The sequence below is a fragment of the Francisella sp. LA112445 genome, from assembly GCF_012224145.1.
Lineage (GTDB): Bacteria > Pseudomonadota > Gammaproteobacteria > Francisellales > Francisellaceae > Francisella.
In genome coordinates this window covers 576716-634386 of record NZ_CP041030.1, presented here as the reverse complement: position 1 = coordinate 634386, position 57671 = coordinate 576716, and the positions used below count along the sequence as shown (strand labels likewise).

Here is a 57671-nt window from a genome sequence, read left to right as displayed (position 1 = left end):
TTGAGATAATAGCCCAATCAAATATGACTATAATAGATAAAAAAAAGTTTATTCTAGCTGAAAAAAATGGCTTTCCGAGTCTACATATTGTTTTACATAATGGTCATATTGAGACAATAAAAACTTATATCGAAGCAATAATTAATATAAATAGTTTTAGTATAGATAATAAGTATGAATTAATTTCAGGCTGTTCTGGTACTAATAGTACTCCTGTATTATTTATGGCTTTATCAAATGGTCATGCTAATGGAGTTAAAGCTTATATCGATGGTATTACAAATATAAATATTCCTATCAATTATAAATACCAACTTATTCAAGCTAAATCAGATGAATTCCCTGGATTATATATGGCCTTAGATAATGGTCATGCTGAAGCTGTTAAGGCTTATATCGATGGTATTGCAAATATGAATATTCCTATCGATTATAAATACCAACTTATTCAAGCTAAAACAAATGATGTCCCTGGATTATATATGGCCTTAGATAATGGTCATGCTGAAGCTGTTAAGGCTTATATCGATGGTATTGCAAATATGAATATTCCTATCGATTATAAATACCAACTTATTCAAGCTAAAACAAATGATGTCCCTGGATTATATATGGCCTTAGATAATGGTCATGCTGAAGCTGTTAAAATATATATACAAACAGTTTCAAAGATAAATAGTTTTAGTTATATTGATAAAGCTAAGCTATTTGTTGCTAAGTCAGATTTTGGAACTCCTGGATTACAGGGTCCCTTATTCAATGTATCTCAAGACAAAAAAGAAACTATAGCTAACTATCTAAAAGAAATTAAAGAAGATAGTATTAGTATTGAATGTGCAAAAATCATTATGAATAACTATAACCGTGCTAAACAAATAAAAGATATGCTCTTAGCTTGGGCACAAAAGTATAAATCTACAGAAATTAAAAACAGAACAGATTATCCCTTACTCATGAAGTTGTTATCTTATAATCGATCATCAACTTTTAAAAAAGAAACAACCGCTTCAATGAAACAATTTATGCGTTGTAACGGTTGGAAATAGTAATCTAAACTTTAATTTCATAAATTATCATTAATACAAAAAGAAACCATAAAATCAACAAAACCTTTTACAAACTTTTACAACTAGGAAATATTATATAGAGGTATTTGGATTACTCTACTCTATACAATATATTTAGTTATGAAGGTCTTTAAAAAAATGAATCTACTCAAACTACAAAAAGCTTTGGGATATAAAGTACGTGAGATTGGCATGTGTCATGGTATAGCATATATGGCTATACAAGCTATTATTAGAAATCAGTTAGGCACTTATATTAAGCGTATTGAGATTTTAGATTTATTTATAAAATCTCAAGGTAATGATGAAGAAAAGGCTATAAATGACTTAGTTAAGGAAATAAAAAAAGCAGAATCTAAAAGAGCTGATAAGGATCATATAGGTAAATTAACTGATTATGAGAAGATGTTGTTAGATATAGTCGCATGGTTAGATGGAGTTCAAATCTATCATGGATTAGATTTTAAATCCATTGGTAAAAGTGAGTACTATATTAACTATCAAGACTATCGGAGGTCTACTAACTTTTTTGGAGGTAATGACGAAGGGTATCAAAAAATATTCTTACAATCAAAGGATGTTTGCTTATTAACTAAAGCAAAAATATCTGAGATTTACCATAAAGTTTTATATTCTAATAAATCTATAGCTTTTTCAATCACAAGACCTGGACACATTATAGCCATCGGAAAAAGTAAATCATTTAATTCTATCTATCTAATAAATCACAACCAACATTCAATTATAAGTAATGCAGATCAGGCATTTAATCTAATATACAAAGCTTGCTTTGACGGAGTTGTATCAGAAGATAAAGCTATTAGTATATTAGAATTTACAGATACTCCTCAAATTGATATCTACATTTATTTTAATGATAACCAAAAGCTTACTGACAAGAATATACAAGACTTACTATACATTTCTCTAAGAGAGGGTCATACTGAAGCTGTTAAGAAATATACTGACTGCATTCTAGAAACTAAAAAATATCATTTATTAAGCATTAACGATAAAATTAATGCTCCTGGGTTATATGTAGCTATGCAAAATGATCATGCTGAAACAGTTGAAGCATTTATTAAAATAATAGCGCAATCAAGTATTCCTAATCAAATGAAGACAAAGCTTCTACTTGCCGAGCAAGATGGTTTTTCAGGATTATATATAGCTTTACATAATGGTCATATTGAGACAATTAAAACTTATATTGAAACAATAATTATTATAAAGTGTAATATAGACAAGTATGAGCTAATTTCTGCTTGCTCTGATAATAACTGTACTCCTGGGTTATTCTCTGCTTTAGCAAATGGTTATGTAGAAGGTATTGAGACTTATATTAAAACTATAGATAGTATTAGTGATGTTTCTATAAATAAATTTAAAAAACAAATATTCACAGCTGAAAATATTAATGGTACTCCTGGATTGTTTATGGCTTTAGCAAATGACCATGCTGAAGCAGTTAAGACGTATATCAAGGCAGTTGCTAATATAAAAGATACAACAATAAATAAACAAGATCTTTTAGCCGCAATAGATAATGGTGCTCCTGGATTATACATAGCCCTAGAAAAAGGTCATACTGAAGCTATAAAAATATATATAGAAGAAATATGCAATATTTCTAACATTAATAAGTATCAATTATTACACTCTAAAAACTCTAGAGGTACTCCTGGATTATTCGCTGCTTTAAGAAATGGTCATACAGATACAATTAAAACTTATATAAAAGCTATATCAAACATTCAAGATGACTCCATAAATAGCCATAAACAAGAAGTACTTGCAGCAAAGCATAATAATGTATCTGGACTTTTTATTGCTTTACAAAATAATCACGTTGATACAATTAAAATCTATATTGAAACGATAATAAATATAAATGACTCAACTATTAATAAGCAAGAACTTCTGACTGCTACTTCTCATTTGAATAATCCCGGACTTTTTACAATTATGCAAGAGGATAAGGTAGATGCTGTAGAGGCATATATTGAAGCCATCGAAGAAATAAATAATCCTATGATCGATAAAGGCAAACTACTATCTGCTATATCCATCAACAATATATCTGGACTATATCAAGCATTACTTACTAATAAGGAGGATAGTATGATAAGTACTTATCTTAAAATTAAAGATAATAATGGTTATTGTGCTAATACGATTATGAATAGCAAAGTAGATAAGGTTGAGATAAAAAGACTATTGCTAAAATGGGCTTATAGGTATAAGCAAGGTGTTAATAAAAATATTAAAGACTATCCCCTACTTATTAAATTATTATCTTATAACAGATCATCAATTTTTAAAAAAGCTATAACCGCTTCAATGAAACAACTCTGTAGTCATATAGATTGGTACCAACATGGCCCTTACAAATAAGAAACACATTATAACAAAGGACTTAAAAAATGAATCTCTTAAAATTACAACTAGCACTTGGTTATAAAATAAATAAGCTAGGAATGTGTTATGGTATAGCATTTATGGCTATACAAGCTATCATTAGAAATAAAATTGATAGTTACATCCATCGTATTAATCTAATAAACAGTTATATTGATAAATATGAAAATCAAGATAAGGCTATAGAAGCATTAGCTAATGACATAGATCAAGCATATAAGAGAAGAGCAAATAAACTAACTAGACAAACATTAACCCCTGATGAGAATAGGCTATTAGACATATTAGCATGGTTAGATGGAGTTCAGATATATCATGGTCAAGATCTTAGATTATTAGGTAAAAGTAGATATCAGATTAATTATCAAGACTTTCAAAGATCTAGTGATTTTTTTGTAGGAGGAAATGAAGAATGCCAAAAAATATTCTTACAATCAAAGGATATTTGTTTATTAACTAGCGAAAAAATAGATGAGATTTTATTGAAGATTAAAAATACCCACAAACCCATAGCTTTTTCTATATCAACTTCAGACCATACTATAGCAATTGGGAAATCTAAAAATGTTAAAGAAATATTTTTAATAAGTCATGACGATATCATTATTTTAGATAAGTATAATAAATTTAGAATTCATTCATTTTTTGGGGCTCAAAATAATGACCTAATAACAGTTAGTATATTAGAATTTTCAAACTCTACTCAAACTCATGAGATAAACTATTTTCTTGAAGATATTTCACAGTTATCTAATTCACAAATAAAAAACTTAATATATATAGCTTTACAATATGGGCATCCAACAGCAGTTAAAGCTTATATAGAAACCATATTAAAAATGAACATTAATATTAACAATAAAATAAAGTTACTCGCTGCTAAATGTCCTAATCAATTTCCTGGTTTATATGTGGCTTTACAAAATGGACATATTGAATCGATTAATATTTATATAGAAAGTATTCTAAACTCTAATATCCCTAATAACTTCAAAGTAGAGCTACTCGCTGCTAAAAATATTAACTACACACCAGGACTATTTCTAGCTCTACAAAATGAGCATGATGAAATAATTGCTAATTATCTAAAAATAAATATCCCAAATCTTTCTGATCATATTGTATATGGCTTTTCAAAAAATAAACTCATGAAAGAACTTTTGTTAAAATGGGCATTAAAGTATAAACCTAACCAAATAAAGAAAAAATCAGACTATCCTCTTTTAATCAATATATTATCTTATAACCGTTATATCTTCGAGAAAAATCCTACTGAATCTACTAAGGCTCTTAATGCCTGTAATTATTGGGTATAAGTATAAAATAAATCATTAATTTTATACCTTTAATTAATTCTGATCTAATGTTGATAAGATACTAAAATCATGTTCAATTTTTTTACTACAATCATCTGCTAATAAGACAACTTTTCGAACATCATGAAAATTATATGCCTTGTTTACACTATTTCTTTGGCCTTTATCTAATATTAACTTACAGTAGCTTGACTCTAAATTTGCTAAAACTTCCTTAAAATAATCATCAGAAAATTTATGACTATATAGTAATCTTGCTTTAGTATTAGTATACCTATCTACAAAATCCTGCTGCTGTGAAATAGTTGTTAACCCAATATTATTTAACAAATACATATATTGATCAGTTCCTGTAGTAAGTAGAGCCATATCATGTAGTAGCCCATCACAACCTGACAGTCTTGGGTTTATCTCAATTAACTCTATTGTGCCATCATCTTTTAAGATAATTTCAGTATGATCAACCGAGTTTTTAATCTCAAAACAATCCATAACTTTGCAAATATAATTTGAAATTTTTTGATACTCTAATGTCAACGGACTAACCTGATCTACACCAGTTACAACAACTTCCTGATAGTTGCCAATATGTTTTATATATTTATATATGCCAATAACTCTATGTGTTCCACCTATAGTCACACTATCAATAACATACTCATCCCCTTCGATGAACTCCTGGATTAGATATGAATCAAACTTTCTCTTTGACACACTATGCTGGGAGTTTATTAACTGCTTTGAAATATCAGACACTGAATTTATGATAAGCACCCCTTCTTTACCAGATCCATATCTGTTAGGTTTTGCAATAACTGGGAATTTTAATTTTTTGATATCTATAATTTTTTTAGAGTAGTTTTCTTTAGTCAGTAAAATCTGGCGTTGGTTTGATAACCTAGCTTTCCTTAAAATTTCAATAGCTTGATATTTATCTGTTCTATAGTTTGATACAACACCATTAGACTTACTTGGTAAAAAAAAAGATATTAGTTTATCAGCTAAGATACTAGAGTCATCTGTACCATTTAAGATAGCTTTTATATTTAGCTTTTCTTTATTTACCTTACTGACTAGAAAATTTCTCAGTATGCTAAAAGATGGTCTAAGATAATGTATCTCATGATAACCTAAGCTTTTGATAAGGTTTATTTTCTGATGTTTAGTATTTGTAATTATCACAATTACTCTAGTATTCGATTCATATACTCTTGTAAATATATAATTACAAGAAACAAAAGGGTCTATTAAAATAATGCTATCCATAATTATGAGGCTCTGCTATTTCTTATAAAAGTTGGTAAAGTTAAGAAGATAGTGATTAAAACTGCTAATATATAGTTTTTGAGGGTTTCTTCTTTAATGTATTGATTATGCCCAAATTCAGATAAAATCAATGTCAAAAGAGGTATTGAAGCACATATGATAGAGTGAATCTTTGCTCCTGATTTTTCTATTCCTTTTTGGTTAAAATACAAAGGCACTATAAACGATAAAACTACAACTACCAATAAGAAAGTCATAGTATGGGCATTAAAAAACATACTCATAGATTCTGAATAATTTTTAGGATAAAAAATAATAATAGAAGTACAGATAAGGATAATTCCATAAGACCTAACACATAATACCATTGATGTTGTTGACTCTGTTTTTAGAGAGTATGATTTCGCCTGTATTCTATATATATATGATGAAATTCCGCCAACTAATGCTATAGATACACCATATACTACACTCCTACTAGTAAACTCACCTATGTATAGATATATAGATATAATCAATATGGCAAATAAACTTACTCCTGAAATTAAAGACATCTTATTTCTATTTGTAGAATACTCTCCAACTAAAGCTATAACAGATGGAACTATAAAATAAATAACCATATAAATATACGGATCTATAATTGATAAACCAACAAAAGTTGAGACCCAAAGTATTCCTGCACTTATATTTATAGCTATGCTGGCTTGATATGTTTTAAAAAAATTCGTATAAATAACTCGAAGTTTACCAAAATTTATTAAGTGAAAGAAAAAGGTAGATGTCACAACACAAATTAATAACACTACTAATGGATCTAACTTCGTTACTAGCTGGTTTATATAAATAGCTGATAGTGCTGTTGAAACACAATATATAAAAGATGGATTAAGTATCTTTTTTCTCATTTTAACATTATCTGAATTGAATATGCGCCAGATAATACTTAAGGAAAGTAACTAAGATATCTCCTATTTGTAAATAATTTGTAACTTAACAAAAAAAATAATAGCAAACATTCTATAAGAATCATGGTTATTTCAAATATATCTTTGTTACATATTTTCAACAAATGAGAAACATTATAGATAACTTTATTAGGTATCTTTAAGTAAATTAAAACCTAAGGAGCTATATTACTGTGACAATTGATTTCGAAAAAAATGAGAATACCAATAAAGATTTACTAAAGAAATTATGCTTGGAAGCATCAAAGCATGTTAATTATAAATTTTTAGGAGGGGGAACTAAAGTTACAATTGATTCTGTGAACTACATCGTACCACACCACTTAAGTATAATTATTAAAAGATTATTAGTGAGTGATAGTATTAAACAAAACTCGAGGGATTTTAAAAAACTCTTATGCGGTAACTTATCATATTGTCAACCAGGATATAATATTGGTAGATCTAGTTGGACTGAAAAGTTATATTCACATCCAACTGAAATTATTAATAATCTCAATTCCTTATATATCTCAGACTACTTTACTGGAAAATTTACTTTAACAAGCAAAGATAATGTGTTTTTTAGAGATTTGCGAGGATCTTGGAGTATAAAAGTAATAAAATCCAAACAGATAATTCTTGATTCAAAGAATCAAAATTCTGATAATGATAGTTTCAGAGAAAATATAGAAAAAACGCTTAATGATTTAATACATCAAAATACTCTTTCAATGGCAGATAAAAACACAATATACTCAGTTAATCAGAATATTTTAGTGGATGTCTTAAAGGCTTTCACAGATAAAAAACCTCAAAGCTCGATTAATGATCCACTTAATAAATCAAGAAATATACTAAAAAGATTTTTTTATTTTGAAGATCTTAATAACTTAAGAGACTCGTCTACAGATGCTATACTAAATTTTGATAGAGGTAGCTTACAGATTAATCAAAAGACAACAAAAGAATTTCAAAAATATATTGAAGATATGCTTTTAGAGAATATTAAGGATTTAGAATGTGATAAGTCTAAATATATTAAAGTTTATGAGCAAGTGTTAGGAAATGATTATAAGTCTATTCTTGCTAGTAGATCTAGGTTTAAAATAAATACAGTTATTAATTTCAATTTATTAAGTAATCAATTTGATTGCAGTACAGAATTATTTCAAGAATAATATCAATTCTAATTATTACACTCTAATATAATAAATCTCTAATATTTCTTCCTAGCTGGTATTTTATCAATTACTTTAGAAACTACCGCTTTAATAATATTTTTTAATTCAACACAGGCTATTGTCACAATAAATGATCCAAAAAATATCCCTCCAACTATACAAAATATTGGTACCGTTCCTAGTATCATAATATCTACCTTTTTTATATCTTATTCTGTTTCAGTTTCAGCTTCTGCTTCATCAACCTCTTGTACATCTTGCTTCAGCAGATTTGATTTTGGAATTATCTTTTTATCTAAAAAGATCTCAAAATCTTTCATTAGAATTTCTTTGATTTCTTCTTTATTAATGTCATCATCACTTGCTTCAGCAGATTTGATAAATCCAACAAGCTCATCAAAAATCTTTAAGATTGGCTCTGAAATCTCTTTGGTCATTTTTGGCAAAATTACACCTAGTTGTATTTTAAAAGAAATATCTTCCATTTTTATTCTCCTACGTATTGTTATTTAACTTTAAACATTAAGTCATTTGCTAGATTTACCGTCAGTTTGGTTGGATATATCATTTAAATGACTATGTTTTAATAATACGCATAGAAAATAACTAAAATATTTCAGATTTGTAAAAGTTTGTAATTTTTATACTCTGTTAGTTGATAGTGCAAAAAGTGAAAGATTTAGTAAAAAAATTCTTACTGTTTTATAGATATTACTTTATTTGAGCCGATAAGTCTTTTATCCTTCTAACAAAGAAAGTGAATATTTCTTTGGCTTTTTCCGTTTTGATGTCCCCACTTTTACCAATCCTATCAATCTCTAATTGCATATCTCCTTCAGCAGCATAATCTAATTTACCAGCTCGTTGCTTAATACTGCTTTTTACACGATTAAGATCATCACGACTATCCTTACTTAGAAGTCTAATCAATATATCTGATGCTAGGCTATCATTGGTTGTCGTGACTTTACGATCTGATACCAAGGCTCTAACATTATGACCAAACCGCAAATGGATATCATTTTCACTAGTTGGTCTAAATCGTAATTTTTTTAGAGCGTCAACTAATAAACTAATTTTTGTTTGATTTAATATATCTGCTAAAGTATTAATTTTAAAATTACTCTCCTTAGGCTTCATATCATTCCATTTAGTAACGATATAATCATGATCAATCTTGCCATAATAAAATCTATTATAAAAATTAAACTGCCCATAATTATATATATGGAAATCATTTTCCATGAATAAATAAACACAAATTAAAAGTGACGCTAACCCCTTTGTTTCATCTAAATCGTTTGGTGTCATTTTTACAAACTCTTTAAAACCATCTAAACCAACTGAGCATATACCTATTAAACTACCCGAATCAAATACAAGTCTTGAGTCAGATGCTCTCTCACCAATTAAGAATCTCCAAAGCTTCGAATATACGACCTCTGCTAATGCATTACTTTTTTCTTCATCTGAATTTAAATATTTAAGAAAATAATAATATGTCTTACCTCCTGACTCTTTCTTATATCTATGAACAGCATGTTCTGAAACACCTAGCACCTTATCAAACCTACCCAAATCTGCTATATCTAATGTTAAATCACTATTAGTATCTTCTCTAGCTGCCCCAAAAATACTACTTCTAAAATAACCACTGCGAAAGCTTGATTGATATATCGATGCTTGAGTACCCACAGTGCTTCGGTATGATTTAAGAACTGAATCAATATAGTATCTTAGCGAACTTTTTGTATTATTACCTCCAGCTAATAATTTTGCATCAGCATACATCTCTGCAGTTACAATTTTGAATTCCTCTTCTTGAGGATTTCTAGAATTTACATGAGCTAATTTATTAGCTAGGACTAAATAATTCTTATGCCCTAAATAATTGTCTAAAAGAAACTCTAGTTTTCCATTATGCCATGCTGTATCACACCAACGACCTAAGGTTTCTGCTCGATGAATACCTTCTGTACCATGATGGTGGAATAACTGCCAGTTAAAGATACTTGCTTTACTAGCTCCTTTCATATATAACCCAATAGTGTCAGTAATTATATTAATATCAATTTGAGACACGATAACTTTTCCTTTACTTTAAACCCTAAAGATAAAATACAGGAGATATGTAACCCAAATATTTCATAGCTGTAAAATATTATATTTTTATGAGGAAAAACTAAAAATTTAAATATATGATGATAATACTGGCTTTCTTAAACTAAAATATAATAGAGGTACTATAAATAGTAATAGCACTAAAACTATATATTTGCTAGTAAACCAGATGTTTATCCACTCAGATGAGATCGATCCAAATAAGAATGATACATAACCTAAAGATAGAATTATATTAAACCTATGATATTTATTCTTAGCTATATATTTAGTAAGAATTAGAAAGAATAAAAATGGACAGTACCAATTATAATTAGCTACAAGTAACTCCCTCAAGATAGAACTATTTCCAAAGATTAATACTAATAAAATATTTAAAAATAATAATAGGCTTGAGTAAAAAAATATTTTGATAAATCTTTCTTTACTTATATACGCTGAAACTAGGACTATTAGTATAAATGCTATCGGATATATTATTATTTGGAAAAAGAAAAAATAGTTAATATCTTGTTTATTACTAAACGATATTGCATGTAAAATATACTGCTGTATAAGTCCACTTATGATTCCACACACTAGTAAATAAACAAATAACTTTATTATAGAATGTTCTTTCATGATATTTATTAAATATACAAAAATTTTTGTGGAGAAATTTCTATAACTACCTTTGCTTTCTCGAGGCTCATTTATTGTAATAATATAATATATCAAAAGCAGTATTAGGAATAAGATTGAGCAGGTGTATATAATAATCTCACCTCTTAGCACAGGATCTTTAATCAGTATAAGCTCTGTCAATAACATTACCAACTTTGATAAAGGAAGAAAACCACAAAAGATCCCAAGAATAAAAAACTTATTTTCAACTCTCATAATTGCCTTATATAAGAGTGTTATTATATTTATATATAATATAGCAAGACAAATATTACTAATTATTTCTTTTAATAATGTATCTTTGTAAAAAAATTCTCCGTGAACAATGAAAATAACAAATCCAACAAGGAAACCAAACTTTATTACTTGATTAATTCTTTTTTGAGAAAAAAAACATAATATAGGAGCTAAAAATAGCATCGCAGGTAACAATGCTCCGACTATATAGAAGTATCTAAAATATCGATAAGAGTTTTCAAAAATCAATGGATCATGACTAGATATCTCAGGAATCATACTAAGTATAATTTGAGAAATTAAGGCCATTAGTATTAGCATAGTAGTTTTAAATTGGTAACTTAACATTCACAATTACTCCATGAGGGTCATAATGATTAGCTAAACTTACAACTCCATTATGATTTGTAATGATTTCGTGGACTATGGTTAATCCAAGACCATTACCTTGTTTCATATTATTAACTTGATAAAAAGGTCTAAATATATTTTTTATTTCACTTTCTTTTATACCTACACCATAATCTTTGATATCTATTTCTATAAAACATTCTTTTTTTGTAATATTTACAGATACTTCATCACTGTACTTTTTTGCATTTGAAATCAAATTTTCAAATGCTCTATATAACGCTAGTTTCCTTCCTTTAATATAAATCTTTTCATCTGTGTTAAGTGTTATATTTTTGTATTTACTAATTACACCTCTTAACAAATCAGTAAAGTTGAATTTTTCAACCACTTCATGACTAAACATGTCATCTTTTATCTCTAATAATAATTGTTGACACAACTTCTCAAGTAACTCAAGATCCTCTAAATTGTCATCATCACTAACCATACCTAACTCATATCTTAGTTTTAATCTAGCCACAGGAGACTTAAGATCATGAGCAATCATAGATAACATTTTTGTGCGTAGCTTTAAAGCTTTAAATAACCTCTGTTGAATAAAGTTGATAGAATTGCTAAATCTACCTAACAATTTTATACCATTTGTTTTGACCTCTTTCTCTATTAAAGACATCCCTAGTTCATAGGCATTGTTTTCTAACTTTTTAGTTGGAATAATTATTTTCAACAAAATCCAGCAGAAAATACAAATAGCAATTATTATGATTCCTGTTACTAGATTAGAAATTAACAATATATTTTCACGCGGAAATGATGGCTTAACAATATAATTCAACCATACTCCATTATTGTTAATAGAGACACAACTCCATAGTTTAATTTTTATATGTTGTTTTTGACTAAGCTCATTAAGTAAAGTCTTTTGTTCAAGCTGAATTTTACATAGAGGCTTTCGTGTGAATTTTGCAAATGCATCATTAAATTCAAAATCTAAAAAAATACGTCCTTTTAATCGTTGCTCCCCTTTATAACTTAATAGCATATTTATGGCATTAATGTTCTCAACATAGGCATTTATAATATTTCTATGAACATTATTTGCTGATTGACTTGATATAAAGAATGAAGAGATAGTAATCTGTATGATAAACAATACCATTACCAATAAAAATAATAATCTAAAAATCTTATTTTTTAATACTATTTTTATGGTTGATTTCATATATTACTCTTTAATGTAACCTCCTGAGTCCACATGTACCCTGAGCCATGTATTGTTTTTATCGCATCATTAATTTCGATATCTTTTAAAATCTTTCTTAATCTTGATATTTGGATATCTATTGATCTATCAAAATTTTCTAATGACCTATTTTGTGTCTGTTCCATTAAAAGCTCTCTTGATAGAACAATATTTGGATTTTCTAAAAAGTATTTAAGTACTCTATACACACCTGTTGTTATTGGTATCATTTTTCCATTGTATTTCAATGTCTGTGTACTTGTATCTAGTATACAATTACAAAAAGCATAATTAACCGTTTTTTTGTTTACTGATACTTGCTCTTGCTTATGAGACCTTTTAATTACATTCTTTATTCTTGAGTATAATACCATCGGATTAAAAGGCTTGATTACATAATCATCAGCGCCTACTTCTAAGGCTAATATTGTATTGATATCATCTTGTGATGAAGTCACCATCAATATAGGAATATCAGAAAATTCACGGATCTTTTTGCATGTTTCAATACCACATATTCCATGCATATGAATATCTAATGTTACAACATCATACTTTTCATGATTCGCATATAAAATCTCTATGGCTTCTTCACCTGAGTGCACAATATCTATTTTGTAGTTATATTTTTCAAAGAACAGCTTCAGCATAGAGCATATTTTTTTATCATCATCTACTATCAGAATATTCATATAAAGCTCCTTCTCATTATAGTAAGCACTTTTTTATACCATAGAAGCAAAACTTGAAGCTAACCTTTTGTAAAAACTATCCGTAAAGTGCTCTAATAATAAAGATTATACATCAAATTGTAACTCATGTCATTTTACTAAATTTGTCTGTAGGTTAGTTATATTTCAATCTTAGTTTTACTTTTCTATAATATTTCGTAGTTTAAAATTATTAATATTAATTATTGTATTTTCTAAATACAGATTATTTTTAAGCTATAAGCAAGTTAGATAAACTTGAGAGTTAGGATTATGCATCAGATTAAACTTAAAGCATAAGACTCTCTCATTAATCACAGCTTGCCATTGATTCCCTAATGGTATGATTTCAAAAACCTCTTCAGCATCTGGGAAGTTATTCAATAATATCTCAGATTCAACAGGCTTTAGCTCAACACCTGGTAAAGCTTTTAACAAAATACTCTCTGTCCTAGAAGGTGCAAACCCCTTAACTAAAACTTTCCTATCAGATGATAAGACTGAGGCTCCACTATTATAAACAAGGTATTTAGACTCCGAAGTAAAGAAATCATCATCTAATATTCCAGTCTGGTACACACCTTGTTTATACGAAAGCTCATATATATTAGAACTTTTTAATTCATTTTCTGAGCACTTCGTTATCAGATGTAAAAGCTTATAGCAGTCTTGTAGTGGTTGCTTTGAGGCTTCGTATAAACTTATTTTGTTATACCATACAAGACTCACACATTGATATAACTTATGTATATAATTTCTCAGCTGATATATACAAATAGCGCTACTATCTATATTCTGTGAATTTAACCAAAATTCAATATCAGATAATCTAAGATTCACAGCTTGATATCTATCATATATAGTTTTATTTATGCATACTTTATGTAATTTATCTCTAATATCAGATAATTTCTCAGTTGCTGATTCTAAAAATGATTTAGCAAACATATATGGTAAATATATGCATTTAGGTATATAACTCGTATCTACACTCCATTTTTGCTCATCTTCAGAGTACGCTAGCTCAAATAGTTTGACTGAATAATTAGTATTAGTCACTAAAGTATCACTTAAATAAAACTCAAAATACTCTACTTCAATGTCCTGTCTATTAATATTTTCATGTTGTATATTTGGCTCATTTTTTAAAGTTAAATATAAGCTTAATTTGCCATCTTCTGTAATTTTCTCAGGATCTAACTCGTATGCATGGCATATTGCATTGAAATCTAATAATGCAAAAGTTTGACCTGGCATAAAGATGGCTAACTTTTTGATTTTTAATATATTATATAACAGTGCTTTATCATCTATAATGACATCAAGCACACCATCGCTATAGCCGTGAACTATGCTATTCACATGTCCACTTAATTGATGCATATATTTTTGTTGTAAAATAAAATGCTCAGGTAATAAAACCTGCCCCATACTCCAGTGTACTTGACTCATTATTAATATCCTTAAGCGCCTGCTGCTGAGTTATTTGCCATAATGTTTGAAACAAATTTCGCATTACTATCAATATTTGATGCTGTTATCGAAACATTGAAGTTATTACTAGCACGTATATTATTGAAAGTTATCAATCCAATAGCGTTTGAACTACTATTTCCTCCACCTATTTCTTCAATTGATGGTTCGCTTGTCGATGTAAATGTAACAGCATCTTGGAAAGTTAAAATATCTCCCCAATTACCAGCTGTAGTTCCAGTAGCAGGTTGGAAATAGAATTGCCCTGTAACTAAAGAATCTGTAGCAATTGTTGCTTCAACAGTAACCATTTCACGATTACCCGCAGCTTGACTATACGCATTTGCAATAGCATCAAGACTTGCTTTTGTAACTGCAAAAGTTATAGAGTTACATGAAGTAGTACCTAAAGTAGCACTAGCAACATAAAGGTTCTCTAAAGTAGCCACGATATCTGTATTTGCTTCTGTAGCTCCTCCTGGATACATTGCAGCAAATTTAGTTAATGTAACAGGTTGGCCTGCTATTTTGATAGCAAAGCTACTTCCTAGAAGCATCTTTGGCTCCATTGCAAACTCTGGACTTGTCGATTGAGAGTTTTGTAATGAGTTCACATTTACAGTAAATGCGTTATTTCGATTTGAAACATATCTACTAACTTGTTCCATGATTTTTCTCCTTTTATGATTATTTTATTTCTTAAGCTAGTCTTGTATCTAACTTAAGGGTTACATCCATACCTTCAAATTTAATATGAGGCAGAACTTCTATGTTGCAGTTATACCAACCAGCCATCCCTTGGGATTTACTGACATTGACATTAGCTGCTTTAAATGGATAATAAGATGCCGTTAAAACATTTGGATTTGACACTGTAGTTACATACTTACTAATCCAAGTATTTAATTTTTTACTTATAATAGTCTCATCTGCTTCTGAGCCGATATCATCGCGAGCCATACATTTAACATAGTGAGCTATCTTACAAACCGAGAATGTATATGGTAATTTTGTAATAAGCTGACTATTCTCACTATCATTAGGATCTTCAAATTCTTCGCTACTTTTAAGTGACTGGGCACTAAAGAAACAAGCGTTTGAAGTTTTCTTTTCATAAACTAAACTGATAAACCCAGCTTTAGCTAAACTATATTCCTTATGATCTGGTATCAAAAAGTTAACTGGAAGTACAAAAGCATTACTATCTCGTTCATTAAAGTTGTAAATTGGTAATCCTTCGACCATTCCTCCACTTGTTGGACCACAAATAGACTGGCACCATCCTGTTATTTCATATGATCTAGCTAAGTTTTTAGCAAACAACACAGATGCATTTCCCCATAAACAACTTTGATCTGGTGCAGTTAGACTAACTTCTTCTTTAAAATTATTTAAAGGTCCTTTACCTGCAGGATTATTGACAGGATCATAAGGAGCTCTTAGCATAAAGTTAGGCAGAGTCAGACCTATATATCCTGCTGCTCTAGTTTTTCTAAAAGCATTCCAACGACCAAATCTAGGATGTGCCATCAAACCATCAATATCTTTAATCTCACTCAAATCATGATATGTCTGACAACCAAATAATTTTGGAGAAGCTGCTGCAATAAATGGCGCATGAGAAGCCTCTGCAATTCTACCCATAACAGTAAGCCACTCAATATCCTCTTGAGTTTTATCAAAATCATATAATCCGATTACTGAACCGTATGGTTCGCCACCAAACTGATCATACTCAGCAACATATACTTTCTTAAAGAAATCACTGCCAGAAACATCTACACTATTATTTTCAAAATCTTCAGCTAGTTCATCTTTATCAACATCTATAATCGATAATTGAGTCTTTTTAAAATCCATATTATTAGCAACTTCTTGAACTGATCTCCAGCTAGTTTCTAACTGTCTAAAGTCAGGATGTGCTAAAACTTCTGAGACTTGTTTATTGATCATATTATCTATCATCTCAGAAACTCTATGTATTAGATTCTTATCAATAACAGATTCATCTTTTTTATTACTAAGCAATATTGATAATGCAGTCATTAATCTTGACTCATAATTTGCTTGTAGCTTACTATCGCTCAACTGCTCTTGGGATATTAGTTGAAAATTCTCACTCTCCTGAAACCCTGCTGCTGAAAGAATATCTGCACACTTATATGCTTTATCTATAACTTCTGACATTTTAAACCCCTTTCTCTTGATCATTTAACTTATACGATTCAAGAAGAGGCAACTCCTCTTGAATCTTTTCTAAAGCTTGTGAGCTGTTGATACAGTTATTTAGTAAGTTCCTAAGTTTTCTATTATTATCAATAGTCGAGCTAAACTCTTGTATTAAAGCCTTAGCCTGAAGCAACGACGCTAACTCAGGAATACGCTGAGCAATAGTATTTGGATCAAAGACTTTCATAGAGTCAACATCTAAGTTTACTTGAATATCTTCAGCACCCTCTTTGATATGATTTGGCACACTAATATTCAACTTGATACCCATAGGTTTCATAACTTCAGATAAGTTTGGACTCGCTAACTCATAAACTTTACGATTACTTAAATCTTTTTGTCTCTCTTGTGAGTTGCCTAATGACAAATCTCCTACTAATAATTGTCTAAAAGGCAATTCCTTTTTCTTTTTGACACCATCAACCTCCATATCATATGTAATTGTGATACGAGATTTTGGAATTGTTTGATTAATTTTCATTTAAACTCCCCTTACCTATTTTTGTTAAATGTTTAAGCTTTAAAAACTCACTTGAAGTTTCTAGACACTAAGATAACCATTAGATGTATACAAAATATTTAGCATTTGTAAAACTTTGTAACTTTTATTTAATTAGCCAGATAATCTTGATAATTATTGAATTTATTAGAATTTGTTAATTATTTTTTTAAAAAAACTAAATTAGCTTTTAAAGGTATAGTTTCTGGAAAACTGCAAAGATTGTTGGGGAGTTCTTTCACAAATATCCAAGCACTCCTTAATTATTATAAAATAAGTAGATGTTTCTTTATTTTTATTCTTAAGATTATTAGCATATCTAGATGAATCATAAGTATTAAGTGTAGGATTTGAATCTGTAAATCCTATGTTGTAAGTGCTAGATCTTTTACTCTCAGGTTCAAATAAATATCTTTCATTATCTAATATTGATTTTATAAGCTCTATATCATTATTTATTTGACTAATATAATTTCTTGTATTTATAGCTCTTTCATTGTGATGATGATTTGAGAAAATATTTATAATTCTATTGTTTATATATTTATCTAACTTTGTTAGTATTTGTTTCTTAATTATAGAGATATCCTCATTTTCTGCCATTTTTAAAAACCTATCTATGATTTAATGTATTTTTAATTGTAGTAATAAGATGTGTCTAAAATGTTTAATAACTGTAAAATAATGTAATTTATAAATGTAGATGGTTCTAAAGTAGTATTTTTCTTATAGCAAAGATTATGAATAATTTAAATAAATATCCATTGATGAGAATTTACAGTGAAATCTGAGTCCAAATTTAATGAATATGAAATATAGTATAAAGGTCCTAACTTATCTTCTATAATTTTTTTACAATCTTCAAAGCTTTTTTGACTTGGTTTAAAATGTCCACTTTCATTATTAATTTCAACTTCATAAGAGTTTTCACCTGTTATTATTTCCCCTGCCATTAAAGCTTTAAGATTTTTCTCTATTCCATAATTTGTAAAATAATTAGGGTTAAATTTACCAACATGAGCAAGAGTGGGATGTTTTCTAGAGCCTTTAGAATAACTTCTATCATCTTTAGTAATTCTTATTTCAAGATCAGAAGTGGCGTTGATATAGTAAATCACATAGATATAAGTTGTATGTGACTCAAGTATAATACTCTCATCTAATATAAAGCTATCCGTACCATTTTGTTTTATCGCTGATGCTACATTAGCTTCAATATTACGATCGTAAAGATTATTATTCTCTAATGAGGAAGTATTTATTGCAGTCTTAATCAGAGTATCCTGATCTTGCCCATTAATTATTTTTTTTACAGTTAGAAATTGTTTTATAGTAGCTTGATGTTTGATAGTTTGCACTACTAATTTTTTGTGAAAATTTAGAGCTACTATACTCATTAGTTCGCTTTTCTAAATCATACCCTGATAAATATTTTCCAGTTTCTAATAGGCTTATTTCATTATTTATTATCCATTTTATAGTTGTCGTATTTTCAGCTGCTTCAATATACTTTCTTGTATTTATAGCTCTTTCATTATGATGATGATTTGAAAAAATATTTAAAAATCTATTATCTATATAATTATCTAAATTTCGTATTATCTGTTTTTTTTTGATTAAAATCCATTTAGAATCTCCTTTTTAATAAAACTACAACCCTACTAATCCAATAATACTTAGCCTACACATGAGATTTTACCTCTAAAACAAATAACTCTTGACACTCTTGAATTATCTTATAATAGGGTGATAGTTTAGTAGCTCTATTTTGAGACTGATTAAGACTATCGGTAACTTTGCAATATTCTAAATCAAGAGTTTTTTTCTCATTTTCAATGATAAATTTAATTGTTGCTGAACAACTTGCATTTTCTATACAAACTTTTGTGTTAACTGCTCTTATATTATCTCCTTGATTAGTAAAAACATTTAGAAATCTATTATCTATATAATTATCTAACCTTTGTATTACTTGTGCCTTTAGTTCACTTAACTCCATTTAATCCCCTTTTTTACTTATTTATAAAATATTCTTATATTATACTTTTGTGATATATATGAAATGTTTAAGAACTGTAAAAAAATGTAACTAGTAGTTAAGTCTACGAACTTCAATATAATTAAATCTAATATTATATTTTGTCCCTAAAGTTTCTTTAATAAACTCTTTGCACATATCAAATCGTTCTTCTGTCGACACATAATCACTACTTTCATTATTTACTACTAGTTGGTTTCCAGATTTTGAAGATATTTGACCTGCCAATATGACATTAACATCGAACTGATGATTTCCCAGGCAATGAGACCTATCAAGTTTTCCTTTGTGAGCAAGAGATATATGACTACGGACATTATATTTATAATGTTTATTAGGCAAAACCCTCATTTGTAAGTGCTTATCTTTACCTTCTCCAAATTGATAAATAACATAAATATAAGTCTCTTCTTCATTCAAGCAAATATTTCTACTAAGTATAAAGCTATCATTTCGATAACTTCTTTTTAGATCAAATCCTTTTGTAAATTCACCATCAATGTATTCCGAGCGATTAGCTTGAACAACTAATTCTTGAGGGGCTGAATTAATTAGCAATTTATATCCTGGTTGTTGTCGCATTTGTGATTTTAAAAATAGATCAATCTTTACTTTGGAATTACAAATTATTTTATAGTAGCTTGAAGAGTTAGGATTTCGGTTTTTAATTTCTTGCGAATATCTCGAGTTTTGATATATTGAATCTCCAGAATTTAGATCAGATATAGACCTTACTTCTGAATCAAATAAATCCTTCTCGTTACAGAGAATATCATATAAAGGATCAACATCATTAACTCTTACAATAAAGTTTTTAACAGTTATTGCTCTATCATTATGATGATGATTTGAAAAAATATTTAAAAATCGGTTATTAATATATTTATCTAAATCCCTTATTATTTGATTTTTTAGTGCGTAAAATTGCATATTTATTATTTTGTCATCTTAGTGATTATTATAACAATAGATTAGGTTCTGTGCACAAAAATAAATTCTCATCGAAGCCAAATAAAAGTACAAGCTAATTTAATCATACCCAGATATGCTGAAATGGTTTTATCAAACCTAGAAAATACTCTTCTAAAATGCTTAATTTTAGAAAAGAAATTCTCTATCAAATGTCTTTCTTTGTATATTTGAATATCAAAATCTATAGGGTTTATAGTATTTGATTTGCAGGGAATAACAGCTTCAGAGGATATATTTTGAATATGTTCTCTAATTTCATTAGAGTGATATGCTCTATCAGCGATAACTTTTGTATTATATACCTTCTGTAGTAGGTCTATTGCCACTTTACTATCATGAGTTTTACCTTCTGACAGTAATACTTCCAGCGGGTTGCCTAAAGCATCGGTCATAGCATGAATCTTGGTGGTTACTCCACCAACTGATCTACCAATTGCTTGGTTATCATTCTTGTCATATCCTGTAGCACAGGCATGTGCTCTTGCTATCGTTGAGTCAAGCATAACTTCTTGTAAATCAGGATTTTGCACTGACTTAAATAATTTAGAGAATATGTCTTTATCACTCCAATCCTTAAAACGCTTATGTATTGATCTATATTTACCATAATAAAATGGTAACATTCTCCATTGGCAGCCTGTACGTAATACATAAAATACTGCTTCAATAAACAATCTTAATTTGTCTTCATCATTGGTATGTATACCTTTTTGTGATTTTAAGAATAATAAAATACTTGACCAGAATACTTCTTTTATATGATAATGCATTTGCTAAACCCTTGGTATTTATTGTCTTTCAACTTCTAAATAACAACGGTTTAGCTATTTTCAATCTAATTTAGCTTTTTTTGTGCACAGAACCTATTCGTTTATATGAGATGTTTAAGAATTGTAAATATTTGTAACAAATATATTTAATGAGCTTTTTTGAAAACTAATATTTTCTTATTATTGGTAACTGTAGAATATTCAAATGTCTTATCATGAACAAATCCTGATTTGATAAACATTTCAATGATTTTTTCATTTTTATTTATATTTGCATACCCTCCATAGCTAGTCTCATATATAGAATCTTTTATATGAACAGCATTAGCTGGATATTTATGATCTGCTAAAACATCGACATATATATGACTATCACTATTCATTAAATTCTTAAGTTTAGTGAGTAGATCATATATTTCAACATCTGAAAATTCATATATAAAACACCATAACATCAAGATAGAGTCAAACTTATCGTTAATATAAATATCTAATATAGATCCTTTTATTAATCTGACATTATCTTTAGAAAATTGCTTAATTAACTCATCATAGTGCCTAGCGTTTAATTCAACTCCAGCTATAGATAAGCTTTTGTCTAAATCAAGCAGATATCTAATAGATCTACCATAGCCACTACCAATATCTAAGACTTTTTTTGATTCGGATATTTGTTTTTCAATACATTTAATATCTGGACAAATATCTAAACCTACATCAGCAGCCAATTTCCTTAACTTTTCTTTTGTTAGTTCAACATATAGAGAATTTTGATTTAATTTATTGATTTTTAAAGTATTGTAATTATACATATATTTTCTTAAACTAAATAACATAAAAGATTTTTACTAATTTACTTCTAGCGTACTATTACCATGACGATTCCTAAACTTTTTATTTAATTAACTTATTTTAATCACTAAATGTTTCTTAGATGTTTCTTAGATGTTTCTTAAATATAATATAGCTTAATATACAATTTTCTTTTACTAAATTACTATGCTTTAAATTATGATTAAAAGAATTAATTTATAAGATGGTATATAATTACATAATTTTTAGTGTTATATATTAAGATATATGCAAATTGAGAAAATCTCTTGGAGTAAAGGCATAGAAATATTAGAGAAAATAAAATTTAACTCTAATCTTTTAAACTCTCTAAAGAATATTGATAAAAATTATCAATTTCAATTTTACTTAGCAAACTATAAATATGGTGAACTTATTTTAGATAAAGGTAAGCATATTTTTGATAATACTATTAATCCAGATTATAATGAAAACTTAACTTATAATAATGGCTCTAATCCAGCAGGAATAATTATAAAAGGAGCTATTGAATTATTCTATGAGCATAAAGATAGGGTAATACCCTACACTATTGCTAAAAAAGGAGATTTATTCGGTTCTTGGTTATTTTTAGATAATATTGATAATAGCTTTCAACCAATATTTAACTGGAGCCTCTCTGCTGGTGCAAGAAGCGTATATATGCTACCAAAAATAACAAGGAATAGAAACCATGAAAGACTATGTAAGCAATTAAATATAAATGTCAATAAACCTAAGGATCTAAAAGATCATTGGAATGTCTTTAGAGAGATAGCTCAAGCTAAAAATAGCACGTGGGAATATCAAGTATTATATTTCCCGAAAGAAATAATATACTTTATTAACTCTAATGAATGGAAAAACTTCAAAAATCAATTAGTTTCTATAATGTGGAGCAAGTCTAGCTATATGAGAAACCTAATTTTTTGGAATAGTATTTATAGCATTATTACATCCTTAATTAAAGAGATTACACTTCAAGATATAAGTACTATCAAACATTTAATAGGGATTAGCATTGGTGAAAATTTAGGTTTTTGTCCTGCTACTGATAACACTTTTATTCCTCTTGATGATATAACAGAAGCATATTCAAATAACTACAATCTAAAAGAGTTAGGTTATGAAGTTGATATTCTAATACCTACAAAAGAAAATTTAATAAATACAACTTCAAAAAATCAGATTTACTACTCTCTTCAGTATCAAACTAATATTGAGTATCTAGAACATAATACTGGATATCAAAGTCATACTAAATATATGGAGCATTTATCAAAAATGATAGATAAAGTCTCTGCTACTTTACCTAAAATATCAAACTCTAAATATTCACCTATAGAAAAAGTACTAAGCAAAATAGTGTTTTCATTTTCTAACCTAGATTCTAATAATAAAATATTTGAAGATAAAAGGTTTAATATGACAGAAAATAATTTTCCTATAGGTAATAGCTTTTTGAGAAATTCAATTGTTATACATACTACAAACTCTCATTAAACAATAATATATCAAGGATAACTAGAAAACTAATACAATAGCGTTAAATTGGATTATTGTAAACTATATACTTCTTGATTTATTTTACTACCTAATATAGATACTCCTAAAGTAGATTTCCCTAAAACTGTTTTTTTAGTCTCAAGCCATTCGCCATACTTAGTTACATCAAGCTCTGAGTTAATATAGTCTAAATACTCACATAATAGCTTATATTTAAATACATATTCACTATTGTTTAAATTAGGTTCTTTAATTTCCAGGCTCATAAGCTCTCACCCCTTTTTTGTAAATTATACTATATTATTTATATGATAAATTACATAATACAAGATTATATTTTTGATATCAATGAATATTTCTTTAAATTCATAAACTCTGTAAAACTGTTGTTGTATTAGAAATTTACTTGTTTATTTTGTATTTTTTATAAATGATTTAAAGTATGAAAAACTACAGATACTTTTAATGTTAAATATAATTTTAGTATGTGATAATCTTAAAGAAAATTTTTTAATAAGAGTTCATGATTTGCAAATAAACTAATGTTTAAAAACATTAAAAAATACACTGAGCTTTATAAGGTATAAATATAATTTTATAATTTTGCTTTTTATAATGGTCTAATTTATGCTCAATAAACTCTTTACATGCCATCAAATATTTTAATTCTGGCTTGAAGTGTCCACTATCATTATTAATTTTAATGTTTCTTCCTTCAATTAGAATTTCACCAGCCATTATGATATTTATTTTTTTATTTCTTATATTTTTTGTAATATTAAGATGATTATTTTTTTGAAATTCTCCGTAATGAATAAGCGTAGAATGTACTCTCAAAGGATCAAGTATATCAAACTCTTTCTTAGTACTACGTAAAACCACTCTCATTTCCCAATTATTAAAATCTTGATCACAATAAATGGCAAATATATATGGACGTCCTCTAATAAAATAAATAGCATTATTAGAAATATCATCATCAATAATATTAGGAGACTCATCTTTAGATAATGTAAAACTTTTACATAAATGTTCTCTTAGATGCATAGTCTGTTTAGCTTCAAGTTTAAGTGTTTTAGAGTCTTGATAATCCTCATCAAGTTCAAGGGTTTCTCCATTAATATCCTGTAAAATACTTATTTGGTTAACTTGATCTTGTTGTAAATACTCTTTACAGTTATGAATGACTTTATAGTAACCAGATGTCTTATAATTTGGCTTTTTATTATTATAGATAGCTGAATAACTTTTACTACTATTATCGTTACTGGAACCAGTTGTTAGAAAAAGGTTTTCGGCATTGATAATATCTTTAATATCTTTGACTGTTAATGCCTCTTTAATTTTATTCTTAGTCTCTATTGCTCTATTATTATGATGGTGATTTGTGAAAATATTTAGAAACTTATTATTTATGTAACTATCTAAATTATTGATTATTTTTTGCTGTATTATTTTAAAACTAATATTGTTTGAATATATCTCTTTCATTTTTCATACTTATAAGTTTTTTTTAGGTTTTAATATAGATCATGAATATTTATGGAATATTTCTAAAATGTAATATTTTATAATATTAATAGCTCTAGTAAAAAGAGCTTAGTATATTAGGCTCCTGATAATATAGAATCTAGTAAGTTATTATCGAAACTTAATAACTAAATTCATAACTCTACTTTCACAACTAACTACAAACATTTACAACTAAGAAATATTATAAAAATATTAATAAATTAATATTAGATCATTATAAAAATTAAAGGATTAATAATGCCTAAAAACATCTTTCAAATAAAAGGCCCTATGAACTTACTTGAGTTACAAAAAGCTTTAGGTTATGAAATAAATAAAGGTGGTATGTGTTATGGTATAGCTTATATGGCTATTCAGGCTATTATAAGAAATGATTTTGATACTTATATTGATCGTATTAATTTATTAGATGAATATATGAGTAAACATAATAGTGAGGGTGAAGCTATACAAAATTTAGCTTCTGATATAAAAGATGCTGAAGTAAAAAGAAAAAATAATCACAATTTGAATTCTATAGATATAAAATTAGGGGCTGTCCTAGATAACTAAGTTATGTTAGGATGGTTTTGATGAGGAAAAGTAGATTAAGTACATACAAGCAAGACAAATTAATAGAGTTATTTATAGCAGGAAGTACAGCACGAACTGCATCAGAATTAGTATCAGTAAATAAAACCACAGCCAGCTATTATTTTCATAGATTAAGATTATTAATTTATGAAAATAGTGAGCATTTAGAAATGTTTACAGGAGAGATTGAAGTAGATGAAAGCTATTTTGGAGGAACTCGTAAAGGGAAACGAGGTAGAGGAGCTGGTGGTAAAGTTCCTGTATTTGGCTTACTTAAACGTAATGGTAAGGTATATACAGTAATCATTCCAAATGCTAAGAGTGATACTCTATTACCAATAATTAGAGAAAAAGTTAAACCTGATTGTATCGTTTACACTGATACTTTTAGGAGTTATAATGCCTTAGATGTTTCAGAGTTTAAACATTATAGAATTAACCATAGTAAGCTGTTTGCAAAGAAGCATAATCATATAAACGGTATAGAAAGCTTCTGGAATCAAGCTAAGAGACATTTGAGAAAATTTAATGGTATTCCTAGAGACCATTTTTACTTGTTTTTGAAGGAATGTGAGTGGAGATTTAATCACAGTGATTCTAAGGAACAGCTAAAGCTAATTAAACACTGGGTTAGAGAGAGTTTAAAGTAAACTTATCTAGGACAGCCCCTAAAATTATTAAGTATAGTAGCATGGTTAGATGGTATTCAGATTTATCATGGATTAGACATAGTTTCATTAAGTACTCCTTGTTCATATATAGAAAAATTTAAACGTAAATTAAATATAACTAATTCTCCAAATACTTTTGGTTATCAAAGTTACAATACTGGAACCAATTTATTTTCTGGAGATATCTATGAACCTGATAAAACATATCTACAATCGAGTAAATTATGTTTTTTAAATGAAAGTTCAATATATCCTCTTTTTGAAGAAATTAATAGATCAAATGAGCTTATGGCTTTTTCAATAGGGACAGGTAAACATATTATAGCTATTGGTAAAGGTATAAATACTCAAATATATCTAATAAATCATAATAGACACATAATTTTACACAATAGAGAAGCTTCTTACAAATATATTAAATTAGCTTTTGATGAATCTATTCATGAAATAGATAAAAGTATTATAAGTATATCCAAATTTTCTAACGAAAAATGTAATAGTATTGATACAATTTACGATAAAAACTTACCTATCGAAAAAGTACTATTTTTAGCAATGTTGTATGGTAATACAAATGCTACAAAATACTATATAAAAGAGATACTAGATGGTAGGAAAATGAATAAAATAGAACTTCTCGAAGCCAAAGGTAGAAATAAATATTCTCCTGGGCTTATATTTGCTATGATGAATAGCCACTTAGATACTATCGAAGCCTATATTATAGCTATAGCTAATAGTAATATTATTAATTCTTATAAAATATCTCTACTAGCAGCTATAGATATTAATAACGAGCCTGGACTATGGCTTGCTTTATATTACAATAATACTGATGCTATTGGTATTTATCTCAAAACTATTAAACAAAGTTATGCTCCAGGTATAACAAAAGCTATTATGAGTAGCTGTATAGATCAAAAAAAATTAAAAGACTCACTTTTAAAATGGGCTCTTGAATATAAGCCTGAAAAAACTAAAAAGAGATCTGATTACCCCCTTCTTATAGAAATATTATCATATAATCGTTCAACTATCTTTAAGCGCTCTCAAACTACATCAATAAAGAAATTTCTTGATAACAAGATATATAAAATGTGGCAGTAAAAAATAATTATGTAAATCTATTCTTTAAAATTGCATAAATATAATTACTATTTTTTAAAAAAATCTATGTTCTATAACTAATTGAAAAATTTTCATTTACTTCACACTAAATTTCTTAATAATAATCTACAAATAATTAACCTATATTTATCTCTGTACCATTTATATTAGTTTCTGTACTTTTTATATTAACTATTGAACTATTAATATCTATGCTAGTACTATTTAAGGTTATACTTGAACCACCATTATTTAACGTTATATTATTAGCTGAGCCATCGATGGTTATTTTTAACTCATTTAAACTTATAACTATAGTTTGATTACTTGAGTCTAAAACAATAGATGCTGGATCTGTACTCAGCGCTAGGGTCTCCTCTGTGGTATTACAATCCACAGATACTATCTTATCACCACTACTTGCCTTTAAAACAATCCCATCCGTGTTTTGAGTTATAGTATGTTGTTTAGCCATATTATTTATCTCCCTATGCTGTATTAACTGTAAACTGACCCGGCTCTACAACTTCTATAACACCCCCATAAATACAATTTAGCTTACATTGGTTTGTTAAAGCAGGTGTTTTTCTAATCTTAACTTTTGAAGAACCAGGAGTCCAGGGTGCTGGTGTAACAGGCACACATGGTGCTGGCGTAAATACTCCTAATGCTGCTGCTGTTGCTGCTATTACAGCAGGGTTTGAGGGACATGAACACATCCCAAATGGTGGTATGTTCGCAACTGGAATATTATCCGTAATAACAGCTGCTGGCATCTTATTGGAGTTAACCATCTTATCAGGTAAAACTACTAGACTACTAGGAGCTGCTCCAAAACTACATTTAATCTGAGCGCCTAAACAAACTTGAGTTGACATAATGTTCCCCCCTTTATTATTAATAATAATTGATTATCAAATAACTACATATCAAGCAAATAATAGGAGTTAGCTTAGCTAGATTTAATATGCTTGAAGTTGTTTTTCTTAGTTGACTTTTTATTCTTAAAGATTTTGGTACTGAGATTTTCATAGGAGTGTAATCTAGTATTAGAATCTTTAATTGACGTAGATAAAGACTTCTCTCAAAAAAGCTATCTGAGTCATACATACCTTTATATCCATGATTGAGCAAGTAATAATATACCCAATAAATATTAGTATATGCCTGTGATTTTTGTGATATTAAATATTCTAAATATTGATAATATAGCTTACCAGCCTCTAAAGTTTTAAATAGCCGTGTTTGTAGCATTTCATAATCATATCCAGATGATATAGCTATTATATTTAGCCTTTCATCACAATATGCTGCTAAGGCAAATGTGATTAAATGCGACTGACTATATTTACCCTCTTCACGATTTTTATCAACTAATATAAGTTGTAGATCTAGAATATCTTTATAAAGTTGATCTACAAGTTGGTAAAAGTCTTTTTCATCTTGACTTGAGTAGCTATCAATATCATTAATTATCTTATAAAACACTGTTCTCCACATTTATAGAACCTCCATTACATTATTTTTTGAAATATTTATAGTTTTGTCTTTTTGATTATCGGGATTAATATAAAACTTCCAATTACCCGAATTAGACTCTTTTTGGAAAAGAAAATAAACAGACACCCCTCCTTTGTCTGACTTTCCTATAGGAATAGTCTGCTTACCTTTATCAGGGTATATTAAAAAGCTAGCATCATTACTACCTTTCTTTAAATAACTTTCATATACACTATTAACACTACTATCTAAGTAATCATACATAGATTCTTGCTTAACAATTACATAAAAAGGTTGACTATTATTACTTAGCTTATTGGGATTAACTGTTAAGTCAAAAGTTGAACGAGCACAGCTCGACAACATCAAAAAAAATAATGCTATAAAAAATAGCTTAATCATTTTTAAATAACTTTTTTTTAAATTAAAATTTCTCATTTTCTAAAACCTTATATGCAAAACTTCCTGATAAACTTCTCTTATATAGAGGCTCTCCTAACGTAAGGGTCTCTAGACCGTTATCAATTACTAATAAAATATTTTGAAAGAGAATATTTAAATCCACCGTCAAACTATTAAGTTTCTTTGATACTTCCTCACAGATCTCTATCATCTTTTTTCTAGATTCTTGTATTAACATTCGGAAAAGGATTTTTCCAGTTATAATAGTTAATCTATCTTGATGTACCTTCGATAATGGCTGATTTATTTTTGTACACCCTAAGAGGCTTCCTCTAGTTTGGTTAATATACTCTAAGTCAACAATGACTCTATATTTACCTAATGACTGACGAACAGATTGCTCAACTACTGAAACTATATTGTTACTATAGTCATCTTTGGAAAAAAATATCTCCCCATTTCTATAAATATGATTCTGATAAGTTAGTAACTCTGGGTACAGAACATAATTATATAGTGTTAGCCATTTGTCTAATATTTGACTCTTAATGCTCTCAACTGAGGCAATATCAAGACATGATTTGAGTATCGCTAAGTTTTTAGTATCCTTTATTAATAACCAAATATTAATCCAAATATTTACTTCATTTTTCTCAACTATAACTTTTTTGATAATATATACAGCATTATCCTGTTTCCAATTGACATGCCAGCGCCTATTATAGTCAGGATAATTCTCATTTATATATCTGATACAATTCTTATAGTTGCGTGGAAAAGTTATCATTGAAAACTCCCTTTTATCTTAAAATTATGTTTAGTATTTTTCTGTAAGAAAGTTTCTAACTGTTTGAGATAAAACCTAACCCAATCGTGATAATTCTCTGGCACACTTTTAAAATAAAGAGATATTTGCTCTTGTTGATCAATAAAAACATCATTTAACCAAGCTTGAATTCTTACTAATGCTGATATATCAGTAAATTTTAGCAAACCTTTCCAATCTTCTAATTTCCAACTATGAATATATGGAGTTCGTAGTATTTTTAACAAAGGTTCAATCAAGTCAGTATCATAAGCATCTTTAGGACTTGTGATTAGACTTTTAATATCTAACTTATATGAAGATATACTTTGGTTTAACCATTTTATATTTGCCTTATGATAATTATCCATTAATGCTTGATCAATGTGATAACTAAGATATATATCTGCAAAAATAGTTTTATTAAATACTTGTGAAATTCTATTAAACTCTAGACCTACTTGTCCATCTTTATAAATTACTTTGTAATCTATTGGAGCTAAAGGTTGCTTGTCTGCATATACCGTTAGAACCTCATGTATAAAGAAATCCGAATTGATTTTCTCTTTACTCTTTAACCAATATATCTCATAGTCTCCATCCATTACAAAGCTAGCACTAACTGTTTGATATTGATTAACAACTGGTACTATATTTGTATGGAACAAATCCTTTAATTGATCTTTATACATATCCTCGATAACAAAGCCTTTTATCGCCAGCCGTATAGAGTTAATTTTCTGAGAGAAATACTGAAATAGACTAACGTTAATTCTAAACTGTAATCTTGGATCAGATAAATTTTGGCGAAACTTATGATTAGAATGTTGAACATAATCATAACCATAAGTAACATCTATTTTTCTCTGACAAGTTGAGCCATCATCTAAATCAATAGTCAAATAAAACTCACTAGCATTATTTAACTTTCTAAATATATTAATAAGTTGTTCAACAGGAATATAATCTGAATGCAACCAAAAACTAAAATTATTGTCTTGTAAGCGAAAAGATTTAGTTTTAGAACTAAAAGAAAGCTCTATACCATTATCTATATATTCAATGTTAGTAACATCAAAAGGTAATATTCTTGTTGAAATTGGTGAGTATAGAATCTCCTGTTGTTCTAATAGTTTTATACTAAGTTGTTGCTCTAAATCAATATAGTTACTATCATCTTCAAAATAACAATCAGATATTTTGACATAACATCCTTTAAATGTTGGTGTTAACATATGAGGGAAATGTGCTTTTACCTTTGAAGAATAAAGACACTTAGTATAGTTTCGAAAATCATTTTCTACTTGAGACTGTAACTGATTAAGAGCACTCATCATCTCTTTTACAGTAATATTTCTACCCAAAGATAATTCATCCATAAATCACCTACTTCAATTTTTATTTAACCAAACTCTAGGATAGTCAATATAAAACGAAACTTTTGTTTCATTATTATTAAAACTCCAAGTAAAACTATTATTCTTTTGATCTGCAGACTCTAGCAATCTCCAAAATGACCATAACCCCTGTTTAGCCTGTTGCGCAGTTAGATCTTTCTTTTTATTATTAGTGCTTACTAATGCAATTGATGAGATATTATCTAACCACCAATTAATCTTAAAGGTCTGCTTAACTCCCCCTACACCAATATCTGAAATACTATTTTTATCAGATGATAAGATACCATCGTAATAAGATACCTTTTTATCTTTAAAGAAGTACCATGAGCTTTCAGTATGGCTATAACTAGGTAAAACCTTAGAAGTTCTTAAGGTAACTTCTATAGTTTTTGGATTACCATTACTATCCCAAAGGAGGTTTCTCAACTCTTGCATTTTTTTAAGTTTTTGCTGTTGCTGATCAGTAAGCCACTTATTACTATTATACTTTTCTACTAATGAAGAAATTTTTGAATATGACTTCCAAAAAGAACCCTCTTTACCAACTATGGTTGTTAGTTGTTTTGGAGTAATTTGATTAGCAGAATTTGCTCTAAATGGAAAAGAGTCAAATACCTTACTATATTTAGGTTCTAAGTTTTCATTCCAATATTTTTGAATATACTGCTGGAGTAATTTAGTTGTTACATTATCACTACTTACTGCAGCTTGTGAAATCAGCTTATTAAGCTTTGAAGTTAATTTGATAGATTTCAAAAACTGATTCATAGTTTTTTCAAATGGATGTTTATTATTTTTATAAATATCGATCAACATTTCAGGATTCGATTTTATTTCCTCCAGAAGCTTGATATTCTTATTCATAAGCCTATTATAGGATTTAATACTTTTGTAAAAGTTATCAACCCCTTCAAATCCACTATGAGATAAAAATTTACTTTTTGTATCCAAAACATTTTTTTGAATAAGCAATAGTTGAGATATTAAATCTGATGTTCCATTAATTTCTTTTAATTGAAATATTAAAGTATTAATATCATTAGAGTTTACAATAAGAACATTATCTAAACGTTGATAATAATAACTTTTATAACCTTGCTCGTATTGAGTTAATGAATGCTTAAATTGATCATAAAGAGGATTAAGATTTACCCCTAACTTATTATACTTATTTGCTATACTTTCAAACTCATTGTCTAATGGTCTTATATTATTTTTATAGTAATCATAGCTGTAGTATTTTTGCGGTAATTTATCTAAACTTAATTTAAACTTATTACTAACATTCTGTAACATAAAGCTAGCTAGCTTTTTATCCCATGGAGATTTAACTATATTTTGAATATTTGCTTCTAGGCTAGATAATTTTTGAATTCTATCATTAATACCTTTTGTATTTGTAATCGCTAAAATAGTGTCTCTTAACTCTAAATATACAATAAAGTGATCTAAAATCACTCTTTGCGGTTCCGATAACTCAATGCCTATTCTAGTTTCATTTATCTGAGACTCCAAATCATGATCCCTAGATACTTGGTCTAATAATACTAGCTCTAAAGCCTGATTTGTGACCTTGTTATTTAATGAGACAGTAAGAGGATACTTTTCATTAAATATATTACTTGTAAATTTTGTAACATATCTGAAAGTTTTAGCATAATCTGCTCTATTAAAAGATAACTTATATACTTTTTTATTATTTGAATCTTTATGTTTTAGTTGCAACCATACAGCTAAAACATTCTGAGGGATGCCAGATACTTTTGACCATAACCATAAATTACTAGAGACTAAATCTCGTGTAGTTGGATTAGCTACCTCATTTTGAATAACATTTAGAGCCAAACCTTGTACTGAAGTACTAGTTTTTGATAATGTTTCAGACATTATGTTACTAGATATATATTTTTCCCAAAATACATCAAGTTCTTTTTTCACAGCATTATGATATGCTAAATCAACTATATAACTTTTATAAAAAGCTTCTTCTAAACTTGATTTATAATTTTTTAAATTAATCTCGTCTATAGGTTTTTTATATTTAGGACTCAGTTTTATTTGCTCAACAACATTTTTGATATTACTCTGAACTTGATACCATCCATAAATATAGCCTCCAACTACAAATAACATAAGCATAAAGAAAACAACTTTTTTGACTTTCTTTATAAATTTTTCGCTAGATAAAATTTTAAAAACTTGAGCTTTATAAAGCGGACTATTTCTCCTTAAAAGATTAATACCAAATCCTTTGTAATTTGCCACCTTACAACTTACTTCTGATTGTAGCAAGCTTATAAAGTGTTCTTGGTTAGTACAGTTATATAAAAAGCAATATAAATCTCTAATTTGAGAAGTAGTAAATGACTGATCATTCAAATTAAGTTGCTTATCTGTATACTTCGTTGTAACAGAATCTAACCAAGATACAGATGGCTTTTGACTCAACCAAAAATTATTGATACTTGTAATTCGTATATACTCATTCCAGGCCTTATGAATACTACTATCTTCTTGCTCTGTCATATTTACTATGTAATTAAAACTACTTGATAAGTACTTTGCAATAGAGTTAAAAGTGCTACTTATAGGCTCTACTAAGCTATCTAGGTTATTTTTTTGTGACCGTAAATTTATATTAATCATAATCAAATTTATACGTCCTCGAAAAACTTTACTAAGCAAACCTTGAATATTTGCTTCATCTATTTCTGCTTTATATAGAACTAGAGGGTTAAGGTAAAAATTTAATTGATTCGTATTAAACTCAAAGCATACTCCAAATTCACTATCTATTTTTTTAGAATTGTCTATCAAAATATTTCTTCTAGCAAAATATAACTTAATTTTTTGCCATAAGCTTAATGATCTATAGAACTCTATGTACTCTTGGTTAAGAATATTAATTTTAAATATCTTGGCAAAAAAGCCATTTATCTTACCAAGTTTTTTCTTATAAAAAAGAGACCTTTGAATAAGTTTCTTATACATTTTAACCATTAAAATGAGTATCATGAGAAATACTACTACTATGATTAGTATCGAAATATTAGTTTGTTTTAAAAATGCTAAGTTCATCTTATTCCTCACTATAAATCAAAGACATCTGAGTTTTATCAGATATAAGTTGAGTTTTGTTATTTGAAGTCTCTGAGAATATCTCTAAAGAACCTTCTGTTAGTTTTTGATTCTCAGCTTGATGTATTACCCCTGCTGAATCATTTGCCCCAAATGTCATTTTGTTAATCTGAGAATTTTTATCAAAAGTTTGGTCTAACATGCTATGCCACATGATTTTTTTAATATGTCCATTTTCTTGGCTTAGACTAATTGATACAGGAGTACCTCTACGTAAAGGTCTAACGGCATGATCATCTAATATAAAATAAGGTAAAGTAATATAAGCACTACTTGAAGATCCATTTAAATTCGATGGTAGCCTAACCACATAAGAAAGCTCCTGACAACTATGATCATGCATTAAGAATGCTGTTTTTTCAGTAGTAAAATCCTTATTTATATCCTGTTGAGAATCCGTCTCATTTGCGGATACAACAGAATATATAGTATCTGTTCCAGTTACTAAACTATCAATCCAACCATAAATATTTAGATTATGAGCAGATTGCTCATAATTTGGAAAAGATAATACTAACTCACTAGACGAACATACATCTGTAAATATATTAATACCATGGTATAACTGATAATCTATACTAGAAATATCTTCTGAAGCCGCACAAACTACATACTCTGATGCCTGCCCAGCATATAGAGGTATTCTATTATAATTTTTAAAAGATATCTTTGAACTATAAATCATCATCTCTCCCGTATATTGAGGTAGACTTTGTTGGTATTGCTCTGGTAAAACAAATTTACTCTGAGGTTGAGCAGTAAACTGTTGAGGAAAACATAACCATTCAAAAGATATCGTTTTTAGTTTTTTTTCTGCATAATTAATTTCATTTGTAAAATAATTCTGGGCACTATCAAGCTGAGATGAAGGTACAGGATATTTAAATATATAATCTTTAGATACTGATATACTCTGATTATCTGTATTTAGATTAGTAGTTGAAGAAGTATCCTGATCAATCCAGTGATGATTTATTAAATTAACATTACTAAAGCTATAGCTTCCTATTTGTTTTATAATACTTTTAATTATCTCTGTAGAGAATGTTACACTTGTTTTTTCACTACTACTTGGAGCTGCTAAATCAACTATGCTGTAGCTTGGTTCTGTACTTGAATAGTTATATACAAACTGTAATTGATAATGCTTTAGAGTATAAAAAAAGAAATCATAGAAGCTACGTTTTGGATAATCACAATTTACACATATCCAGTTATATGAGTTATCCAAAACAGAAACTGATTTTGCAATAGAAATATTATCAATATTTAATATGCTATTAAAACTTTTAAATATATCATCAAATACCGTAACATAACTAGATTGAGGATATACTTTAACTGGGTAATGCTGCTTCGCGATAAAAGCAAAAGCATCTACAAAGCATAATCTACAAGATAAATAGTGTATAGGTGCTACAGAATCATCAATATTACTTATCTGATCAGTTAACTCTATAGCATTATTTTTAGTAAGGTCAACATATCCCTTAACTGCCCAACAGTTTTGCTGATTTGTTTGCTCATTTAAGCTTTCTTGATATTTTATCTCTATTAAAAACTTGTTCTGATAATTAGACAAATCACTCCATAGACTTTCTTCTTCAAAACTATATGGAATATTAAATAAAAGCTCACCATTAAAACCATATAACTCAAGGTCTAGTTTTAAGTCTTGGATCTGATTCGTATGTAAGTATTTTATATTTTCAGTATTTAATGATAAATCATCATTCAACGGAGTCAAACTAACCTGTAAACGGCCATTAACAAAATACTTGCCTATTTGTTTAGTTGCAAACCACTTATCATATAACTGAGCAAATCTAAGCTCCTCAATACTCTTTGGAGAGCAGTAATTAAATAAAGACTTTAACTCTTCTAGCTGATCTGGCTTCAAATCATCAAAATCAATGTCCGTAGCTGATATGTTTTTAAATTGACTATACATATTCTTCACCAACTTCGCACTTACCTTTTAGTAAGCATCTTGCTCTGTTAAACCTATATTATTAACTTCTTTAATTAACGTTTCTCGAACATCTGATAGTGAATCATCTTTACAGAAACTCTCTGGATCGCTATTAAACATCTGAGACAACATTGACCATAAAGGGTGCTCAGAAAGACTTAACTGATGCATTAAATGCTCATACACATTTGCAGTATCTTTCAAATATGGGTAAAAAGTCCCAGGAAAATATTTAACAGGATCAAACTCTTTTAAGGCTGAACTAATCACTTGATATACAACTGCTGCTTTAAGCCATGATTGCTCGCTAACTAACTTTCTATATATCTCTATATTTTGTAATAATCTACTCCATTCATAACTTGAATCTGAATTATATATTTCTAAATAATCTTTTTGATTATTTGAGGGTTCAATATTTTCTTCATCAAGATCTTCATCTTCATTACTTTCTTCTATTTCTTGGGGAATTTGGAATGTCATGCAAACATCCCTAAGCTGATAAATTTGACTTATGTTAATAGATGGCAAATTTTCTTTAACGAAGGAAATATAATTATCAAAAGCATCACCTAAAACCTTTCTATCTCCGTCAAAATAAATATCATGATTTTGCCTTATAAACTTAGCATAAGTAAACATACTTGTATGCAGCCATTCAACTATAATGTTATAAGCTTTAATGCGAATTTTACCTTGATCAGACTTTTCTAAAAAAAACTGGTGTAACTTGATTAAATCTAAAATAATTTCTGCACTAACATCAAAGCTTGTAGATTCATACCAATTTCCGAACTTAGCATAAATAATATAGCGCGGATCTATACATCCATTATTAATTTGCTCTAAAGCAAGATCTCTAACATTTAGATATTCTTCTCGCTCTAATGCCTGATATATAGGCTCAAAATCATCTACTTGTGCTCTATAATAACAATCTTGTGTTTCAATTTTGTCTATAATCTCAAACATCTCTTATCTCCCTTTTTTAAACTTAGTTTTAAATTAGTTATTAGGAATAATAATATGTCGAGTTATCTTAAATATTTACAACATGTAACATTTTGTAACTTCATAGAAATAAAGAGCAATTTATATTTTTAAACATAAAATGCTATTAAAATGGATATAGTCTTCTTATATATTACTCGTATAAGGATTTATATATATATCAAGATAATAAACTAAACTATTTTTCTTGTGCTTATTCGGTAGTTTCTTATATATGTTTTGATATACTGATTCAAAGTCTTTAATTACTTCACTAATTATCTTACAGTAGTTTTGTGACTCATTTAAGTTTTCAGCGAGAAATATACTATAATAATGATTCTTGATAAATACAATAATCATATCAATATAACTTTTTAATAAAATAGATGTAATTGATTCTGCTTCACCATATTTATCCATATAGTAGAATTTCGATTTTGTAGTAATTTTTACTAATGATGATCTTATATTTGAAACTAGCTCATCAATAAGACCTGGAGGATGTAATAAACTTAAAAGATCAATGTGGCTATTATCTAATACCTCAAAGACTTTGTTTCTATCAACATTATTATTCTCTTTGGATCTTAGATTATATGCTAAAATAGCTTTACTGATTAAGTTAAGTTTAATCAATAGATCCCTAGATTTATAAAAAGTGCTTATTACTAAGCTACTTTGATCTACTCCAATATTAATAAAATTTGTCGTTTCTTTATGATTTTTTATATTATAAGATTTTAGGTTAAATAAATTATCCTTCGAAGATATAATTCGTCGCGATCTATTTATATATGAATGATGTGCAAATTGACTATTAAATTTATCATTATCTATCAAACGAATATTTACTTGAGTTAGTGCCTCACCAATACTCCAATAAAGATTCTTAGCAATATTTATAGTTGATGTACATAACTTAAAATAAGATTTAATTACCTTTTTCATATCAAAATTTCTTTTATCTTGAGCAGTATTTAAAGCATCATAGTTTATTGAAGCATAGTAAAACACCGCTAAAACAATAAAAAAATAACTGCTAGTAAAACCTATCTCTTCGGGGGTTTCTTTAGCTATTCTTTGTAATTTTTTACCAAAAATATTAAAAAAATCTCTATAATTTGAGTTTCTATTTATAACAGTCTTTATACGATTTGCATACTCTACCTCACTTGCAGGTATATTTATCAAATTAGTTTTCTTGACGTCAGAATTATCTGAATTTTCATTTAACTGTAATTTATATACTTCAATAAAATTATCAAGTCCTCTTATAAAAGCATCCTTTAAAACCTCTATAGAAATAAATTTAATCATAATATCTCCTTAACCTAGCTACTATTCAAAATTTATAATTAGGTTTTAAATAAATTATCATTACAATATAGTAAAGATATGTATCTAAAGTGTTAATTTTCTGTAACAATTTGTAACTTTAACAATAGGGAGTAAGTTTTAATAAAAAATATTTCAAAAAAGAAATTTATGAAGTTTTTAGGAGTATTTTTAAACTATCTAGAGAAGTATTCAATGGTGCCGGAGGCCGGACTCGAACCGGCACTCTGTTGCCAGAACCGGATTTTGAATCCGGCGCGTCTACCAATTTCACCACTCCGGCGTATTATTAGATATCTTCAGGCCAGTTATCTATAGCTGTACCAAGAGATAAGCCTAACTCTGATAATTTTTGCTTGATCTCTGTTAGAGATTTCTTACCAAAGTTTGGAGCTTTTAGAAGTTCATTTTCAGTTTTTTGTACAAGCTCACCAATAAATCTAATATTTACTGCTTTTAAACAGTTAGATGATCTAGCTGTCAAGTTTAGCTCTTCAACATGCTTCAAAAGTATAGGATCAATATCTTTAGTTGGATCTTCTACAAAGATACCTTGATTGATCTCTTCAACATCAACGATATTTCTTAATTGATTTTGAATCTTTGTTGCAGCTAATCTTAGAGCCTCTTCACAAGTGATATTACCATTTGTCTTAATATTAAAATTAAGCTTATCAAGATCCGTACGTCTACCTACACGAGCATCTTTAACTTCAAAATCACAGAAAGTAACAGGAGAAAAAGTAGCATCTAAAAGAAACTCACCATCTTTGAAATTCTCAGCTGTTTGTCTGTAACCAACACCTTTTTCAACTTTAGCTTCTATTTTAAGCTTTCTGCCACCATTGTAGCTGCAGATAAATACTTCTTCTGTTATTTTCAAACCTTCTGATAGTTTAGCTTCTTCAGAGAAAACTTCTTCTTCTGAACCAGAAAGATCAAAAGTTATAGTACCTGTTTCAACATTATCAGCTAATGTTACAGGAAGAGCCTTAACATTTAAGATAATATCAGCAACAGTCTCGTCACATGGAATTACATCTTCTAAAGATGTAATTTTACCATCATTAATTTTTATACTAGTAACGCATGCACCACCAACAGAATAAAGCATAGTTTGCTTTAAAGCATAACCAAGTGTATAACCAACACCTCTTTCTAGTGCTTCAAAAGAAAACTTAGTCGCATTTTTAGCATAGTCATCAATTTTAATATTAGTAGGATGTAGTAAATTTTCTAGTGCCATAGCAGTTTTAAAACCTAGTTATATTTTATTCGATATAATTTAATTCCAAAGATTATAACATACAAATGCAAAATTTTAATAGCTTTATTATAACTTCTTGATTTTGTTTATACTTTCAAGCTTCGCTTTAATCTTACTTTCAAAGCCACTACCTGATGGGGAGTAAAAAGTTTGCTTAATATCTTTAGGTAAATACTGCTGATTAACATATGAGTTCGGATAGTTATGCGGATATAAATAATTGATATCCTTATAGTTTTTTAGATGCTGAGGAACCTCTATATGGCTTATACTCTTTGTTACCCGTTGTGCTTCTACTAATGCCTTATAGCAAGCATTACTTTTAGGAGCTACGGCTAAATATATGGCAGCTTGAGATAGAACTAACCTACCCTCTGGTAGACCTAGTTTCTCATATGCATTCCAAGCATCTATTGCGACTCTCAAAGCTTGTGGATCAGCATTACCAATATCTTCTGAAGCTATACACAACATTCTCCTAGCAATAACTAAGGGATCTACGCCATTATCAAGCATCAACCCTAACCAAAATATTGCTGCATCTGGATCAGTACCTCTTACAGATTTATGAAAAGCTGAAAGTTGCTCGTAAAATTCTTTACCCTCACGATGAAAATCTCTTGATACCTCACCTACTGCTTGATCAAATAAATCTTTATTTAGAACAATATTCTCTGCTTGATTGCAAATCAAAAACATTCTCTCAAGCAAATTTAAAATTTTACGGCAATCACCTTCACTATAATTATGAATAGCACTATATAAATCTTTACTTATTTCAAAAGAATGCTTTGCTAAAATCTCATCTCGTCTCAATGCTCGCTGAATCAGATCTTTAGTTCCTGTAATACTTAAACGTTTAAGGCGTAATACAAACAATCTTGAAACCAGAGCGTTATTCAAATAATATGTCGGATTTTCTGTAGTTGCTCCAATTAAAATAATCTTGCCCGACTCAACATATGGTAAAAGTAAATCTTGTTGTGATTTATTAAAGCGATGAATTTCATCTAGAAATAGCACAAAACTATCTAAATCTTTATTATCTGCAATAAGCTTTTTAACTTCTTTAACGCCTGAGTCTACTGCTGATAACTCAAAAAACTCTAGATTTTTAGAGCTTGCTATAATTCTTGCTAATGTTGTTTTACCAACCCCAGGTTTACCACATAAAACCATTGAACAAATACCATCACCAACAAGTATCTTTCTCAATACTCCATTTTCAGATAATAAATGTTCTTGACCTATAATGTCATCAATTTTAATAGGTCTTACCCTCGCAGCTAATGGTATATATTTCATTTTTGAATCCTATTTAAAAACTAGCACATTGTGGCTGACTGTTGTCATATCACTGAAAAATGGCTACAACTGTCTGAACATGGTGAGTTTTGTAGCAAACATTGATTGGCAACAAAGCGATAGCTAAGTGCTAAGCAGTTTTGCATCCTTTTTCTGCTATGAAAAAATATGTCGCAATAACCTGGCAAAGCCAGTTGCGAAACTATTAACATAAACCTTATACCTAGTCCATGATTTTCTAATTAATAACAATCTTATACTTACTTTTAACAAGCTCATAAAGCATACCTTCACGCACAGCTCCATTTGATAAGCTCATTTCACTAAGACCTAAACAGTCAAATATCGCATATAAAATAGCTACACCACCAGCAAGGACACTTTCTCGATCCTCCCTTAAACCTTCAAAACAAATATTTTCAACTTGCCTTCTATCCATCATCATTGTTATTAGATCATTTAAAAATTCTTGAGTAACAACAGGACTTTTGTTGAGCATCTCAGAGATATTTGTAACCGAGATAATTGTACCAGATGAGCCTAAAACTTGATTCCAACCTATTTTCTTATATTTTGCTAATATTGGCTCGAGTGTCTGCTTAGCTTTTGCTGTAGCAGCATGAAAGTTTGCAAAATCAAGCTTCTCATTTGTAAAGAAATCTTTCTGCATTCCGACACAACCCATATCCAAACTACGTGCTATTAATATCTTATTGCCTCTACCAATTACAAGCTCAGTTGAACCACCACCAATATCAATAACCAATGTCTTTTGCTTTATGTCATGATTATCCCTGGCACCAACATATACAAGCCTTGCTTCTTCTGGTCCAGAAATAATCTTAATTCTCGTTCCCAAAGCTTTATCTAACTTCTTTTTAAAACCTTTAATATTATTTTTTGCTTTTCTAAGAGTATATGTTCCGACCGCACGTACATGCTCAACTTTATATTTTTCTATTTCTTGGGCAAAAAATTCTAAGCATTTAATAGCTCTCTCTTGGACATCCTTACTTATGGTTAAATTACTATTTAAACCTGCCCTCAGTTGCACCTTTTGCTTTTGTTTAGATAATGTAACAACCTCTCCATCAGGTTTGATTTCGCTAATAAGCATATGAAAACTATTTGAACCTAAATCTACTGTTGCTACTATTTTTGACATACAAACCAAAAGCATGTGTTTTATAACTAGTTATATTATAAAAAAATATAGCTAAAATAGCTAAAAAAATTTGTCTAAGAAGTTTTTTTGTTTATAATAACTAACAATTAGTTTAACTTCTTATAAAATATCAAAATACATAGTAGCCAAGCTACTTAATCAATTTTAAAATCAAAATTTAAAGGAAAATCAAAGCATGTCAAAATGTATCGATATATCAGATAGTCAATTCGAAAGTGAAGTTTTAAATAGTGATACTCCTGTATTATTAGATTTCTGGGCACCATGGTGCGGTCCTTGTAAAATGCTTTCTCCTATACTTGAGCAAGTAGCTGATCACTATGGTGATCAAATCAAAGTTTGCAAAATCAATATCGATGACAATGAAGAAACTGCTATGAAATTTGGTGTTCGTGGTGTACCTACTCTGATGGTTTTCAAAGATGGTGAAAACAAAGAAACTAAAGTTGGTGTAGTACAAAAAAGTCAGTTAATTTCAATCATAGACAAATATCTATAATTTAGTTATATCAACATATCTTTACAAATAGAGAATCAAATGAATTTAAATGAATTAAAGTATAAATCTGTTAATGAGCTAATGGATATAGCTCAAAGCCTAGATCTTGAATCACTGCGTGCAAGAAAACAAGAACTTATCTTTTCAATCTTAAAATATCATGCTGATAAAGGTGAAGATATTTATGGTGAAGGTATTTTAGAAGTTCTACAAGATGGATATGGTTTCTTAAGATCTTCAGATAGTTCGTATTTCGCTTCACCTGATGATATTTATGTTTCACCAGCTTTTATTAGAAAGCTAAATCTACGTACTGGTGATAGTATTGTTGGTAAGATTCGCCCTCCTCGCGATAATGAAAAGTACTTTGCAGTTAAGCATATCGATAGTGTCAACTTTGACTCGCCTGAACTAGCTAGAAAAAAAATCTTATTTGAAAACCTAACTCCTGAATATGCTAAAGAAAGACTTACAATGGAAATTGGTAATGGCTCAAATGAAGATATTACAGCAAGAGTTATTGATTTAGCTGCCCCATTTGGTAAAGGTCAGCGTGGTTTGATTGTCGCACCTCCTAAAACTGGTAAAACAATTATGATGCAAAACATTGCAACATCAATTGCCAAAAATCACCCTGAGTGTAATCTAATTATGTTACTGATCGATGAACGTCCTGAGGAAGTTACAGAAATGCAACGTTCAGTACGTGGTGAAGTTGTTGCTTCAACATTTGATGAGCCTGCAGCTCGTCACGTTCAATTAGCTGAAATCGTAATTGAAAAAGCAAAAAGATTAGTTGAGCATAAGCAAGATGTTGTAATCCTTCTAGATTCTATCACAAGACTTGCTCGTGCATACAACACAGTATCTCCTGCTTCTGGTCGTGTACTTTCTGGTGGTGTTGAAGCAAATGCTCTACAAAAGCCTAAGAGATTCTTTGGTGCAGCACGTAATACAGCTGAAGGTGGTAGTTTAACAATAATTGCTACAGCTCTTGTAGAAACAGGATCTAAAATGGATGAAGTTATCTTTGAGGAATTCAAAGGTACAGGTAATATGGAGCTTCATCTTGATCGTAAAATTGCTGAGCGTCGTGTTTACCCTGCTATTAGCTTTGATAGATCAGGTACACGTAGAGAAGAGCTTCTTACATCTCAAGAAGAACTACAAAAACTTTGGGTTCTACGTAAGATTCTTGGTGGTATGGAAGATGTTCAAGCCATGGAATTCTTAACAGAAAAAATGAAAGGTTCTTTAACAAATGAAGAGTTCTTCCAAACTATGAAAAGAGGCGCTATTTAATTCTTCTATAGTTATAAATATTTCTCTCTACTTATTCTCAAAATTAAAATTCTAAAATAACTATGAGTCGAACTTGATTTAGTATTAAGTTAAGTAGGTTCTGTGCACAAAAAATATAAATTATATTGAAAATAGCTAAACCGTTGTTATTTAGAAGTTGAAAGACAATAAATACCAAGGGTTTAGCAAATGCATTATCATATAAAAGAAGTATTCTGGTCAAGTATTTTATTATTCTTAAAATCACAAAAAGGTATACATACCAATGATGAAGACAAATTAAGACTGTTTATTGAAGCAGTATTTTATGTATTACGTACAGGCTACCAATGGAGAATGTTACCATTTTATTATGGTAAATATAGATCAATACATAAGCGTTTTAAGGATTGGTGTGATAAAGACATATTCTCTAAATTATTTAAGTCAGTGCAAAATCCTGATTTACAAGAAGTTATGCTTGACTCAACGATAGCAAGAGCACATGCCTGTGCTACAGGATATGACAAGAATGATAACCAAGCAATTGGTAGATCAGTTGGTGGAGTAACCACCAAGATTCATGCTATGACCGATGCTTTAGGCAACCCGCTGGAAGTATTACTGTCAGAAGGTAAAACTCATGATAGTAAAGTGGCAATAGACCTACTACAGAAGGTATATAATACAAAAGTTATCGCTGATAGAGCATATCACTCTAATGAAATTAGAGAACATATTCAAAATATATCCTCTGAAGCTGTTATTCCCTGCAAATCAAATACTATAAACCCTATAGATTTTGATATTCAAATATACAAAGAAAGACATTTGATAGAGAATTTCTTTTCTAAAATTAAGCATTTTAGAAGAGTATTTTCTAGGTTTGATAAAACCATTTCAGCATATCTAGGTATAATTAAATTAGCTTGTACTTTTATTTGGCTTCGATGAGAATTTATTTTTGTGCACAGAACCTAATTAACTATAGAAAAAATCTATAATATAAATAGACTAATTTTTTATTAAAGAAGTACAGTATTTATTTAACTCTTCTGCAGAATTTTTAGAAGTAGTTTCAGTATAACATCTAAGCTCCGGAGCATTACCAGAAGGTCTTAAATGTAAAACATCCTCATTCTCTAAAGTTATTCTGACACCATCTGTAGTATCTATATGTTTGATATCATTCTTACCATTAAAATACTCAGAAATTATCTGATCTAGGAGCTTCGATTCACCAGCTAATATTAGTTTTAGTATCTCTTGACTTTTCTCAGTTGCAAAATCATCAATCTTACTACTAGCGGTATAGCGTGCAGGCAAGTCAAATAATAACTCAGATATCGTTTTATTTGAATCTATCGATAGCATAAGTACAGCCAACATTGGTATCACAGCATCTCGAGTAGGCAATGCTTTTAAAGTAGCACTTTTTAGACAAATATCCCCAGCCTGTAAAAAGCCGCCATTTGCCTCATAGCCAACTACATCACTATGACCACCTAAGAGTAATTGATTCATTGCAGCAATTACATATGGCGAACCGATTTTAGTTCTTATAATATTCTTAAAATATCCTATCTTTTCAACTATAGTATTACTACTAACTGGAGTCGCAATAGACTGTGACTGTAGATATCTAGCAGTTAAAACACCTAATATATCACCTTTTATCCAATTACCATTCTCATCACTAACTAGAGGTCTATCTGCATCACCATCAGTTGACACTATACTATCGATCCTATACTCACCTGCCCATTGCTTTGCAAGTTTCACATCTTCTTGACGAATTGCTTCGGTATCTACTGACACAAATCTCTCAGAGAATCCTAACAGAATAACCTTAGCACCTAATTTTTCTAAAATTTCTTTAACTATCTTGCGCCCTACAGATGAATGCTCATATAATCCAATAGTCTTACCTGACAAGCAATTTTGCGGGAAGAAATCTAAATATCTATCCACATACTTTATATGTGCTTGATTACAGACTTTTGACAATTCTACTTTTTGTAAAAACATTCCTTTTTTATTAAAAGTATTATCATCAACCATGATTATTTGACTAACAATCATTTCTTCATCTTCTTTAAGAACTTCACCATAAGGAGTATTAAACTTGATACCATTTCTATCTTCTGGAATATGACTACCTGTAACCATAACTGATGGTATCTGATTAGAGATACCATATAGCATCACAGCAGGAGATGGGATCTCTCCACAATATACAGGTTCATAACCACTATCTATCACAGCTTTAACAACCGCTTTTGTTATTCTAGGGCTACTGTCACGCAAATCATGAGCTATGGCAATTTTTGTTCCCTTAACCATCGAATACTTTTGTTCTAAAAACTGAATAAAAGCTTTTGTATATAACCAACAAATTTTATCAGTCATAGAAGATACAAGGCCTCTGACACCACTAGTACCGAACTTCACACCACTAGATTTGATTATATTTTTAATAACAACTTCTTCCATTTAAATTCCTGAATAAGTATTTTAAAATTTTATAATATGGCTAACTATATAAGGCTTGTAAATTATATCACCCTATGGCTTGACCATAGAATCCATTTATCATATCACTATTATAGCTTTTGATTCTACAATCAAGTCTTAGAATAGCATCAATTTTCAAATTAATTATACTAGTTATTATCAATTCTAACGATATCATCTTCACTTATATACTCACCAACTTGAGCCTCTATAAGTACTACTGGAATTTTTCCATTATTCTCTAATCTATGTGCCTCGCCAATCTTTATATATACAGACTCATTTGGTCTAAGTATAGATTTTGTATCACCTATTATTATGGTTGCTGTTCCAGATATCATAATCCAATGTTCACTGCGATGATAGTGTTTTTGTAATGAAAGCTTTTTACCAGGCTCCAAATGAATTGTATTAATTTTATATCCTGGCTTATCCTCTAAAATTGTTGAAGATCCCCAAGGTTTATAAATTTGCTTATGTCTTAATAATTCATTACGCTTATTACCCTTCAAAGACTCAACTATCTTTTTAACATCTTGCGTTTTATTTTTATCTGCTACTAATATAGCATCTGCAGTTTCTACAATTATTAAATCCTCAACACCAACCGCCGCTAATAAACGATCATGTGAGCGTAGGTAACTATTTTTAACACCATTGGTAATCACATCACCAAGCACTACATTACCGCTTCGATCCTTCGCTGAAATATCATATAATGAATCCCATGAGCCAACATCAGACCACCCACTTTCTTGCATAGGTACCATAACAACATTATCAGCTTTCTCCATTACAGCATAATCTATTGATTGTGACTCAACTGTTGAAAAACTTTGTTTGTCAAAACGGACAAAGTCTAAATCTTGTTGTGATTTTTGATAAGTTTCTTTACATCCATTATAGATATCTGGCTGCAACTTCTCCAAAGCGCTTAAATAGGCTTTAGCTGTAAACATAAACATACCACTATTCCAACTATAATCACCACTATCTAAATACTCTTGTGCAATACTAGCATTAGGCTTTTCAACAAACTTATCTACTTTATAAGTACCTTTTATATTAGTCTCAGCACCTTGCTTAATATAACCATACCCCTCATGGGCACAGGTTGGAGTAATCCCAAAAGTAACCAAAGAATCATCTTCAAAAACTTTTTGCTGTGCTTTCTCAATAGCTTGATGAAAAACTTCAATATTTTCAATATGATGATCAGCTGCTAAAACTAACATGATAGCGTTAGGCTCATTTTGGAATAAGTGGAATGCTGCTAAAGCAATTGCAGGAGCTGTATTTTTAGCTAGAGGCTCTAGAAGGATATCACCATTTTTGTCTATTTTTCTAAGTAACTCGGCAACCTGAAACCTATGATCCTCATTACAGACTACCACTGGTGAAGATATACTCTCACAACCATCGAGTCGCTTAATTGTATTCTCTAGTAAACTATGTTCATCAACCAAACCAATAAACTGTTTTGGTGATGCTTCACGAGATAATGGCCACAATCTTGAACCAGAACCTCCCGATAAAATAATAGGGGTTATCATTTCTAAAAATACTTAAACAATTTTAATATTCATTAATTATATAGAAATCAAGAATATTCAACAAATTAAATATTTTTCAAAACTATTAAGTCATAATAGTTTTGAATATCATATACTCCTACTCCCTACCACTAGATTTGATACAGATTAAAACTAATTATAATTCATAAAAAACTACAAGAAAATTTTATATTATTTTCTTAATTCATTAGGTTCTGTGCACAAAAAAAGCTAAATTAGATTGAAAATAGCTAAACCGTTGTTATTTAGAAGTTGAAAGACAATAAATACCAAGGGTTTAGCAAATGCATTATCATATAAAAGAAGTATTCTGGTCAAGTATTTTATTATTCTTAAAATCACAAAAAGGTATACATACCAATGATGAAGACAAATTAAGACTGTTTATTGAAGCAGTATTTTATGTATTACGTACAGGCTACCAATGGAGAATGTTACCATTTTATTATGGTAAATATAGATCAATACATAAGCGTTTTAAGGATTGGTGTGATAAAGACATATTCTCTAAATTATTTAAGTCAGTGCAAAATCCTGATTTACAAGAAGTTATGCTTGACTCAACGATAGCAAGAGCACATGCCTGTGCTACAGGATATGACAAGAATGATAACCAAGCAATTGGTAGATCAGTTGGTGGAGTAACCACCAAGATTCATGCTATGACCGATGCTTTAGGCAACCCGCTGGAAGTATTACTGTCAGAAGGTAAAACTCATGATAGTAAAGTGGCAATAGACCTACTACAGAAGGTATATAATACAAAAGTTATCGCTGATAGAGCATATCACTCTAATGAAATTAGAGAACATATTCAAAATATATCCTCTGAAGCTGTTATTCCCTGCAAATCAAATACTATAAACCCTATAGATTTTGATATTCAAATATACAAAGAAAGACATTTGATAGAGAATTTCTTTTCTAAAATTAAGCATTTTAGAAGAGTATTTTCTAGGTTTGATAAAACCATTTCAGCATATCTGGGTATGATTAAATTAGCTTGTACTTTTATTTGGCTTCGATGAGAATTTATTTTTGTGCACAGAACCTAATATTTGTATTAATGTAATTGTTGAGATAAGAATTTACAGATATTTACTAATTACTTATTTTAGGTAGTTAACCAATTTAGAACAGATGAAATTTTCATTGGCTAATTAACAATTTTTTTGTATAAACATGTTAAGTATATTTAAATAGTTTTGCGAAAGAAATAATACACTTAATATATATGGAATATTGTATATCAGAATTAAATTGGTCAAAAATTTCAACTTTTCTTACAAATCAAAAAGACTTACATACATAAGACACAGTCAAGCTTAGAAAAATTATAGAAGCAATCTTTTATATTCTAAAAAGGTGCTCAATGGAAATACTTTCATAAAGAGTATAGTACAATATTAGAGCTATGCATAGGCATTATAGATATTCGACTAAACAAGGAATCTGGAATGATTTAATGACTCTTGTTTCAAATATTGATTCACAATAGTTTATGATAGGTTCACTATCTGTCAAAACACATGCATGTGCTAGTGACTATGAAATAAATGATAATCAAGTTAATTGTACTAGTTATAAGTATTGGTGGTCTAACAACAAAGAGCAATCCTTCTCAGATGCTTTAGTAATCCTGTGAGATTCATAATAACCACGGGTAATGTTCATTATACTCTACCTTCGCAAGAACTTTTATAGGGGATAAGAAAAGCTTATATTTTTGCTGATTAAACATTTTTTTCTAAAGAGAACATAAAATTCCTTGAAAAAATATAAATAAGCCTATAATTCCTACTAGAGAAAACTATAATATCAATTGGCATATATATAAATAAAGACTTTTGATTGTGAACTTTTTTCCAGAATTAAGCATTTTAGAAAGGTTTCCTTTAGATTTGATAAAACTTGAGCTACTTTTCTTGGATTTGTAGCTTTAGCTAGCGCTTAGATAATTTTTTATTCGCAAAATCTATAGGCTTCTTAAAATTGTAAAAAAATGTATTACTCAAAAAGAACTAATAATTTAGATATATTCTTATATAAATCATGATTTTGTTTAAGTAACTCATATGATTTTTGACCAAATTTTAATCTAACTAATTTTGAACTAGACAAAAATAATACTTTTTGTTCTAATTGCTCAGAATCACCTGGAGTTATACAAAAACCATTTAAATTATCTATTACAGAGTCAGGTATTGCTCCTACTTTTGTTGCAATAATTGGCAACTTAAAAGACATTGCCTCTAATACAGCATTAGGAAAACCTTCCGCATATGAAGGCAATACAAATATATCAGCGTCGTTATAAAGTACATCTAATTGCTCTTTAGATTGCCACCCTAGTATTTTAATACTATCTGACAAACCTAATGACTTCACTTTTTCTTTAGTAAAATCATATAAAGTGCCCCCTCCTGCAAAGATAAATTGAATATTTTTATTACTTAACTTAATAGCAACATCTAGGAGGTCCAAAACGCCTTTTTTTTCAACCATCCAACCACAAAACAATACCTTAATAAACTCATTATCTTTGCCAATAAAAGAGCGTGTTTCTACACCATTTGACTCTTCAATATCAACCCAATTTGGAATAATTACCACATTACTGCTCAGACCAAATTTTTCACTATAAAAGCGTTTCCAATCAGTACCTTGAGCTATAATAATATTTGGAAATTTCAAAAATATATTTCTTATAGAATTAATTTTAGAATGTTGACATTCATCTATAAAATGTCCTGAACGAACTGACAAAATAGTATTAACTCTAAACGTTCTGGAAATCAATGCATATAAAGACTTTTCAAAAAAACTATAACCAGAACTTGCAAATATAATACAGCCTCTAGGACGATAAAAGATTATTAAATAGAAATAAAAAAGCATATTCTTGAGCGATTTAATAATTTGTATAAAAAAATTAGGCTTAGGAAAATTATTTTTTGACGTATCTACAATTTTATAGCAAGTATTCTGCTCGTCTAATACCTTTTTAAGTAGCCTAACTGCAGTTAACTGTCCACCTGCATGCTGATTAACATCACTACTCGGTGATGGACCTACAATAACTAATTTCATATAAACACCTTCTCTTTTTTTAACCATATAGCAAGGTTTAAGAACTTCCATAAGATAAAGCCGTTATCAAAACTTCCTGCACAATGATCATTTGCTAATGAAAGAAGTTTATTCTTATCAAATATCTCTGCATAATAATAAGAGATATAATCTATATAATAATATAAAATATCTCTACAATCATTTTTAAGCCAATAAGCATAGGGTACACTAAACCCTTTTTTGGGTCCATCTAATATATAATCTGGCACTAGTCCCCTCATCGAAGACTTTAAAAGAAATTTTTTATCTCTTTTTTTAACCTTAAAGTCTCCTGGTATAGACATAGCAAAATCCATTAAATCATGATCAAGAAAGGGGACTCTAACCTCTATACTATTTGACATAGTGGGCTTATCAACTTTCTCTAAGAATGTATTTGGAAGTATATTTTGCATATCTACAAAGAGCATTTTATTTATTAGATCTTGATTATTATTAACATTTGATAGAGACCTTTCATACTCTAAAAAAGGATTTACAGCAAAATTGATCTTTCTAATAAAATCATTATTAAAAATTCTTTTAATTGGGCAGTTTTTAATAGTTTCTGTAGTAAGCAATAGCGCCATCTTCATGTAAAGATCATTGTTATTAAAGATGTCTAAAATCCTAAGTTTTGAATTTAATCCTGAAAATCTAGCTAAAATGAATTTTAAAGGATTTAAAGCTTTAGATAAACAAGTATACATTTGATATTGTGATAACATCATATATCTATTATAACCAGCAAAGATCTCATCACCTCCATCTCCCTGTAAAACAACTGTTACATCCTTTTTTAACTCTCTAGATATCAAATATAATGGCAAATTTGCAGCATCTGCAAAAGGTTCATCATGGATACCTACCATACTCTCAAGAAGTTCTGGTATCATTCCTCCTTTAATATATATTTCATTATGATTTGTACTAAGATCTTTAGCTAACCTAGCAGCAATTGGAGCTTCTGATGATCCATTAATGTCAAAATCAAATTTAGCTGTATATGTATTGAGCTTAGACCCATACTCTCTTGATGCTATAGAAACTATTGATGAAGAGTCAATACCTCCACTTAAAAGAGCTCCTATCGGAACATCACTAGAGAGCTGTTTCCCTACAGCTTTTATTAATAATTGCCTAATCTTATCTTTTGACTCATCAAATGAAATAGTTTTATTTAGTTGAATATTAGAGTATCCAAAATATATTTTTTCTTGTAGATCTTTTGTTTTAAGATTATAAGATATGAAAGATCCTGGCAATACTTTCTTAATATTCTTATATAAAGTATTTCTCCCTAAAGCATTTCCATACCACATATATTCTGATAATCCTTGTAAATCAACTATATTTAATCGATTATCACAAAAATGTTTTAATGCTTTTATCTCAGAGGAAAAAGTTATAGTATCTTTATATTTATATAAATATAACGGTTTTATTCCAACTCTATCTCTAGCAATATAAACCATATTAGTACGAGGATCATAAATTGAAAAAGCAAACATCCCATCTATTTGGTTTATAATATTTAAACCATTATAAGTATAACCTTTTAGTAAAACCTCAGTATCAGAGTCACTTTCAAAAGTAGCTCCTTTACTTTCAAGCTCTTTCCTTAAGTCCCTAAAATTATAAATCTCTCCATTATAAATTAGAACAACACCTGTTTGTTTACATATCATAGGTTGATGTCCAGCATCACTCAAGTCATGTATACTTAGTCTTGTTTGCCCAAAAATTACTTTATTATTAAAAAAAACACCTCTATCATCAGGGCCTCTATGATCAATTACATTTAAAGAATTTTTAAACGTGCTAATCAATGACTCACCATCAAAATCATTACCAGATATAAAACCAAGAATTCCACACATATGAAACAACTCCTTTGACTAAAATTTAAAGATCAATTTACCCACATAATTAACCATCTATAAGCCCATATAGATTAACCCGCCTATCTATAAATTTTTAATACTTGTAAAAAACTTATTAAAATCGAACATTTCGAAATCTGTAAATTTACATTCTAATTGGTCAAAATCTAAAACTGCTTTTGAAAAATCGTCTATATTATATTTTTTTACCAAGTAGCCTGTTTGTCCATGAACAACCAAATCACTTAATGCTAATGTTGACAAAGTTGATACTACAGGAGTATTTAAAAACATAGACTCTATTACAACATTTGGCATACCCTCCCATTTAGAGCATAACAAAACCATATCTGCATACTTTATATATGGATAAGGATTGTCTTTGAAACCTAACATCGTTATATTTTTCTCAATTCTTAATGCCTTAATAGTTATTAAAACATCCTCTTTTAAATATCCATCTCCAATAATGTATAGATGAAATTTTTTATCTTCCTTAATAACTTTATTAAAAGCTTCTATTAAAAATAAAGGATTTTTTTCATCACTTAGTCTTCCAACATATACACAATTAATCCTAGCTCTATATTCTTCAAACGGATTTTTTTCCGTACATATGCTTTTTTGTATATATACTTTATCTATTGGATTACTAGCAACAATCACTTTCTTTGCATCTATTTTATATGCCATTTCAATATCTCTTTTCATATACTCTGTTTGAGCAATAACTCTTTCGGCAAATGGGTATAAAAGCTTGATTATAAATTTCATCTTTGATGACATGTATCCATTACGTACTTGAACAGAAGGCATACTTGGCTCTCGGATAATCACTTTAAAAGATCTATATATAATATTAATCAGTAAAACTAATATATTTGTTCTATTTAGGCTACTAAAAACAATATCTGGTTTGAGTAGTAAAATCTCCTTAGCCAACTTAAGAAAAGCTTTTCTTGTCTTTATAATATTTAAATATTTTATATTTACATTTTGATTTATTAAAGTCTCTAAGTTTTTATACCTATTATCTATTACAATTAGATGTATATCAAATATTTTAACATCCAGACTATTTATAATATTTACCGTTACTTTTTCTGCACCACCTATATTTAAAGTAGGCAAAACGAATAGTAATTTAATTTTTCCCATATCAAAATACCAATAACTTTAGTAATAAATATACAAAAATTAAAAATAGATATGAAAGAACTGCAAAAAACATATAATTTTTTTTACGCTTAATAAGAAAAATATAAGAATAACTACTTGACAAAAAAAATATAGGATAAACTATATAAAGTCTTCTAATATCACTTGCCATAGATGACGCTAATGCTATATATAAAAAAGAAATAAGCAGTAAAGTTAATAATTTCTTATCAAGATTAAATAATAACTTATAACGAAGAATACCAAATAGAAGAGACATAAAAACAAAGTACCAAAACACACTTGACAATATATAACTAATCTTGAAAATAAAATTCATTGATGAGTTATTTAGAATAGCCCAAACAGGAAATGGTTGTATTTGAGAGAAAAAACTAAGCACTAAGTAATTTAAACCATATGGTAAGTCATATAAAACTCTACCTAATGAGTCAGGAGCTGCTTGTAGATGAACCAAATTAGAATAGCCTTCTATTTTAGGACTTAAATAACCTATGATCCAACTTATTTTAAAATACAAAACGATACTAAATACTAAGAGGAAAAAAAATAATGCTTTGACTCTTAAAAAATTAAACATATATCCTAATAAAAATACTATTAAAAAAAGGCCCGTTTGATATCTCATAAAGAATGAAGCAACTATAATTAAAATCATAAATAATAAAGGCTTCCAAGAATTCTCTTTAAGATATAAATAGAAAAACATAGAAAAACTCAAAGCAACAAATTGATCTCTTAATAATAATGTAGAAATAACAAATTGGAAAGATAGCAAAGAATAAATTAGTGCTAACTTAAATGAGTCATTTTTATTAAAATAAAAATTAATTATCTTATAAACAAAAATAATATTTATTACACTTATGCTTATAATTATCTGCTTTAGAAATAATATACTCACATTCCCACCGAGAGTTTCTACAAATAATGATATAGTACTCATTACATAAATAATTAATGGGGAGCTAGAGTCTCCTACACTATTAAAAACCTGTTCAAAACTAAAGCTATTTAACCTATAAACTTTATAAAAAAATGTTTCATCAGAATAAATAGGCTTATAAATAGAAGCATCTATTTGTAGATAGTATTGTAATGCATTATTTACAGAATATATCAGTAAAATTAAAGTTATTAATTTCAGTAAAGATCTATCTTTTATAAAAAGCAACGTCAAAAATAATAATAATAAGTTTAAAATAAATACCTCAATATCAAAAAATGCAAAAAATAGCGATAAAAATATAAATATAATACATAAGATCTTGATAACTTCTAGATCATTAAATAAAAACTCTTCACCACTTAATTTTCTTATAATTGTCTTCATACAAAACTATTAATCTCACATTAACTTCATATACTTTAATATTGTATTATGCTCATCTAGTTGATTATAATAACTTAAGCAACATTATAAGTATATTTTTTTAAAAAACTTTTTAAACAAGAGATCTTATTAAATAACTTATTTATTTTATCATCCATCGTTTATACCACATCTGGAATATTACTATATTCCAAATAAATGCATAATTTAGTCTATCTGCAAAAAATAATTTTTTTATTCTCTCCAGTTCTTTTCCATAAAAAATATCATCATATTTTTCCGATAAATACTCCTCCACATAATCTCTAAGATCATTTTTCAACCATTCATTAACTGGAATTCCAAACCCCATTTTAGGTCTATCCATTATTTCTTTAGGAAGATATCTATACGCAACTTGTTTTAGCAGCCACTTCGTATTACCATTTTTTATTTTCACTCCACTTGGAAGTCTTGATACAAATTCTATGATTCTATAGTCTAGCAATGGCTCACGACCTTCAAGGCCTACACTCATAGTAGCTCTATCTACTTTATGAAGAATATCGTCACTCATATATGTTTTGTAGTCTATCGCAAACATCTTATCAAAAGAGTCAAGAGTACTATTCAGCTTAAAAATATCATCAAAGTTTGATTTAACTCTTTGGTATTTGTAACCTTTTATTAGCCTCTCATTTGAAATAGGAGTAGAGAAATATGGTATAAGTTTTTGCAATTCAATGCTATTTTCAAAAGATAGCTTCGCAATTTTATTTTCAAAAAATATATCTTTTGTCAAACCTTTACCTTGAATGAAACTAGCTATTTTATTTATATTTTTATCTCCTAAGAATTTAAATTTTGAAATAATCCTCGATTGTCTCTCTAAATTAGATAGATATTTCCCATAACCTCCAAATATTTCATCGCCACCATCAGCACTAAGACTTACTTTAACTTTACTTTCAGCTATTTTACTAACAAGTATTGTAGGAATTGCCGATGCATCACCAAAAGGCTCATCATATATTTCTACTAGCTGGGGGAAAATATCAAGAGCTTCTTTAATTGAGCAATAATGCTCAGTATGATCTGTACCTAAATACTCAGCGACTCTTTTTGCGTAAGGAGCCTCATTATACTTATCTTCATAAAAACCTATTGTAAATGTTTTTAGCCTCTCTTTTCTTTCGTGTTGAAGAAGAGCTGTTACAACACTACTATCATATCCACCACTTAGAAATACACCTACGGGAACATCAGATACCATTCGATACTCAAAAG

At 28.8% G+C, this 57671-nt stretch carries 53 protein-coding genes and 1 tRNA gene (2 of these 54 running past the window's edge); 13 read left to right on the top strand and 41 right to left on the bottom strand.

Translation table 11 applies throughout. The features are described from left to right. The 3 genes from FIP56_RS03105 to FIP56_RS03095 form a co-directional block, all read left to right on the top strand. Positions 1 to 1046 carry the 3' portion of an ankyrin repeat domain-containing protein gene (locus tag FIP56_RS03105; protein WP_192577508.1) on the top strand. It extends 946 nt beyond the left edge of the window, so the window shows 1046 of its 1992 coding nt (coding positions 947-1992); its start codon lies off the left edge, out of view; the stop codon is at positions 1044 to 1046. A 159-nt stretch (positions 1047 to 1205) separates the two neighbouring features. Next, positions 1206 to 3461, top strand: coding sequence for an ankyrin repeat domain-containing protein (locus FIP56_RS03100; protein WP_192577507.1), 2256 nt, complete (start codon positions 1206 to 1208; stop codon positions 3459 to 3461). A gap of 29 nt (positions 3462 to 3490) precedes the next feature. Then, positions 3491 to 4801, top strand: coding sequence for an ankyrin repeat domain-containing protein (locus tag FIP56_RS03095; protein ID WP_192577506.1), 1311 nt, complete (start codon positions 3491 to 3493; stop codon positions 4799 to 4801). Between the two features lie 33 nt (positions 4802 to 4834). On the opposite strand, the gene FIP56_RS03090 is transcribed toward FIP56_RS03095, so the two are convergent. After that, on the bottom strand, positions 4835 to 6067 hold the full coding sequence (locus FIP56_RS03090) for an ATP-grasp domain-containing protein (protein WP_192577505.1): 1233 nt from the start codon (positions 6065 to 6067) through the stop codon (positions 4835 to 4837). A 2-nt stretch (positions 6068 to 6069) separates the two neighbouring features. Beyond that, positions 6070 to 6975: a hypothetical protein gene (locus tag FIP56_RS03085; protein WP_192577504.1), complete on the bottom strand. Its 906-nt coding sequence runs from the start codon at positions 6973 to 6975 to the stop codon at positions 6070 to 6072. Between the two features lie 233 nt (positions 6976 to 7208). On the opposite strand from FIP56_RS03085, the gene FIP56_RS03080 reads away from it, so the two are divergent. Next, positions 7209 to 8195 carry a hypothetical protein gene (locus tag FIP56_RS03080; RefSeq protein ID WP_192577503.1) on the top strand — a complete coding sequence of 329 codons (987 nt, stop codon included), beginning with the start codon at positions 7209 to 7211 and terminating at the stop codon, positions 8193 to 8195. Positions 8196 to 8233: 38 nt separating this feature from the next. Here FIP56_RS03080 and FIP56_RS03075 read toward each other — a convergent pair whose 3' ends face one another. The 16 genes from FIP56_RS03075 to FIP56_RS03000 form a co-directional block, all read right to left on the bottom strand. Continuing rightward, complete coding sequence (locus FIP56_RS03075) at positions 8234 to 8386, bottom strand: hypothetical protein (RefSeq protein WP_192577502.1); 153 nt, start codon at positions 8384 to 8386, stop codon at positions 8234 to 8236. A 21-nt stretch (positions 8387 to 8407) separates the two neighbouring features. Beyond that, entirely contained in the window at positions 8408 to 8683 is a 276-nt protein-coding gene (locus FIP56_RS03070; protein ID WP_192577501.1) for a hypothetical protein, read from the bottom strand. 226 nt (positions 8684 to 8909) lie between these two features. Next, positions 8910 to 10280 carry a hypothetical protein gene (locus FIP56_RS03065; RefSeq protein ID WP_192577500.1) on the bottom strand — a complete coding sequence of 457 codons (1371 nt, stop codon included), beginning with the start codon at positions 10278 to 10280 and terminating at the stop codon, positions 8910 to 8912. A 108-nt stretch (positions 10281 to 10388) separates the two neighbouring features. Next, a complete protein-coding gene (locus FIP56_RS03060; protein ID WP_192577499.1) occupies positions 10389 to 11567 on the bottom strand; it encodes a hypothetical protein in 1179 nt (392 codons plus the stop codon). Further along, entirely contained in the window at positions 11548 to 12795 is a 1248-nt protein-coding gene (locus FIP56_RS03055) for a HAMP domain-containing sensor histidine kinase (RefSeq protein WP_192577498.1), read from the bottom strand. The genes FIP56_RS03060 and FIP56_RS03055 overlap by 20 nt, the downstream gene beginning before the upstream one ends. After that, on the bottom strand, positions 12792 to 13508 hold the full coding sequence (locus tag FIP56_RS03050) for a response regulator transcription factor (protein WP_192577497.1): 717 nt from the start codon (positions 13506 to 13508) through the stop codon (positions 12792 to 12794). Before FIP56_RS03050 ends, FIP56_RS03055 begins: the two co-directional genes overlap by 4 nt. A gap of 255 nt (positions 13509 to 13763) precedes the next feature. Then, entirely contained in the window at positions 13764 to 14978 is a 1215-nt protein-coding gene (tssK, locus tag FIP56_RS03045) for a type VI secretion system baseplate subunit TssK (RefSeq protein ID WP_192577496.1), read from the bottom strand. A gap of 11 nt (positions 14979 to 14989) precedes the next feature. Beyond that, positions 14990 to 15667 carry a hypothetical protein gene (locus FIP56_RS03040; protein ID WP_192577495.1) on the bottom strand — a complete coding sequence of 226 codons (678 nt, stop codon included), beginning with the start codon at positions 15665 to 15667 and terminating at the stop codon, positions 14990 to 14992. A gap of 31 nt (positions 15668 to 15698) precedes the next feature. Next, positions 15699 to 17186, bottom strand: coding sequence for a type VI secretion system contractile sheath large subunit (tssC, locus tag FIP56_RS03035; protein ID WP_192577494.1), 1488 nt, complete (start codon positions 17184 to 17186; stop codon positions 15699 to 15701). Position 17187: 1 nt separating this feature from the next. Then, on the bottom strand, positions 17188 to 17709 hold the full coding sequence (gene tssB, locus FIP56_RS03030) for a type VI secretion system contractile sheath small subunit (protein ID WP_192577493.1): 522 nt from the start codon (positions 17707 to 17709) through the stop codon (positions 17188 to 17190). Positions 17710 to 17910: 201 nt separating this feature from the next. After that, complete coding sequence (locus tag FIP56_RS03025; RefSeq protein WP_192577492.1) at positions 17911 to 18330, bottom strand: hypothetical protein; 420 nt, start codon at positions 18328 to 18330, stop codon at positions 17911 to 17913. A gap of 146 nt (positions 18331 to 18476) precedes the next feature. Beyond that, positions 18477 to 19124 (bottom strand): hypothetical protein, encoded by a 648-nt coding sequence (locus FIP56_RS03020; protein WP_192577491.1) that lies wholly within the window; start codon positions 19122 to 19124, stop codon positions 18477 to 18479. Positions 19125 to 19408: 284 nt separating this feature from the next. Further along, positions 19409 to 19726, bottom strand: coding sequence for a hypothetical protein (locus FIP56_RS03015; RefSeq protein WP_192577490.1), 318 nt, complete (start codon positions 19724 to 19726; stop codon positions 19409 to 19411). Positions 19727 to 19816: 90 nt separating this feature from the next. Next, positions 19817 to 20695 (bottom strand): hypothetical protein, encoded by an 879-nt coding sequence (locus FIP56_RS03010; RefSeq protein ID WP_192577489.1) that lies wholly within the window; start codon positions 20693 to 20695, stop codon positions 19817 to 19819. A 68-nt stretch (positions 20696 to 20763) separates the two neighbouring features. After that, the gene (locus FIP56_RS03005; protein WP_192576991.1) at positions 20764 to 21507 is read right to left on the bottom strand and encodes an IS5 family transposase; all 744 of its coding nucleotides are present in this window, start codon (positions 21505 to 21507) and stop codon (positions 20764 to 20766) included. 146 nt (positions 21508 to 21653) lie between these two features. Next, positions 21654 to 22319, bottom strand: a complete 666-nt coding sequence (locus FIP56_RS03000; protein WP_192577488.1) for a class I SAM-dependent methyltransferase — start codon at positions 22317 to 22319, stop codon at positions 21654 to 21656. 268 nt (positions 22320 to 22587) lie between these two features. Between FIP56_RS03000 and FIP56_RS02995 the strand changes: the two genes are divergently transcribed. Continuing rightward, positions 22588 to 23841: a hypothetical protein gene (locus FIP56_RS02995; RefSeq protein WP_192577487.1), complete on the top strand. Its 1254-nt coding sequence runs from the start codon at positions 22588 to 22590 to the stop codon at positions 23839 to 23841. Between the two features lie 53 nt (positions 23842 to 23894). Here FIP56_RS02995 and FIP56_RS02990 read toward each other — a convergent pair whose 3' ends face one another. Both FIP56_RS02990 and FIP56_RS02985 read right to left on the bottom strand, forming a co-directional pair. Continuing rightward, positions 23895 to 24110 carry a hypothetical protein gene (locus tag FIP56_RS02990; RefSeq protein ID WP_192577486.1) on the bottom strand — a complete coding sequence of 72 codons (216 nt, stop codon included), beginning with the start codon at positions 24108 to 24110 and terminating at the stop codon, positions 23895 to 23897. 289 nt (positions 24111 to 24399) lie between these two features. Further along, positions 24400 to 25335 carry a hypothetical protein gene (locus tag FIP56_RS02985; RefSeq protein ID WP_192577485.1) on the bottom strand — a complete coding sequence of 312 codons (936 nt, stop codon included), beginning with the start codon at positions 25333 to 25335 and terminating at the stop codon, positions 24400 to 24402. Between the two features lie 279 nt (positions 25336 to 25614). Between FIP56_RS02985 and FIP56_RS02980 the strand changes: the two genes are divergently transcribed. The 3 genes from FIP56_RS02980 to FIP56_RS02970 all read left to right on the top strand — a co-directional run bounded on the left by FIP56_RS02980 (position 25615) and on the right by FIP56_RS02970 (position 27728). Further along, complete coding sequence (locus FIP56_RS02980; protein WP_192577484.1) at positions 25615 to 25929, top strand: hypothetical protein; 315 nt, start codon at positions 25615 to 25617, stop codon at positions 25927 to 25929. Positions 25930 to 25949: 20 nt separating this feature from the next. Further along, complete coding sequence (locus FIP56_RS02975; protein WP_192577483.1) at positions 25950 to 26600, top strand: IS1595 family transposase; 651 nt, start codon at positions 25950 to 25952, stop codon at positions 26598 to 26600. A 309-nt stretch (positions 26601 to 26909) separates the two neighbouring features. Next, positions 26910 to 27728, top strand: a complete 819-nt coding sequence (locus tag FIP56_RS02970; protein ID WP_192577482.1) for a hypothetical protein — start codon at positions 26910 to 26912, stop codon at positions 27726 to 27728. A 136-nt stretch (positions 27729 to 27864) separates the two neighbouring features. Here the strand turns inward: FIP56_RS02970 and FIP56_RS02965 are convergent, their stop codons facing one another. The 14 genes from FIP56_RS02965 to FIP56_RS02900 form a co-directional block, all read right to left on the bottom strand. Beyond that, positions 27865 to 28203: a hypothetical protein gene (locus tag FIP56_RS02965; protein WP_192577481.1), complete on the bottom strand. Its 339-nt coding sequence runs from the start codon at positions 28201 to 28203 to the stop codon at positions 27865 to 27867. Positions 28204 to 28216: 13 nt separating this feature from the next. Next, positions 28217 to 28606, bottom strand: coding sequence for a DUF4280 domain-containing protein (locus FIP56_RS02960; RefSeq protein WP_192577480.1), 390 nt, complete (start codon positions 28604 to 28606; stop codon positions 28217 to 28219). Positions 28607 to 28625: 19 nt separating this feature from the next. Further along, entirely contained in the window at positions 28626 to 29228 is a 603-nt protein-coding gene (locus FIP56_RS02955) for a DotU family type IV/VI secretion system protein (protein ID WP_192577479.1), read from the bottom strand. Further along, a complete protein-coding gene (gene iglE, locus FIP56_RS02950; protein ID WP_192577478.1) occupies positions 29229 to 29630 on the bottom strand; it encodes a type VI secretion system lipoprotein IglE in 402 nt (133 codons plus the stop codon). A 22-nt stretch (positions 29631 to 29652) separates the two neighbouring features. After that, positions 29653 to 30417 (bottom strand): hypothetical protein, encoded by a 765-nt coding sequence (locus FIP56_RS02945; RefSeq protein WP_192577477.1) that lies wholly within the window; start codon positions 30415 to 30417, stop codon positions 29653 to 29655. Next, positions 30414 to 31814 carry a type VI secretion system baseplate subunit TssF/IglH gene (gene iglH, locus FIP56_RS02940; RefSeq protein ID WP_192577476.1) on the bottom strand — a complete coding sequence of 467 codons (1401 nt, stop codon included), beginning with the start codon at positions 31812 to 31814 and terminating at the stop codon, positions 30414 to 30416. Before iglH ends, FIP56_RS02945 begins: the two co-directional genes overlap by 4 nt. Positions 31815 to 31826: 12 nt before the next feature. Next, complete coding sequence (locus FIP56_RS02935) at positions 31827 to 34826, bottom strand: hypothetical protein (protein ID WP_192577475.1); 3000 nt, start codon at positions 34824 to 34826, stop codon at positions 31827 to 31829. An 88-nt stretch (positions 34827 to 34914) separates the two neighbouring features. Continuing rightward, the gene (locus tag FIP56_RS02930; protein ID WP_192577474.1) at positions 34915 to 36924 is read right to left on the bottom strand and encodes a hypothetical protein; all 2010 of its coding nucleotides are present in this window, start codon (positions 36922 to 36924) and stop codon (positions 34915 to 34917) included. Between the two features lie 27 nt (positions 36925 to 36951). Next, complete coding sequence (locus tag FIP56_RS02925; RefSeq protein WP_192577473.1) at positions 36952 to 37917, bottom strand: type VI secretion system protein IglI family protein; 966 nt, start codon at positions 37915 to 37917, stop codon at positions 36952 to 36954. Between the two features lie 165 nt (positions 37918 to 38082). Next, positions 38083 to 39255: a hypothetical protein gene (locus tag FIP56_RS02920; RefSeq protein ID WP_192577472.1), complete on the bottom strand. Its 1173-nt coding sequence runs from the start codon at positions 39253 to 39255 to the stop codon at positions 38083 to 38085. A gap of 214 nt (positions 39256 to 39469) precedes the next feature. Continuing rightward, positions 39470 to 39556: transfer RNA gene (locus FIP56_RS02915), tRNA-Leu, on the bottom strand. 6 nt (positions 39557 to 39562) lie between these two features. Then, positions 39563 to 40519: a DNA-directed RNA polymerase subunit alpha gene (locus tag FIP56_RS02910; RefSeq protein ID WP_192577471.1), complete on the bottom strand. Its 957-nt coding sequence runs from the start codon at positions 40517 to 40519 to the stop codon at positions 39563 to 39565. A gap of 87 nt (positions 40520 to 40606) precedes the next feature. Next, positions 40607 to 41845 (bottom strand): AAA family ATPase, encoded by a 1239-nt coding sequence (locus FIP56_RS02905; protein WP_192577470.1) that lies wholly within the window; start codon positions 41843 to 41845, stop codon positions 40607 to 40609. A gap of 238 nt (positions 41846 to 42083) precedes the next feature. After that, positions 42084 to 43010 carry a Ppx/GppA phosphatase family protein gene (locus FIP56_RS02900; RefSeq protein ID WP_192577469.1) on the bottom strand — a complete coding sequence of 309 codons (927 nt, stop codon included), beginning with the start codon at positions 43008 to 43010 and terminating at the stop codon, positions 42084 to 42086. Between the two features lie 196 nt (positions 43011 to 43206). Here FIP56_RS02900 and trxA point away from each other — a divergent pair, with 196 nt between their 5' ends. The 3 genes from trxA (at position 43207) to FIP56_RS02885 (ending at position 45765) form a co-directional block, all read left to right on the top strand. After that, positions 43207 to 43530: a thioredoxin gene (trxA, locus tag FIP56_RS02895; protein WP_192577468.1), complete on the top strand. Its 324-nt coding sequence runs from the start codon at positions 43207 to 43209 to the stop codon at positions 43528 to 43530. A 39-nt stretch (positions 43531 to 43569) separates the two neighbouring features. Next, entirely contained in the window at positions 43570 to 44832 is a 1263-nt protein-coding gene (rho, locus tag FIP56_RS02890) for a transcription termination factor Rho (protein ID WP_150468041.1), read from the top strand. 189 nt (positions 44833 to 45021) lie between these two features. Further along, a complete protein-coding gene (locus tag FIP56_RS02885) occupies positions 45022 to 45765 on the top strand; it encodes an IS5 family transposase (protein ID WP_192577467.1) in 744 nt (247 codons plus the stop codon). A 60-nt stretch (positions 45766 to 45825) separates the two neighbouring features. Here FIP56_RS02885 and FIP56_RS02880 read toward each other — a convergent pair whose 3' ends face one another. Continuing rightward, positions 45826 to 47304, bottom strand: a complete 1479-nt coding sequence (locus FIP56_RS02880; protein ID WP_192577466.1) for a phosphomannomutase — start codon at positions 47302 to 47304, stop codon at positions 45826 to 45828. A 170-nt stretch (positions 47305 to 47474) separates the two neighbouring features. Further along, positions 47475 to 48878, bottom strand: a complete 1404-nt coding sequence (locus tag FIP56_RS02875; RefSeq protein WP_192577465.1) for a mannose-1-phosphate guanylyltransferase/mannose-6-phosphate isomerase — start codon at positions 48876 to 48878, stop codon at positions 47475 to 47477. A 305-nt stretch (positions 48879 to 49183) separates the two neighbouring features. Between FIP56_RS02875 and FIP56_RS02870 the strand changes: the two genes are divergently transcribed. Together FIP56_RS02870 and FIP56_RS02865 are read left to right on the top strand one after the other, a co-directional pair. Next, positions 49184 to 49927, top strand: coding sequence for an IS5 family transposase (locus tag FIP56_RS02870; protein WP_192577464.1), 744 nt, complete (start codon positions 49184 to 49186; stop codon positions 49925 to 49927). Between the two features lie 473 nt (positions 49928 to 50400). Continuing rightward, positions 50401 to 50544 (top strand): hypothetical protein, encoded by a 144-nt coding sequence (locus FIP56_RS02865; protein WP_192577463.1) that lies wholly within the window; start codon positions 50401 to 50403, stop codon positions 50542 to 50544. 362 nt (positions 50545 to 50906) lie between these two features. On the opposite strand, the gene FIP56_RS02860 is transcribed toward FIP56_RS02865, so the two are convergent. The 5 genes from FIP56_RS02860 to asnB (FIP56_RS02840) form a co-directional block, all read right to left on the bottom strand. Continuing rightward, positions 50907 to 51989 (bottom strand): glycosyltransferase family 4 protein, encoded by a 1083-nt coding sequence (locus FIP56_RS02860; RefSeq protein WP_192577462.1) that lies wholly within the window; start codon positions 51987 to 51989, stop codon positions 50907 to 50909. Continuing rightward, entirely contained in the window at positions 51986 to 53890 is a 1905-nt protein-coding gene (gene asnB, locus FIP56_RS02855; RefSeq protein WP_192577461.1) for an asparagine synthase (glutamine-hydrolyzing), read from the bottom strand. The genes FIP56_RS02860 and asnB (FIP56_RS02855) overlap by 4 nt, the downstream gene beginning before the upstream one ends. 87 nt (positions 53891 to 53977) lie before the next feature. Beyond that, positions 53978 to 55051 (bottom strand): glycosyltransferase, encoded by a 1074-nt coding sequence (locus tag FIP56_RS02850; protein WP_192577460.1) that lies wholly within the window; start codon positions 55049 to 55051, stop codon positions 53978 to 53980. Position 55052: 1 nt separating this feature from the next. After that, on the bottom strand, positions 55053 to 56405 hold the full coding sequence (locus FIP56_RS02845; protein ID WP_192577459.1) for a glycosyltransferase family 39 protein: 1353 nt from the start codon (positions 56403 to 56405) through the stop codon (positions 55053 to 55055). 142 nt (positions 56406 to 56547) lie between these two features. After that, positions 56548 to 57671, bottom strand: partial view of an asparagine synthase (glutamine-hydrolyzing) gene (gene asnB, locus FIP56_RS02840; protein ID WP_192577458.1) — the 3' portion only. Its footprint extends 757 nt past the window's final position; 1124 of the gene's 1881 nt are visible here — the last part of the coding sequence; its start codon lies beyond the right edge, outside the window; the stop codon is at positions 56548 to 56550.

Excerpts from the sequence above, each read along its gene's own strand:
- FIP56_RS02880 (WP_192577466.1), bottom strand. The coding sequence starts at position 47,304 with ATGGAAGAAGTTGTTATTAAAAATATAATCAAATCTAGTGGTGTGAAG.
- FIP56_RS02935 (WP_192577475.1), bottom strand. The coding sequence starts at position 34,826 with ATGTATAAGAAACTTATTCAAAGGTCTCTTTTTTATAAGAAAAAACTT.
- FIP56_RS03070 (WP_192577501.1), bottom strand. The coding sequence starts at position 8,683 with ATGGAAGATATTTCTTTTAAAATACAACTAGGTGTAATTTTGCCAAAA.
- FIP56_RS02925 (WP_192577473.1), bottom strand. The coding sequence starts at position 37,917 with ATGTTTGAGATTATAGACAAAATTGAAACACAAGATTGTTATTATAGA.
- FIP56_RS03050 (WP_192577497.1), bottom strand. The coding sequence starts at position 13,508 with ATGAATATTCTGATAGTAGATGATGATAAAAAAATATGCTCTATGCTG.
- FIP56_RS02905 (WP_192577470.1), bottom strand. The coding sequence starts at position 41,845 with ATGAAATATATACCATTAGCTGCGAGGGTAAGACCTATTAAAATTGAT.
- FIP56_RS02885 (WP_192577467.1), top strand. The coding sequence starts at position 45,022 with ATGCATTATCATATAAAAGAAGTATTCTGGTCAAGTATTTTATTATTC.
- FIP56_RS02850 (WP_192577460.1), bottom strand. The coding sequence starts at position 55,051 with ATGGGAAAAATTAAATTACTATTCGTTTTGCCTACTTTAAATATAGGT.
- FIP56_RS03075 (WP_192577502.1), bottom strand. The coding sequence starts at position 8,386 with ATGATACTAGGAACGGTACCAATATTTTGTATAGTTGGAGGGATATTT.
- FIP56_RS02930 (WP_192577474.1), bottom strand. The coding sequence starts at position 36,924 with ATGTATAGTCAATTTAAAAACATATCAGCTACGGACATTGATTTTGAT.
- iglH (WP_192577476.1), bottom strand. The coding sequence starts at position 31,814 with ATGGATGAATTATCTTTGGGTAGAAATATTACTGTAAAAGAGATGATG.
- FIP56_RS02980 (WP_192577484.1), top strand. The coding sequence starts at position 25,615 with ATGCCTAAAAACATCTTTCAAATAAAAGGCCCTATGAACTTACTTGAG.
- FIP56_RS02985 (WP_192577485.1), bottom strand. The coding sequence starts at position 25,335 with ATGAAAGAGATATATTCAAACAATATTAGTTTTAAAATAATACAGCAA.
- FIP56_RS02945 (WP_192577477.1), bottom strand. The coding sequence starts at position 30,417 with ATGATAACTTTTCCACGCAACTATAAGAATTGTATCAGATATATAAAT.
- FIP56_RS03010 (WP_192577489.1), bottom strand. The coding sequence starts at position 20,695 with ATGCAATTTTACGCACTAAAAAATCAAATAATAAGGGATTTAGATAAA.
- FIP56_RS02960 (WP_192577480.1), bottom strand. The coding sequence starts at position 28,606 with ATGTCAACTCAAGTTTGTTTAGGCGCTCAGATTAAATGTAGTTTTGGA.
- FIP56_RS03005 (WP_192576991.1), bottom strand. The coding sequence starts at position 21,507 with ATGCATTATCATATAAAAGAAGTATTCTGGTCAAGTATTTTATTATTC.
- FIP56_RS02910 (WP_192577471.1), bottom strand. The coding sequence starts at position 40,519 with ATGGCACTAGAAAATTTACTACATCCTACTAATATTAAAATTGATGAC.
- tssK (WP_192577496.1), bottom strand. The coding sequence starts at position 14,978 with ATGAGTCAAGTACACTGGAGTATGGGGCAGGTTTTATTACCTGAGCAT.
- tssB (WP_192577493.1), bottom strand. The coding sequence starts at position 17,709 with ATGAAAATTAATCAAACAATTCCAAAATCTCGTATCACAATTACATAT.
- FIP56_RS03055 (WP_192577498.1), bottom strand. The coding sequence starts at position 12,795 with ATGAAATCAACCATAAAAATAGTATTAAAAAATAAGATTTTTAGATTA.
- FIP56_RS02900 (WP_192577469.1), bottom strand. The coding sequence starts at position 43,010 with ATGTCAAAAATAGTAGCAACAGTAGATTTAGGTTCAAATAGTTTTCAT.
- FIP56_RS03085 (WP_192577504.1), bottom strand. The coding sequence starts at position 6,975 with ATGAGAAAAAAGATACTTAATCCATCTTTTATATATTGTGTTTCAACA.
- tssC (WP_192577494.1), bottom strand. The coding sequence starts at position 17,186 with ATGTCAGAAGTTATAGATAAAGCATATAAGTGTGCAGATATTCTTTCA.
- FIP56_RS02920 (WP_192577472.1), bottom strand. The coding sequence starts at position 39,255 with ATGATTAAATTTATTTCTATAGAGGTTTTAAAGGATGCTTTTATAAGA.
- FIP56_RS03100 (WP_192577507.1), top strand. The coding sequence starts at position 1,206 with ATGAATCTACTCAAACTACAAAAAGCTTTGGGATATAAAGTACGTGAG.
- FIP56_RS02865 (WP_192577463.1), top strand. The coding sequence starts at position 50,401 with ATGATAGGTTCACTATCTGTCAAAACACATGCATGTGCTAGTGACTAT.
- FIP56_RS03095 (WP_192577506.1), top strand. The coding sequence starts at position 3,491 with ATGAATCTCTTAAAATTACAACTAGCACTTGGTTATAAAATAAATAAG.
- asnB (WP_192577461.1), bottom strand. The coding sequence starts at position 53,890 with ATGTGTGGAATTCTTGGTTTTATATCTGGTAATGATTTTGATGGTGAG.
- FIP56_RS03025 (WP_192577492.1), bottom strand. The coding sequence starts at position 18,330 with ATGGCAGAAAATGAGGATATCTCTATAATTAAGAAACAAATACTAACA.
- rho (WP_150468041.1), top strand. The coding sequence starts at position 43,570 with ATGAATTTAAATGAATTAAAGTATAAATCTGTTAATGAGCTAATGGAT.
- FIP56_RS03060 (WP_192577499.1), bottom strand. The coding sequence starts at position 11,567 with ATGTTAAGTTACCAATTTAAAACTACTATGCTAATACTAATGGCCTTA.
- FIP56_RS02955 (WP_192577479.1), bottom strand. The coding sequence starts at position 29,228 with ATGTGGAGAACAGTGTTTTATAAGATAATTAATGATATTGATAGCTAC.
- FIP56_RS02845 (WP_192577459.1), bottom strand. The coding sequence starts at position 56,405 with ATGAAGACAATTATAAGAAAATTAAGTGGTGAAGAGTTTTTATTTAAT.
- FIP56_RS02990 (WP_192577486.1), bottom strand. The coding sequence starts at position 24,110 with ATGAGCCTGGAAATTAAAGAACCTAATTTAAACAATAGTGAATATGTA.
- trxA (WP_192577468.1), top strand. The coding sequence starts at position 43,207 with ATGTCAAAATGTATCGATATATCAGATAGTCAATTCGAAAGTGAAGTT.
- iglE (WP_192577478.1), bottom strand. The coding sequence starts at position 29,630 with ATGATTAAGCTATTTTTTATAGCATTATTTTTTTTGATGTTGTCGAGC.
- FIP56_RS03020 (WP_192577491.1), bottom strand. The coding sequence starts at position 19,124 with ATGAGTATAGTAGCTCTAAATTTTCACAAAAAATTAGTAGTGCAAACT.
- FIP56_RS02875 (WP_192577465.1), bottom strand. The coding sequence starts at position 48,878 with ATGATAACCCCTATTATTTTATCGGGAGGTTCTGGTTCAAGATTGTGG.
- FIP56_RS03090 (WP_192577505.1), bottom strand. The coding sequence starts at position 6,067 with ATGGATAGCATTATTTTAATAGACCCTTTTGTTTCTTGTAATTATATA.
- FIP56_RS02995 (WP_192577487.1), top strand. The coding sequence starts at position 22,588 with ATGCAAATTGAGAAAATCTCTTGGAGTAAAGGCATAGAAATATTAGAG.
- FIP56_RS03040 (WP_192577495.1), bottom strand. The coding sequence starts at position 15,667 with ATGGAACAAGTTAGTAGATATGTTTCAAATCGAAATAACGCATTTACT.
- FIP56_RS02975 (WP_192577483.1), top strand. The coding sequence starts at position 25,950 with ATGAGGAAAAGTAGATTAAGTACATACAAGCAAGACAAATTAATAGAG.
- FIP56_RS03000 (WP_192577488.1), bottom strand. The coding sequence starts at position 22,319 with ATGTATAATTACAATACTTTAAAAATCAATAAATTAAATCAAAATTCT.
- FIP56_RS02965 (WP_192577481.1), bottom strand. The coding sequence starts at position 28,203 with ATGGCTAAACAACATACTATAACTCAAAACACGGATGGGATTGTTTTA.
- FIP56_RS02970 (WP_192577482.1), top strand. The coding sequence starts at position 26,910 with ATGGCTTTTTCAATAGGGACAGGTAAACATATTATAGCTATTGGTAAA.
- FIP56_RS02870 (WP_192577464.1), top strand. The coding sequence starts at position 49,184 with ATGCATTATCATATAAAAGAAGTATTCTGGTCAAGTATTTTATTATTC.
- FIP56_RS02860 (WP_192577462.1), bottom strand. The coding sequence starts at position 51,989 with ATGAAATTAGTTATTGTAGGTCCATCACCGAGTAGTGATGTTAATCAG.
- FIP56_RS03015 (WP_192577490.1), bottom strand. The coding sequence starts at position 19,726 with ATGGAGTTAAGTGAACTAAAGGCACAAGTAATACAAAGGTTAGATAAT.